Annotated in this window: 61 protein-coding genes, 2 tRNA genes and 2 pseudogenes; 59 read left to right on the top strand and 6 right to left on the bottom strand. The window is 62.7% G+C overall.

Features of this window, described 5'->3' with window-relative positions:
- Positions 1-283 precede the first annotated feature (283 nt).
- From AB1792_10475 to ligA, 4 genes are all read right to left on the bottom strand, one after another.
- Positions 284-1297 (bottom strand): PorV/PorQ family protein, encoded by a 1014-nt coding sequence (locus AB1792_10475; protein ID MEW5702641.1) that lies wholly within the window; start codon positions 1295-1297, stop codon positions 284-286.
- 54 nt (positions 1298-1351) lie between these two features.
- Positions 1352-4552, bottom strand: coding sequence for a hypothetical protein (locus AB1792_10480; GenBank protein MEW5702642.1), 3201 nt, complete (start codon positions 4550-4552; stop codon positions 1352-1354).
- Between the two features lie 70 nt (positions 4553-4622).
- Positions 4623-7679 carry a TonB-dependent receptor gene (locus AB1792_10485; GenBank protein MEW5702643.1) on the bottom strand — a complete coding sequence of 1019 codons (3057 nt, stop codon included), beginning with the start codon at positions 7677-7679 and terminating at the stop codon, positions 4623-4625.
- Between the two features lie 549 nt (positions 7680-8228).
- The gene (ligA, locus tag AB1792_10490; GenBank protein ID MEW5702644.1) at positions 8229-10262 is read right to left on the bottom strand and encodes an NAD-dependent DNA ligase LigA; all 2034 of its coding nucleotides are present in this window, start codon (positions 10260-10262) and stop codon (positions 8229-8231) included.
- 302 nt (positions 10263-10564) lie between these two features.
- On the opposite strand from ligA, the gene AB1792_10495 reads away from it, so the two are divergent.
- From AB1792_10495 to ybgF, 6 genes are all read left to right on the top strand, one after another.
- Positions 10565-11329 carry a MotA/TolQ/ExbB proton channel family protein gene (locus AB1792_10495; protein MEW5702645.1) on the top strand — a complete coding sequence of 255 codons (765 nt, stop codon included), beginning with the start codon at positions 10565-10567 and terminating at the stop codon, positions 11327-11329.
- The gene (locus AB1792_10500) at positions 11298-11729 is read left to right on the top strand and encodes a biopolymer transporter ExbD (GenBank protein ID MEW5702646.1); all 432 of its coding nucleotides are present in this window, start codon (positions 11298-11300) and stop codon (positions 11727-11729) included. Before AB1792_10495 ends, AB1792_10500 begins: the two co-directional genes overlap by 32 nt.
- Before the next feature lie 9 nt (positions 11730-11738).
- Entirely contained in the window at positions 11739-12425 is a 687-nt protein-coding gene (locus AB1792_10505; GenBank protein MEW5702647.1) for a TonB family protein, read from the top strand.
- Between the two features lie 396 nt (positions 12426-12821).
- The gene (locus AB1792_10510) at positions 12822-14084 is read left to right on the top strand and encodes a Tol-Pal system beta propeller repeat protein TolB (GenBank protein ID MEW5702648.1); all 1263 of its coding nucleotides are present in this window, start codon (positions 12822-12824) and stop codon (positions 14082-14084) included.
- 235 nt (positions 14085-14319) lie between these two features.
- Positions 14320-14841 carry a peptidoglycan-associated lipoprotein Pal gene (pal, locus tag AB1792_10515; GenBank protein MEW5702649.1) on the top strand — a complete coding sequence of 174 codons (522 nt, stop codon included), beginning with the start codon at positions 14320-14322 and terminating at the stop codon, positions 14839-14841.
- A gap of 138 nt (positions 14842-14979) precedes the next feature.
- Positions 14980-15774: a tol-pal system protein YbgF gene (gene ybgF, locus AB1792_10520; protein ID MEW5702650.1), complete on the top strand. Its 795-nt coding sequence runs from the start codon at positions 14980-14982 to the stop codon at positions 15772-15774.
- Between the two features lie 242 nt (positions 15775-16016).
- Here ybgF and AB1792_10525 read toward each other — a convergent pair whose 3' ends face one another.
- Positions 16017-16229: a hypothetical protein gene (locus AB1792_10525; protein MEW5702651.1), complete on the bottom strand. Its 213-nt coding sequence runs from the start codon at positions 16227-16229 to the stop codon at positions 16017-16019.
- A gap of 373 nt (positions 16230-16602) precedes the next feature.
- Here AB1792_10525 and AB1792_10530 point away from each other — a divergent pair.
- The 50 genes and pseudogenes from AB1792_10530 (at position 16603) to deoC (ending at position 51849) form a co-directional block, all read left to right on the top strand.
- A tRNA-Thr gene (locus tag AB1792_10530) sits at positions 16603-16675 on the top strand.
- 146 nt (positions 16676-16821) lie between these two features.
- On the top strand, positions 16822-18024 hold the full coding sequence (gene tuf / locus AB1792_10535) for an elongation factor Tu (GenBank protein ID MEW5702652.1): 1203 nt from the start codon (positions 16822-16824) through the stop codon (positions 18022-18024).
- Positions 18025-18096: 72 nt separating this feature from the next.
- On the top strand, positions 18097-18249 hold the full coding sequence (gene rpmG, locus AB1792_10540; GenBank protein ID MEW5702653.1) for a 50S ribosomal protein L33: 153 nt from the start codon (positions 18097-18099) through the stop codon (positions 18247-18249).
- A 60-nt stretch (positions 18250-18309) separates the two neighbouring features.
- A tRNA-Trp gene (locus AB1792_10545) sits at positions 18310-18386 on the top strand.
- A gap of 19 nt (positions 18387-18405) precedes the next feature.
- On the top strand, positions 18406-18603 hold the full coding sequence (secE, locus tag AB1792_10550; protein MEW5702654.1) for a preprotein translocase subunit SecE: 198 nt from the start codon (positions 18406-18408) through the stop codon (positions 18601-18603).
- Positions 18600-19136 (top strand): transcription termination/antitermination protein NusG, encoded by a 537-nt coding sequence (gene nusG, locus AB1792_10555; protein ID MEW5702655.1) that lies wholly within the window; start codon positions 18600-18602, stop codon positions 19134-19136. Before secE ends, nusG begins: the two co-directional genes overlap by 4 nt.
- A gap of 43 nt (positions 19137-19179) precedes the next feature.
- Positions 19180-19605 carry a 50S ribosomal protein L11 gene (gene rplK / locus AB1792_10560; protein MEW5702656.1) on the top strand — a complete coding sequence of 142 codons (426 nt, stop codon included), beginning with the start codon at positions 19180-19182 and terminating at the stop codon, positions 19603-19605.
- A 28-nt stretch (positions 19606-19633) separates the two neighbouring features.
- A complete protein-coding gene (rplA, locus tag AB1792_10565; GenBank protein MEW5702657.1) occupies positions 19634-20338 on the top strand; it encodes a 50S ribosomal protein L1 in 705 nt (234 codons plus the stop codon).
- 102 nt (positions 20339-20440) lie between these two features.
- On the top strand, positions 20441-20971 hold the full coding sequence (rplJ, locus tag AB1792_10570; protein ID MEW5702658.1) for a 50S ribosomal protein L10: 531 nt from the start codon (positions 20441-20443) through the stop codon (positions 20969-20971).
- A 65-nt stretch (positions 20972-21036) separates the two neighbouring features.
- Positions 21037-21444, top strand: a complete 408-nt coding sequence (gene rplL, locus AB1792_10575; GenBank protein ID MEW5702659.1) for a 50S ribosomal protein L7/L12 — start codon at positions 21037-21039, stop codon at positions 21442-21444.
- A gap of 111 nt (positions 21445-21555) precedes the next feature.
- Entirely contained in the window at positions 21556-25341 is a 3786-nt protein-coding gene (gene rpoB, locus AB1792_10580) for a DNA-directed RNA polymerase subunit beta (GenBank protein MEW5702660.1), read from the top strand.
- 111 nt (positions 25342-25452) lie between these two features.
- Positions 25453-29544 carry a DNA-directed RNA polymerase subunit beta' gene (gene rpoC, locus AB1792_10585; protein MEW5702661.1) on the top strand — a complete coding sequence of 1364 codons (4092 nt, stop codon included), beginning with the start codon at positions 25453-25455 and terminating at the stop codon, positions 29542-29544.
- A 105-nt stretch (positions 29545-29649) separates the two neighbouring features.
- On the top strand, positions 29650-30024 hold the full coding sequence (rpsL, locus tag AB1792_10590; GenBank protein MEW5702662.1) for a 30S ribosomal protein S12: 375 nt from the start codon (positions 29650-29652) through the stop codon (positions 30022-30024).
- Between the two features lie 42 nt (positions 30025-30066).
- Complete coding sequence (rpsG, locus tag AB1792_10595; GenBank protein ID MEW5702663.1) at positions 30067-30537, top strand: 30S ribosomal protein S7; 471 nt, start codon at positions 30067-30069, stop codon at positions 30535-30537.
- A gap of 279 nt (positions 30538-30816) precedes the next feature.
- Entirely contained in the window at positions 30817-32904 is a 2088-nt protein-coding gene (gene fusA, locus AB1792_10600; GenBank protein MEW5702664.1) for an elongation factor G, read from the top strand.
- Positions 32905-33031: 127 nt separating this feature from the next.
- Positions 33032-33343, top strand: a complete 312-nt coding sequence (gene rpsJ, locus AB1792_10605) for a 30S ribosomal protein S10 (GenBank protein ID MEW5702665.1) — start codon at positions 33032-33034, stop codon at positions 33341-33343.
- Positions 33344-33376: 33 nt separating this feature from the next.
- The gene (gene rplC / locus AB1792_10610) at positions 33377-34003 is read left to right on the top strand and encodes a 50S ribosomal protein L3 (GenBank protein ID MEW5702666.1); all 627 of its coding nucleotides are present in this window, start codon (positions 33377-33379) and stop codon (positions 34001-34003) included.
- Positions 34004-34028: 25 nt separating this feature from the next.
- A complete protein-coding gene (gene rplD / locus AB1792_10615) occupies positions 34029-34661 on the top strand; it encodes a 50S ribosomal protein L4 (GenBank protein ID MEW5702667.1) in 633 nt (210 codons plus the stop codon).
- Positions 34658-34951, top strand: a complete 294-nt coding sequence (gene rplW / locus AB1792_10620) for a 50S ribosomal protein L23 (protein ID MEW5702668.1) — start codon at positions 34658-34660, stop codon at positions 34949-34951. The genes rplD and rplW overlap by 4 nt, the downstream gene beginning before the upstream one ends.
- A 47-nt stretch (positions 34952-34998) precedes the next feature.
- Positions 34999-35829 (top strand): 50S ribosomal protein L2, encoded by an 831-nt coding sequence (gene rplB, locus AB1792_10625; protein MEW5702669.1) that lies wholly within the window; start codon positions 34999-35001, stop codon positions 35827-35829.
- Positions 35830-35885: 56 nt separating this feature from the next.
- Positions 35886-36182, top strand: coding sequence for a 30S ribosomal protein S19 (gene rpsS, locus AB1792_10630; GenBank protein MEW5702670.1), 297 nt, complete (start codon positions 35886-35888; stop codon positions 36180-36182).
- 40 nt (positions 36183-36222) lie between these two features.
- Positions 36223-36654: a 50S ribosomal protein L22 gene (rplV, locus tag AB1792_10635; GenBank protein MEW5702671.1), complete on the top strand. Its 432-nt coding sequence runs from the start codon at positions 36223-36225 to the stop codon at positions 36652-36654.
- 57 nt (positions 36655-36711) lie between these two features.
- The gene (rpsC, locus tag AB1792_10640) at positions 36712-37500 is read left to right on the top strand and encodes a 30S ribosomal protein S3 (protein MEW5702672.1); all 789 of its coding nucleotides are present in this window, start codon (positions 36712-36714) and stop codon (positions 37498-37500) included.
- A gap of 23 nt (positions 37501-37523) precedes the next feature.
- Positions 37524-37943 (top strand): 50S ribosomal protein L16, encoded by a 420-nt coding sequence (gene rplP, locus AB1792_10645; protein ID MEW5702673.1) that lies wholly within the window; start codon positions 37524-37526, stop codon positions 37941-37943.
- Positions 37944-37960: 17 nt separating this feature from the next.
- Positions 37961-38203, top strand: coding sequence for a 50S ribosomal protein L29 (gene rpmC, locus AB1792_10650; GenBank protein ID MEW5702674.1), 243 nt, complete (start codon positions 37961-37963; stop codon positions 38201-38203).
- Between the two features lie 12 nt (positions 38204-38215).
- A complete protein-coding gene (gene rpsQ, locus AB1792_10655) occupies positions 38216-38479 on the top strand; it encodes a 30S ribosomal protein S17 (GenBank protein MEW5702675.1) in 264 nt (87 codons plus the stop codon).
- Between the two features lie 18 nt (positions 38480-38497).
- Positions 38498-38866, top strand: coding sequence for a 50S ribosomal protein L14 (gene rplN, locus AB1792_10660; GenBank protein MEW5702676.1), 369 nt, complete (start codon positions 38498-38500; stop codon positions 38864-38866).
- Positions 38867-38908: 42 nt separating this feature from the next.
- Positions 38909-39118: pseudogene (gene rplX / locus AB1792_10665) on the top strand (50S ribosomal protein L24).
- A 154-nt stretch (positions 39119-39272) separates the two neighbouring features.
- Positions 39273-39818 carry a 50S ribosomal protein L5 gene (gene rplE, locus AB1792_10670; GenBank protein MEW5702677.1) on the top strand — a complete coding sequence of 182 codons (546 nt, stop codon included), beginning with the start codon at positions 39273-39275 and terminating at the stop codon, positions 39816-39818.
- Between the two features lie 40 nt (positions 39819-39858).
- Positions 39859-40044: a type Z 30S ribosomal protein S14 gene (locus AB1792_10675; protein MEW5702678.1), complete on the top strand. Its 186-nt coding sequence runs from the start codon at positions 39859-39861 to the stop codon at positions 40042-40044.
- Positions 40045-40079: 35 nt separating this feature from the next.
- Positions 40080-40472: a 30S ribosomal protein S8 gene (gene rpsH, locus AB1792_10680; GenBank protein ID MEW5702679.1), complete on the top strand. Its 393-nt coding sequence runs from the start codon at positions 40080-40082 to the stop codon at positions 40470-40472.
- 25 nt (positions 40473-40497) lie between these two features.
- Positions 40498-41034: a 50S ribosomal protein L6 gene (gene rplF / locus AB1792_10685; protein MEW5702680.1), complete on the top strand. Its 537-nt coding sequence runs from the start codon at positions 40498-40500 to the stop codon at positions 41032-41034.
- A gap of 60 nt (positions 41035-41094) precedes the next feature.
- Positions 41095-41466 (top strand): 50S ribosomal protein L18, encoded by a 372-nt coding sequence (gene rplR, locus AB1792_10690; GenBank protein ID MEW5702681.1) that lies wholly within the window; start codon positions 41095-41097, stop codon positions 41464-41466.
- A gap of 80 nt (positions 41467-41546) precedes the next feature.
- Positions 41547-42095, top strand: a complete 549-nt coding sequence (rpsE, locus tag AB1792_10695) for a 30S ribosomal protein S5 (protein ID MEW5702682.1) — start codon at positions 41547-41549, stop codon at positions 42093-42095.
- A gap of 12 nt (positions 42096-42107) precedes the next feature.
- Positions 42108-42296, top strand: coding sequence for a 50S ribosomal protein L30 (gene rpmD / locus AB1792_10700; GenBank protein ID MEW5702683.1), 189 nt, complete (start codon positions 42108-42110; stop codon positions 42294-42296).
- A gap of 4 nt (positions 42297-42300) precedes the next feature.
- On the top strand, positions 42301-42795 hold the full coding sequence (rplO, locus tag AB1792_10705) for a 50S ribosomal protein L15 (protein MEW5702684.1): 495 nt from the start codon (positions 42301-42303) through the stop codon (positions 42793-42795).
- A gap of 43 nt (positions 42796-42838) precedes the next feature.
- Positions 42839-44152 (top strand): preprotein translocase subunit SecY, encoded by a 1314-nt coding sequence (gene secY, locus AB1792_10710; protein ID MEW5702685.1) that lies wholly within the window; start codon positions 42839-42841, stop codon positions 44150-44152.
- Positions 44153-44186: 34 nt separating this feature from the next.
- Positions 44187-44750: an adenylate kinase gene (locus AB1792_10715; protein MEW5702686.1), complete on the top strand. Its 564-nt coding sequence runs from the start codon at positions 44187-44189 to the stop codon at positions 44748-44750.
- A 37-nt stretch (positions 44751-44787) separates the two neighbouring features.
- Positions 44788-45546 (top strand): type I methionyl aminopeptidase, encoded by a 759-nt coding sequence (gene map, locus AB1792_10720; GenBank protein MEW5702687.1) that lies wholly within the window; start codon positions 44788-44790, stop codon positions 45544-45546.
- A 1-nt stretch (position 45547) separates the two neighbouring features.
- Positions 45548-45766: a translation initiation factor IF-1 gene (infA, locus tag AB1792_10725; GenBank protein ID MEW5702688.1), complete on the top strand. Its 219-nt coding sequence runs from the start codon at positions 45548-45550 to the stop codon at positions 45764-45766.
- A 13-nt stretch (positions 45767-45779) separates the two neighbouring features.
- On the top strand, positions 45780-45893 hold the full coding sequence (gene rpmJ, locus AB1792_10730; GenBank protein ID MEW5702689.1) for a 50S ribosomal protein L36: 114 nt from the start codon (positions 45780-45782) through the stop codon (positions 45891-45893).
- 42 nt (positions 45894-45935) lie between these two features.
- Complete coding sequence (gene rpsM / locus AB1792_10735; protein ID MEW5702690.1) at positions 45936-46301, top strand: 30S ribosomal protein S13; 366 nt, start codon at positions 45936-45938, stop codon at positions 46299-46301.
- 55 nt (positions 46302-46356) lie between these two features.
- Positions 46357-46749: a 30S ribosomal protein S11 gene (rpsK, locus tag AB1792_10740; GenBank protein MEW5702691.1), complete on the top strand. Its 393-nt coding sequence runs from the start codon at positions 46357-46359 to the stop codon at positions 46747-46749.
- Between the two features lie 50 nt (positions 46750-46799).
- Positions 46800-47429 carry a 30S ribosomal protein S4 gene (rpsD, locus tag AB1792_10745; GenBank protein ID MEW5702692.1) on the top strand — a complete coding sequence of 210 codons (630 nt, stop codon included), beginning with the start codon at positions 46800-46802 and terminating at the stop codon, positions 47427-47429.
- Positions 47430-47454: 25 nt separating this feature from the next.
- The gene (locus AB1792_10750; protein MEW5702693.1) at positions 47455-48462 is read left to right on the top strand and encodes a DNA-directed RNA polymerase subunit alpha; all 1008 of its coding nucleotides are present in this window, start codon (positions 47455-47457) and stop codon (positions 48460-48462) included.
- A 37-nt stretch (positions 48463-48499) separates the two neighbouring features.
- Positions 48500-48994: a 50S ribosomal protein L17 gene (gene rplQ, locus AB1792_10755; protein MEW5702694.1), complete on the top strand. Its 495-nt coding sequence runs from the start codon at positions 48500-48502 to the stop codon at positions 48992-48994.
- Positions 48995-49073: 79 nt separating this feature from the next.
- Entirely contained in the window at positions 49074-49460 is a 387-nt protein-coding gene (locus AB1792_10760) for a hypothetical protein (GenBank protein ID MEW5702695.1), read from the top strand.
- Between the two features lie 4 nt (positions 49461-49464).
- Positions 49465-50664, top strand: coding sequence for a phosphopentomutase (locus AB1792_10765; protein MEW5702696.1), 1200 nt, complete (start codon positions 49465-49467; stop codon positions 50662-50664).
- A gap of 81 nt (positions 50665-50745) precedes the next feature.
- Positions 50746-51114: pseudogene (locus AB1792_10770) on the top strand (cytidine deaminase).
- A gap of 63 nt (positions 51115-51177) precedes the next feature.
- Positions 51178-51849 (top strand): deoxyribose-phosphate aldolase, encoded by a 672-nt coding sequence (deoC, locus tag AB1792_10775; protein ID MEW5702697.1) that lies wholly within the window; start codon positions 51178-51180, stop codon positions 51847-51849.
- Between the two features lie 91 nt (positions 51850-51940).
- Here deoC and AB1792_10780 read toward each other — a convergent pair whose 3' ends face one another.
- On the bottom strand, positions 51941-54031 hold the full coding sequence (locus AB1792_10780) for a PBP1A family penicillin-binding protein (GenBank protein MEW5702698.1): 2091 nt from the start codon (positions 54029-54031) through the stop codon (positions 51941-51943).
- Positions 54032-54293: 262 nt separating this feature from the next.
- Between AB1792_10780 and tyrS the strand changes: the two genes are divergently transcribed.
- The 3 genes from tyrS to AB1792_10795 all read left to right on the top strand — a co-directional run bounded on the left by tyrS (position 54294) and on the right by AB1792_10795 (position 57549).
- Positions 54294-55529 carry a tyrosine--tRNA ligase gene (gene tyrS / locus AB1792_10785; GenBank protein ID MEW5702699.1) on the top strand — a complete coding sequence of 412 codons (1236 nt, stop codon included), beginning with the start codon at positions 54294-54296 and terminating at the stop codon, positions 55527-55529.
- Between the two features lie 110 nt (positions 55530-55639).
- Positions 55640-56756 (top strand): peptide chain release factor 2 gene (gene prfB / locus AB1792_10790; protein ID MEW5702700.1). Its coding sequence is split into 2 segments (ribosomal slippage): positions 55640-55684 and positions 55686-56756, totalling 1116 coding nucleotides; the frame shifts between segments, so codons are not numbered across the junction.
- Positions 56757-56835: 79 nt separating this feature from the next.
- Positions 56836-57549 carry a type 1 glutamine amidotransferase gene (locus AB1792_10795; protein MEW5702701.1) on the top strand — a complete coding sequence of 238 codons (714 nt, stop codon included), beginning with the start codon at positions 56836-56838 and terminating at the stop codon, positions 57547-57549.
- Positions 57550-57671 lie beyond the last annotated feature (122 nt).

Raw genomic sequence — 57671 nt, forward strand, 5'->3', positions numbered from 1 at the left:
CCACGCAGAGACCGGCGCCACGATCAGGGCAGAGACAGCAATGATGGTATGCGTGTGTAGCCTCATCGGTCGTGCGGACACTCCGAACAACGACGTCTTGGCTTTCCGCCTGAGGACAAGGGGCTTAAGCCCCTTGTTTGCCGGTGGGCTCGGTCGTGTCCGTCCCCCTCGCGACGGCACACGCCCGCCCGTAGACCATCCTTGCGATTGCCCGGCTTTCTGTCCACAAGAAAAACGGCCCCGGGAGCGATTCCCGGGGCCGCCTGATCCAAGTTGTCGGTTTTCAGAACCCGATTTGGAACGTGAAGTAGTGGTTGTCGTCGAAGAACTCGCTCTGCGACCAGGCATAATCGAAGTACAGTGTCGTCTCACCCAGCGTCAGCGCGGCGCCGCCGCCCAGCGTCAGGCCGTAGATGTAGTCCTTCTGATCGGCGGCGGTGTACCCGCCGCGCAGGAAGAACTTGTGGTCGTAGCCGTACTCGGCGCCGACCTTGTATTCGTCCTGGGCGAAGTTGTTGGACTGGAATGCGCCGGTCACATTGCACTCCGAGCGGTTGCCGGCGACGAACTTGTACGCCGCTCCGAGCTGCACATATGACGGAATTTCGAAGCTGGCGGGTTGCGTGCGCGTCGTATGCGGCAGCGAGTTCGGGTCGTCGCCGACCTGCGTATTCTCGTCAAACCCCGGACCATCGAAGCGCATGTCCGGCCCCAGATTCTTGATCACGGCGCCGAAGGTCAGGTTGTTCCACCCCGGATCATAGCGGAACCCGATGTCGAACGCCGCCCCGGTGGCCGTCTGTTCGGCGATCTTCTCGTAAACGAGATTGCCGCTGATCCCGAGGGAAACGCGGTCGGTCAGCGTGCGTGCATAGGACAGCCCGATGACCGAGAACGACGACGAGAACATCTCTCCCGTGCCGTCGGGGGCGTCCACCGTGGTGACGAGCTCGTCATTCATTGAGAGGATCTTGGCGGTCAGGGCCAGCACGCCGGCGTCGCCCAGACGACGGGCCGCGGCGACGTAGTCCACGTCGATGTCGGCGATGTACTTCCGCCGCGACAACATCAGGTCGGTCCCCTGCACGGTCGCGGCGCCGGCGGGATTCCAGAACAAGGCGTCAATTCCGGTGGCGTACGCCACCGAGGATCCCCCCATGGCGGTGCCACGTGATCCGACCGGGATGCGCAACTCCTGCCCTCCGGCCGAACCGATCTTCAGGTCGCTGCCGGCCACGGCACTTCCCACGATGAGGAGCACCACCGCCCCGGCCATCGCCCATTCACGATATCGCATCTTCTGCCTCCATCTCACTTGGTCCCGCGGTGCGGGACCCGGCAACGAATCCGGTTAGTAGGTGTTGAGCTGCTCCACCTCGGTGAAGACCGCCACCTTGCCGATCTTGGTGCCAAGTCCCTCCGCCTCGACGTGATAGATGTAGAGCCCCGAGGCGACCGGCAGGCCGGTCTCGGTCAGCACATCCCAGACGATCTCCGCACTCCCCGGATCGTCCTTCACCAGCGTCCGTACCAGGTCGCCGGCAAGGTTGAAGATGCGGATCGTTGTCTTTGCCGCCGGCACGTTCACAAACTTGAGCACGCGGTTGAACTGGTCTACCTCCAGCGCGGTGACGTTGTAGTAGGGGTTCGGGACCGCGTGGACCGCGTCCACCGCGTTGGCAATGACCGTGCCCTCGACCGTGCCGGGCTTTGATGTCGTGAACTCATAGACGTCGTTCGGCGAGATGACGTGATTGGCGAGAATCTCGAATTGGTCCTCGCCCGTTCCCCCCGGCGAATAGGGGACACTGCCCCGGCGGGCCACCGTGAGGAAATACATCACCGGCAGCGGATTCAACAGGGCGTTAATCTGGTAGTCCGCCACGGGCGTCTCGCTGTAGTCCGCCAGGAAGATCCACAGCCACTCGCGCGGGCCGCTGCCGCTCGTGTTGCTGGCAGCGCTGTAGTCGGGTGGCCAGTACTTGCCGTCGACCATTCCGCCATCGGCATTGTTCTCCATGAAGCCGACCGCCAGCCGTCGTGGGGGATCGACATCGATGTCCCAGGCCGACAACGGCACGCTCGTCGTGAAGTCCTGGTAGTCGTAGGTCTCGCCCGTGTTCTTGATGTAGGGCTCGAACTCGGGGCGCGCCGGCGGCGACGAGGCCCCACGCAGGTACCGGTAGCCATACGAGACGTTGGGATCGCTGGGATCGTAGTTGCCGTTCTCGTCCACTTGGGCGAACTTCAGGAGCACATTGTGGATCCCATACGCGGGCACGCCCGGCTCCTCACAGTATCCGAACAGGTAGCAGGGTGACATCCACCCGATCGCTCCATGGAATCCCTCGAACTCGAAATCACCCGCTCCCCCGGCCCATGTCCAGCGACGCGTGCCAGCGGGGATGCTCCAACCGGCGTCCGGATCACCGTCATCGCCGGTCTTGACGCCCTCGGGGGGATTGACCACCCGCAGGACCATGCCGTCGGCACCCTGGCTGGCAATCCCGGGGGCTTGGTTTGCCAGCAGCACTGTGTCATGGGGTGTCTGCCGACGGATCAGGTTCCAGGTGATGTCGGGATTGAAGTTGACGCGATACGTTGCGCCCGTGATCGCGCCCTGATCGTAGTAGTCAATGAGCACGATCCCATCCGATCCGCCGGCGATGTGCCGCACGGTGTCGCTGCCGGGAATCGTGTCCGCCAGTACCCCGGTCATCGACCGCGGCGTCACGCCATCGGGCGGACTGGAGGGGAGATTCTCGAACGACTCGGCGATGATCCCGAACGTATTCGGACCGATCGCAAAGTCGGTCTTGTTCTGATCATCGTAGTTGTAGGTCGTGACCGCGAAATAGTAAGGTCGGTTGTTCACCAGTGTCCCGCCACGGATGCGGTCCTGCGTGACCCAGAGCTCGTGTTTCAGGTCGGTGTTCTTGCCCCATTGCACGACGACCCGCTCCTTGCCGCTGGGATTGTCGAGGTCCATGTAGATGCGCTCGACGTCGTTCTTGACGTCAAAGGTCGCGATCTTGGTCCACGGGCCGGAGCTGGACGCCCCTTGGTAGATATTGAACCCCTCCATCACAAATGTCTGGAGGATCGTCGGTTGACCCGTAGAATCGGGGGGACCGTATCCGTATTGCACATTGCCATCGGCCTCCGGACCCCACAGGAGTTGCACAGCGCCGTCGTTGGGAATCTGCCACACCGTCGGCGCCGGCGGCGGTCCGGGGATGTTGAAGTTGACATCGAACACCGACTGCGCCGTCGCGTCCAGCCGCTTCAACTCCGTTATGGAGCTGAGGCGATCGGCCCCCTGTCCGACGATGACGGCGGCGACGACTTCCTGAGTGTCGCCCGGCTCCATGGTGAACGGCCCGGAGGTCATCATCCAGCGACGGTCGGCGGGGTCGGAATCCAGCCATCCGGTTCCGGCCACCGGGTCACCGGACATCATGTAGGTGGTCGGTTCGCCCGTCTCGGGGCTGATCTGCACATTGCCATCTTTGTCCAGCCCCAGCATGTAGTTGTATGTCTCGATGTTATTCGACGGGTCGGTGGCATTGATGTACTTATTGAATGAGGTCATCGGCAGATTGCGATACCCCTGGATGTACCGCCCCTTGCTGGAGATCCAGGCGGAATCGCCCGCCGAGGCAACGATCGGGCCTTGGAAGAAGTCGAACCCGACCGCCGGCGCGGCCGCACCATATGTCGCGTCGTCTCCCGAGTTGTAGCAGTACCCCAGGCCGAGCAGCGAGTCGCAGCCGACCAGGTCATCACTGGCGTCGCCCAGATCGGGATCGGCCCACAGAGAGACAAAGGCGCTGTCGAGCCGGTTGCTCCCTTTGTTGATGAGCGTGTAGCGCATGAAGATCGTTTGTCCGAGCGCTCCCTGACGGGCATATCCCCAGACATAGTTCTGGACTTCGATGCCCATGGGACCCTCGGAGCCGCTTCCGGGATCGCTCAAGCGCCCGGCAGGGTCTGCGTCGTTGTAGACCGCCCAGAGTGACTGGTCACCGACGAGGCTCGGGATGCGGTTCCCCTCGGCGTCAAGCGAATCGCCGCCCGACGCGTTCTTCAGCGCCGGGGCGCCGTCGTCGAAGGGCCAGTCACTATAGTCGATGCTTGTTTCCCGGGTGTCCCCCTGCTTGATCTTATAGACGTGAAACCCGCCCTGATCGGGCTGGGCGGCACCGTCCACCATCGGTCCGGGTACAAAGTCGTTGGCGTACTCGGCCGTGGACGTGCGCACCTTGCCGTTGACCTTCGCTCCCAGCCATATACCGGCGGCGAAGATCACCGACTTGTTGGTCCCTTTGGGGAAATACAGGCCGTCGTTCTTTCCCAGAAAGCTCGACTTGTCGTAGGCAAACGACCCGGTATTGGTGACGAACATGAGCAGCGAGTTCGCGTCGAAGTACGTGGTGTTGTCGATAACGGCAATGCCGGCGGATCGCGGCGACGGACGCGGCCCGGCCGCGATCAGCAGCAATGCCGCGGCCGGCATCAGCAACGCTGCGACCAGCCATCTGTGGCGTTTCATCCATGACCTCCTTGCACCGATCCGCCCTGCGCGGATCCTGACCGTGCGCTCTCTTCCCTGTGACGCCGCCTCAGAATGTCCACCGCACGCCGAAGCGAATCTGGCGCGGTGTGTCGAAATTCAGCGGATCGTTTTGTCGTAGTTCATACTTCTCCGTGGCCGTCAGGCCCGATTGATCATGCGGCACGGACAGGTCCGGATTCGTCGCGAACGACTGCCCCTCCGGAGTCTCCAGCCACCCGGTCTGATCCGCAAGACCGGTTCCTTCGTACACGTCGACGACGTTTTCCCGATCAAAGACGTTGATAACCCAGAGGTACACGTCCAGAGTCAGACGCCCGAGCGGAATCTCGCGGTTGGCCTTCAGGTCGAGACGATATGTCCACGGGGTGCGACGCGAGTTGATCGGCCCGGCGGGATTCGTCGAGAGATTCGCCAGCGAGACTTCGTTGTACACCTCGGCCGGCGAGTAGGGGAAACCGCTCCCTGCGGTGAACACAAAGTTGACACCGGTGCGCTCCAGGGGGTAGGTTTCTCCGAGCCGCGGTCCCTCTTTGGCGCCGGCCCGGATGTCCAAAATCCCGGTCAACTTGTGGCGTTGGTCGAATTCCAGCGCGCTGGTGTGCTTGGGGGGCTCGGAGTTGACCCAGGCGATGTTCGACTGGGTGTTGGCGAATGAGCCCGTGCCGTTGGCATATTGCAGCGTATAGTTCAGTTGCGTCGAGATGCCGTGGTTGCGCCGCATATCGAGCTGAATCTCGATTCCCTTGACGGTGCCGTAGTCGCGGTTCCGGAACGTCGAGAAGCTGTTGGGCGCGGCCGGCTGCGTGACAACTTCCGTCAGGTTCTTGATGTCTTTGAAGAACGCGGTGACGTCGACGGCGGCGAAGTCCGACACCCGTTTGCGCCAGCCGGCCTCATAGGCGGTTGTCTCCTCCGGCTCGAGGTTGGGATTGCCGAAGGCGAAGTAGTACCCGCCGCTCTTGATCTTGAACTCCAGATAGTCGTAGTTCACATACAGGTTCTGCAGATCGGGCCTTTGGAAGAATTTCCCATAGGAGAAGTGGAACACCGACCCGTCGGCCACCGGGAAGGCAACCCCCAGCCGGGGCGACACCCGTGACACGGACTCGGATTCCGTCAGGTCACTCTCGGTCAGGCGTCCCGCCTCCAGCGCCAGACTGTCGCGCTCGCTCTTGGGGCGCGTCGGATCCTTGGAGGCTTCGGCATCGCGCCCGAACGGGTCCAGCGGGTTTTCGGGGTCCAGCAGACGCTCCGTCCGATAATCGAAGTAATCGAACCGAAGGCCGGCGTTGACGACCAGTCCCTCCCATTCGAATTTGTCCTGCAGATACCCGGCCAGGTTGACCGGGTGCTTGACGCCATTGGGGCCGCCGTCGTCGACCTCATTGGCGGCCACATCATAGCCGAAGAAGTCGATGTCTTGGAACCCCTTGGGCTCTCCCTGATAGATGTTCGTCGGCCACAGATGCTGGTAGCGGCGCAACGTGTGGCGCTGGAACTCGGCCCCGAACTTCACCTCGTGGTTCGGGTGCACCTGGCTGACGAAATCGAAATCCCCGCCTATATATGAGGAATAGCGCTGCAGGTAATTGCGCCAGACGCGTCCTTCATCACCCCGCCACATGAAGGTGTGCTCCTCAAAGACGGAGTCTGGTACGCCGTCACCCGTGATGTCGCGCATTCCCATGAACACATCCAGGGTCGTGTCGAATACGACACTCCCGACCAGACTGTCGGGATACAGACTCTTGGTGGCATCCTCAGGGTCTGGGAACAGCGGCCGCGGTTGGTTGATGCTGTCGGGGACCAGTTCATAGTCGTCCCAGGAGTAGAACAGCCGCGTGTCGTCGAACTGCGGGTTCACATTCGGGCGCCCGTATCCCCAGATGTTGTCAAAATAGACGCCGTCCCCCCGCTTGCGGGCGGTGGAGAACCAACTGAGGGACGCCGTATAGAAGGTCTTCGGATTCAGCGTGTGGGTCATTTCCCCCCACAGCGAGTAGTTCTTGTCCTCGTAGCGCGGCGTGTGGTCGATGTCGAAGTTGTAGTCGCGCCGGTACTCGCGCCAGTTTTCCTGGGAGCCAATGGAACCCAGGCGGGCCACGATGTTCCCCGACGGGCGCCAGTTCAGTTTCCCCTGCCAGTTCCACAGACCGGAGAAGTCGTTGGGGAGAATACCGCCGGCGCGGGAATGGGGATTGCGGTCCCCGGCCCAGCGCCGTTCACCGGCGGCGTAGAAGGTCAGCTTGTCCGAGCCCTTGAGGACAGGTCCGTTCAGGACGGCGGAGTAGACGTTGTAGTCGTACTTCTCGCCGTGGAAGTTGTCGGTGATCGCCTCCACCGTCCCATGGTAGGCGGCCTCACCCTCTTTGGTCGTGACGTTGACCGCTCCCGACATGATCAGCCCATACTCGGCATTGAAGCCGCCGGAGACGACCGAGACCTCTTCGATCGAGTTGTTGTTGATCTGGGTCGTCGACAATCCCGTCAGCGGGTCCTGCTGGGAGAAGCCGTCGACGTAATAGGCGACCTCGGAGGCGCGTCCGCCGCGCAGGTTCAGCACGCCGGTCGTCGAGTTCTCACGGGCGCCGCGCTGACGGGCCGCCGTGTTGTCGTTGTACCGCACCGCCCCGGTCTGCAGACCGACAATGTCCTGATAGCCGCGTGTCGGCAGGTTCTGCACGTCGTCGGTGGTCACGATGCGCAGCGTCGATGTCTGGTCCTGCTTGACCAGCGGCCGCTCGGCGGTCACCGTAACCGCTCCCATCTCCACGGCCTGCGTCGACAATTGGAAGTCTTGGGTCGTGGTCAGGTCGACGGAGACCGCGATGTTCTTCACTTCCATGGGCGTGTAGCCCACGATGGAGGCCTTGAGAGTGTAGTACCCCACCGGGATGTTCAGCAGGACGAATCGCCCGTCCTGGTCGGTCAGTGCCCCCCACTGTGTCCCCTCGACCGAGACGGCAGCCCCCGGGATTGGTTGCCCGGTGCTTTGGTCTGTTACCACGCCGGAGAGCTTTCCGGTCGTGCCGGCCCACGCGGCGGTGACCGCGATCAGGACCGCGAGAGGAACAACCCATTGGGTTTTGATTGAGTAGCGCAAGGGTCCCTCCTTGGTTTCGCGTCAATGCCTATTGACAACTTCCTATATCGACCGAATCAGCCAAACGATAACCCCCCGAACGCAAACAGGATGCAGGACGCACTATCGGCATCCACCCACCACCCCGGGGACGGGAAGCGGACACAGCTCCGCCGCATACCGTTTCATGCTGCGCAGAGCGCCGTCCAACGACTCTTGATGCGATTGCTTGGGATCGTCTGTAGCTCACGACAGCCCGTCACCTCCGATCGGGCAATGGTAAGCCGGCAATTATCCGACGCGAGATTGCTCGGGGCGTCGACGCTTGTGGGGTTCCGCCGTTGCGAGGTCTGGCGAGAAGCGTCTGTTGCGGTCCTGTGCGACCGACACCCCCCGATGGTCGGTCTCGACTAAGATACCGCCATCACAAACAACGAATTTCGTGTAGATTAGTTCCCTGTCAAGTGCAAATCGGCTGCTCAGTGGAATCGTTTGGAGGGTATCGGAGCAGCCCTGTTGCCGACGGGCCGCCCATCTCAAACCAAGTAGACGGTTCCCTGTGCGGCAGCACTACGTCACTTGCCGGAGGAATTCGTCTTCATTCCAGATCGGCACACCGAGGTTCTGAGCCCTGTCCAGCTTCGAGCCGGGGTCAGCGCCGGCGATCACCGCCGTCGTCTTCTTTGACACCGACCCGGCGACATGACCGCCGAGCGACTCGATCTTCGCCTTGGCTTCGTCGCGTGTCAGGGAAGACAGTGTGCCGGTGAGAACGAAGGTTTGCCCGGCGAATGGCTGTGGTCCCTTTGGTGCTGCGGACATTGTGGGGAAGACGACCCCGCCGTCGCGGAGTTTTCTCAGGAGCTTCTTGGTCTGGGGCAAGGCGAAAAACTGGTGGATCGACCCGGCGACGATGGGCCCGATCTCGTGCACCTCTTGGAGCTCGTCGACACCGGCAACGGCCAGACGGTCGATCGACCCGAAGGCTCGGGCGACCACGGTCGAAACATGCTCCCCGACGCCATCGATTCCGAGGGCGGCGATCAAATGGGGAAGGTCGGGGCGTCGTGCGCGGTCGATCGCATTCAGCAGATTCTCGGCCAGCTTCGGTCCCATCCGGTCCATCCGCGCCAGCTTCTCTCGGTCGAGGAAGTAGATGTCGGCCATGTCTTGGACGATCCCCTTGTCGACCAACTGCTCGATGTAACGGTATCCCATCCCCTCAATGTCGACGCCCCCTTTGGAGATGAAGTGCGCCAGCCGCTCCTTGATCTGCGCGGGGCATGAGGGATTGGTGCAGCGGTGGAAGGCGGAATCGGGATCGCGGATCGTCGGGGCCTGGCAGGCCGGGCAGTGTTTGGGGAATGCGAAGGGCGTGGAGCGCGGTTCTTTGCCGCCGGGGACGACCTTGACAACTTCCGGGATGACATCACCGGCACGGCGGACGATGACGCGGTCCCCGACCCGGATGTCTTTGCGGGCAATCTCATCCTCATTATGGAGGGTGGCCCGGCGGACCTCGACCCCGCCGACCCGAACCGGCTTGAGCGCCGCCACCGGGCTGATGATCCCGGTGCGCCCCACCTGCACGATGATATCCTCCACAATCGTCGTCTCTTCCTGAGGGGGGAATTTCCAGGCCACTGCCCAACGCGGATGATGGGAGACAGCCCCGAGTTTCTCCTGCAGCGCCAGTTCATCCACCTTGATCACCGTGCCATCGGTGTCTTCGTCCAAGGCATCACGTTGACGGCCAATCTCCTGATGCGCTCGGACAACCTCCGCCGAGCCGCCGCAGGGCTTGGCCAAAGGATGCACGCGAAAGCCGAGCTGCCTCAGGAGTTCCAGCCCCTCCGAATGGCGCGCCACTTTTCTGCCGGCAATCCGCCCAATCCCGTAGGCATAGAAGACCAGCGGGCGGGACGCGGTCACTTTCGGGTCCAGTTGACGCAGCGATCCCGCCGCGCCGTTGCGCGGATTGGCCATCGCCTCTTCGCCTTGGGCGAGCCGCTCCCGGTTCAGCCGCTCGAAGTCGGAGCGCCGCAAAATGATCTCGCCGCGCACATCGATGAGTTCCGGTGGCTCCGACAGCAGCGTCAGAGGGATCGACCGCACCGTGCGCAGGTTGGCGGTGACATCTTCGCCGTTTATCCCGTCACCGCGCGTCGAACCGACCGTCAGGATGCCTTTCTCGTATGTCAATTCGACCGCCAACCCATCGAGCTTGGGTTCGATGACGTACGTCGGCTCGACCCCCGCCAGCAGGCGGACCAGGCGTCCATGGAACTCGCGTAACTCGGTTTCGTCCGTCACTTTTTGTAGCGACATCATCGGGACCGCATGGCGAACGGTCCGGAAGGCGGCAGACGGCTCGGCCCCGACCTTCTGCGTCGGCGAATCGGGTGTGATCGCCTGCGGATAGAGCCGTTCCAGGGAGACCAGACGGTCAAACAGACGATCATACTCGATGTCGGATATCACCGGAGAATCGAGGACATAGTAGCGGTGCGCGTGATAGCGCAACTCCCGGCGCAACGCCTCGATTTCCTCGCGAATGGCCGGTGGGATGCTGACGACAGGATCAGCTTTGCGGGGCGGTGGCATCGATCGTCCGGTTTGGGCCGATTTCGGTTTCCTGACGACGCGTCGGGGACCTCGCGGTCGCGAACCCGATGCGTGCACGAATGTAAGAAACCATGGGTGGCCGCGTGGTCAAGTGGGGTCTGTGTACCGGATGGCCGAACGATGTGCTCTCATGGCATTCCCAAGTGCGCCCGCCATCCCTGCCGGCCCGTGGCCGAAAATGCCTTGACTGATCTGGTCCGGGCTGGAATATACCCCAGCGGCCCGTTTTGAGGGGCGGGCAGGCGCTGCCGAAATCGCGGCGCGGAGGAGTGTGTTTGAACATGTATGTCTGGCCAAGTCCGTCGTTGGCAATCCCTCCCGCAGTGATCGGCGGGAACTTCTGGGAGTTGGTGACCCAGTCGACGTTCTTCGCACTCCTGATCATCACCATCCTGTTCGGCCTGTCGATCGTCAGTTGGGCCGTGATCATCTGGAAATGGCGCCTCTATCGGCGCATTCTCGCCGACAGCCGGCGATTCCGCGCCCTCTTCCGCCGGGGTCGGCGGCTGGCCGATCGACTGACCGCCTTGGAAATGCTGCGTCACCTGCCCCACTGGCGTCTGCTGGAGTCGGGTCTCCGCGAGGCCGCGGCGTTCACCGATCAGAATCGGGGTGGCGGTTCAGGATCCGCATTCGGTTTCGATCTCACCTCGGAGCAGAAGCATGCGATTGCGGACACCCTGGAGCGGGTGGAGCAGGAGGAAATGGGCAAGCTGGAGGAGTGGACGATTCTCCTGGCCACGACGGCGAACGCTTCGCCGTTTCTCGGCCTGTTGGGAACCTGCTGGGGGATCATGGACGCCTTTGTCGGGATCGGCGCCACCGGCTCGGCCTCGTTGGCGGTCGTGGCGCCGGGGATCGCCGAGGCCCTGATGGCGACTGTGGTCGGGCTGGCAGCGGCGATTCCGGCGGTGATCGCCTATAACTGGTGCGTGCGCAAACTCCGCCAGATCCACGATGAGCTGTCCGGCCTGGCGCTGGAGATTCTGACCGAGTTGACCCGCGAGAATGCCCGTGAAGCCGCGGACCTATCACGCGCTCTCTGAGATCAACGTCACCAATCTGGTCGACGTGGTGCTCGTGCTGCTGATCATTTTCATGGTCACGGCGCCGCTGTTGCAAAGCGGAATCGACGTCCGGCTCCCGGAGACGATCGCCTCGGCCGAGCAGCCCTCCGAGGGGATCATTGTCACCATCACCAAAGAGGGCGGTGTGTTCATCAACGACGTCTACCGTACGGCGGACCAGTGGGAGGACGAACTGCGGCGCGTGATCTCAAGCAAACCGGGACAAAAGGCGTTTCTCCGGGCCGATGAAGCAGTGGGATATGGGCAGGTGATCGCCGTGCTCAGCACCATGAAACGTCTGGGTTTGGACCAGGTGGGACTGGTGACCCAGCCGGTGAAGGAAGAGAAGAAGACCGGACCGAAGATCAAATGGGGGTAGGAGGCCGGCGTGAAGCGATACCTGGTCTGGTCGCTGGCGCTCCACTGCGGGGTGTTCGTCGGTGGCGCCATGCTGGCGCCGCTCCATGGATTCATGGGCTCCGTCCGCCCCGATCTGGTAATTACAGTGGGTCTTGTGGACTACGCTGGCGCCGGGAAGCCGAAGGCCCCTCCCGCAAAGGTGCCCCCTCCGCCAGCCGCTTCCGATCAGATAATAGCCACCAGACCGTCTCAGGATCAGACTCCCGAGAAGCTCAAGGACCAGAAGCCCGAAGCCAAAGAGACCCGTAAGGCCAAGCAGGACTCGACACGCACGAAGCCGCCGTCAGCGCTGGCCCAAGCCGATACGCTGGCTGGTTTGAAGGGAACCCTGACCGAGGGGACGGGAGAGGGGGATGTTTGGGGAGTGGAGACCGGGGCGGGCGTGAACCCATACCACCGGGCCGGCTTCGCGACCATCCGGTCGAACTGGCGCAACCCGGTGGTCGGCCCGATCCCCCGCAAGTGCGTTGTCAAGTTCCGGATCAAGCGATCGGGAGAGATCGTAGACGTCGAGTTGGAACGACACTCGGGATCCGACCTGTTCGACCGGGCCGCGCTGCGGGCGGTGAATCTGACCCACGCCTGGCCGCCGTTCCCGGCCACCTGGGAGGAGAAGGAACAGATCATCCACCTCGAATTCGAGTACCGCCCCTAGACCTTCGCTGAAAAAGGCCGTGAACACATGATGCACATAGACAGAGACATACCAGTGAACAAACTCCCTCACCCGAGTATAGACTTGCGCCGACCCGCTCTGCGGGGCGTCCTGAAGAAGTCTTGGTGGGGCAGACATTCCTGTCTGCCCATGATCATGCGCAGGCAGGAATGCCTGCGCGACCATCAGTTGTGCCGATCACTCGCGGATAGCTTTCCATGTTCACCAGGCAGGGAAACAACCTCTTCCCCCGGCAGGGTCCCGAACGGAGTAAGGGAGACAGATCGATCCGACCAGAGGTCGGATCGGGTGAGGGAGGCGCGGCCGCTCCGGGCACGACCGCCGCGTTACCGAGGTCGTCTGGGGTGTGCCCTGCTCGTTGTCACTTCAATCCTGATGAGCGTCGATGCCGGGGCACGCGGTATTCCGGAAATCTACGGCCGGGTCGTGAAATCCGCCGGCGAGTTCGAACCGTTCCGGGTCGGCGTGGATCAGTTTCGACTGCGCGATCCCGAGGGGGCGACGGTCGCGGATCGCGAGCTGGCCCAAATGATCACCGACATCGTCTTCGCCGACCTCGATTACTCGTACCTGTTTGAGTCGGTCCGTCCCGATTCGGTCTATCTGCGGATCATGGGGTTGACGCGGATCGACCGCCGCGGGTGGCACCATCTGGGGGCCGACTATCTGATTGAAGGTGAGGCGGCGTTCGAGGGCGACAACGTGACGGTGCGTTACACGCTGTCGGATGTCGCGACCGACCGCGAGTACTTCAGTCGTCAACTCAGAGCGCGGAACACCTCGGTCCGGCTCTTAGCCCATGCGCTGGCCGACGAAGTCTATCGCGAGTTGGCCCGCGCGGAGGGGATCTTCCAATCGCGCCTGGTCTACCTGCACGAGAGCGGCGGGTTCAAGGAAGTGCATGTCTGCGATTACGACGGGGCCGATGACATGCGCATGACCGCCGACCGGACCATTGTCCTGTCGCCCCGCTGGTGTGGTCCCGAAGCGATCTCGTACACCTCATTTCGCGACGGGAATCCGGATGTCTGGTTGTACGATTTGTTGAAAGACCGCGCCTCCAAGTTCTCCTCGTTCCCCGGTCTGAACACCGGGTGTTCCTGGACCCGCGATGGTCACTCCTATGTGCTCTCGCTGTCCGCCGAGGGGGACCCGGAGATCTATGTGGGCGAACGGGCGTCCAAGGGGGCGCCGCGACGGGTTACCTTTGCGCCGGGGATCGATACATCGCCGTCGTTTTCTCCGGATGGCAAGAAGATCGTCTTCACCTCCGACCGGGCGGGGACGCCGCAGGTCTATATCATGGATGTGGACGGGACCAATGTCGAACGGCTGACCAGCGAAGGGTACTACAATGACTCGCCCGATTGGTCGCCGACGCTCGACATGATCGCCTTTGTGTCCCGCGGCGAGGGGGTCTTCCAGATCTGCACCATGCGGCCGGATGGCGCCAACGTGAGGCAATTGACCGAGGTCGGATCCAATGAAAACCCGCACTGGTCGCCCGACGGTCTGCACATTGTTTTCGCGTCCAACCGAACCGGGGTGTACGAGATCTATACGATGAATTTCGACGGCTCCGGTGTGCGCCGCATCACGACGGACGGAGGCAACACGAATCCGTCCTGGTCGCCCTGATCCCGGCGACTTGGGGGGTTGAAGATCCGTCTGATTCCCGTGTGTGCCCCCGGCGTAGGGTTTCCCAGCCATGCAGAGGGTGGCGCTTTGGCCTCGTGTCAAAAGGCAGGGGTCCCAGCCATTTTATGCCGGGGAATTCCGGCCGATTAGTATTGACGGGGCCTGCGTTTGATCGTATATGGCGGTGGGAAGTCGTTGGGACGGTTCACATAGGGTTGACAAAAGGGAGGGGAATGTGAAGAAGCCTGCGATTCTGGCGATGCTCGCCGTGAGTCTGCTTGTGATCGGCGGATGTGGAGGTGGCGGACCCAAAGGGGAACTCGGGGAAGGCCGGCAGGCCGGTGGTCCTGGCACAGGGACGCAGGAAGGGACCGGTGAGGGCGGTGCCGGTGACCGCGGCGACGTCACGTCACTCGGCGCGAACTATGGCCTGAAACCGGTGTATTTTGATTTCGACAAGTACAATCTGCGTGAAGACGCCAGGGTAACTCTGGACGCCGACGCCGACATCCTGCGCACAAACGGTGACCTGCGCATCGTGATCGAGGGGCACTGCGATGAGCGCGGGACGGACGAATACAATATCGCTCTGGGCGATCGCCGCGCCAAAGCTGTGCAGGATTATCTGGTCCGTCTCGGCATCGATGCGGCGCGGATCTCGACGATTTCTTACGGTGAAGAGCGGCCGGTGTCGCTGGGGCACGACGAAGATTCCTGGCGTCTTAACCGGCGTGGCGAATTCGTCGTCAAGAAATAGCGACGTGCGCCGCAACTCAGAGAGTGCCGGGGAAACAGGACGGGAGCCCTGCTCTTGAAGTTCTCACGCGCACGGGCCGCAGGGATGGCGCCAGCTAGGGTCAAAGTAAGGGGCTCTTCCTTACGGAAAGGGGACCCGATGAGCAGGAGCGCGGCCGCATGGTTGGTGCGGCTGGCGGGAGTCGTCGTATGCGCGATCACGCTCGCCGGTTGTGTGTCACGCGCCGCGATGCGTCGGATGCAGGATCAACTGGACTACCTCGAGGCATCCCACAAGCGCATGGAAGCCGACTTGATCCATATCGACTCATTAGTGGTACTCTCGACGTCCGAGTCGCGACGGACGCGCGCGGAGGTGGCAACCACGCTGGAGGAATTCCGGGGCGACGTCGGCACGGTGCGCGAGACGATCGATGAGCTCCGGCAGACGGTGGAGCGGCGTCCCACAACGTACGTGTACGCGCCGCCTTCAACGATGCCGGACACCGGCACGGCCGGAGGTGCCGTCACATCGGCGCCGCCGGATGCCGATCCGGGTAAGATGTATGAGGATGCGTTCCTCGACGTTCGCAAGGGCAACTACGAACTCGCCATCGACCAGTTCCGCGACATCCTCCAGTACTTCGGCAACTCGGCGTATGCGCCCAATTCACGCTACTGGATCGGCGAGTGCTGGTACTCGTTGGGAGGTGGGACGGAGAATCAAAACGACACCGTCAGCTACTACGATTCTGCGGTGGTCGAATTCCAGAGGTTGATCGAGGATTACCCGCAATCAGAGCGCGTTCCCACCGCGCTCTACAAGTTGGGGCGCTGTTCAGAGGAACTGAATCACCCCCGTCAGGCGCGCCAGTACTACGAGCGCGTCATCGGCGAGTTCCCCAAATCGCTGGAAGCCAAGCCGGCCAAGAGTCGCTTGGACGAGCTAAGGTAGGCTCTCTCATGGCGCTTCGGACTTCCACGCCCGCACTTTCTGCTGGAGCGCCCCGCCGACCCGAGGCCCCGTCCTCCGAGCCGTCCCCTCTCAGGCGAGATTCCTTCGTCCCGCAGGTAACCACGCGTTCGAGACTGCGCGTCAAGACATTAGATAGCAGGCGGTTAGCGTCTGGTAGAGCGTTCTGGGATCCGCGCGAAGGGCATGTCGAGTACCATATCATTCCACACAGCCCCTTTCATTCATACATAGAGTCTCCTGAGCTTCGGATCGACTTGGATGCGTGTGGCCATCCCGTATTCATCGAGGCCGCTTGGGGTTACGGGCCATCCTGCCGTGACGAAACCATGACTTGCCCCACCGATTTCGCGCTGCTCGGTCAGCGGTTCCTCGACTTCCCGATCCTCACCGGACCGTTCCACATGAGAGCCAACCACGACAACTCGCTGTTTCATGTTGTGTTATCCGATTGTCCCGCAACGTGTAGATGGATTTCGTCCCCAGGTGCGATCTGGGAAGCGGATGCCCGTTTCTGTCTCACCGGCCTCTGGTTCTATGACGTCGAGCCAGATCCCTCGGGGTGTCGCCGGGTACTGTGGCGGACCCAAGCCTGGGAGATGGCGCGAAGACGTCCGGCCCGTCAGCGTTCCATCCTGGGGATCGCCTCGCCGATCTCGTCGGGCCACCGGACCGTGACCGGCTCCTTTTTTTCTTGACTGCGGCAGAATAGTAGGTAAAATACGGGTCTATAACTTGGGCAGGCATGCCCAAAGCCAGGGTGGTTTTGGGTGTGAGTGCCTGAGTTTGGCTTTTGTGCTTGTGCATTCTGCCCATGTAGCTCAGGAGGTAGAGCACATCCTTGGTAAGGATGAGGTCACCGGTTCGAATCCGGTCGTGGGCTGAGGGCGAGAATCCCGGAGAATTCCGGGTGCTTGTTGAGTGAGGAGATTCAGTCGGTGGTGATCGACCAGCGAACCCGGAGCGCATCCGGCCCGGGGCCAGCGCAGTCGGTCGCGTGACAACATTCGAGGAGGGAGACCTTCGGCCATGGCGAAGGCGAAATTTGAACGCAAGAAGCCCCACGTGAACGTGGGCACGATCGGGCACGTTGATCACGGCAAGACGACGCTGACGGCGGCGGTCACGATGGTGCTGTCTCGCAAGGGGCTGGCGTCGGTGCGCACGTTCGATTCGATCGACAATGCACCCGAGGAACGCGAGCGCGGCATCACCATTGCGACGGCGCACATCGAGTATGAGACCGACAAGCGGCACTATGCGCACGTGGACTGTCCGGGTCACGCCGACTATGTCAAGAACATGATCACCGGGGCGGCGCAGATGGACGGCGCCATTCTGGTGGTGTCGGCGGCGGACGGTCCGATGCCGCAGACCCGCGAGCACATTCTCCTGGCGCGCCAAGTCGGGGTCCCCTGCATCGTGGTCTTCCTCAACAAGGTCGACATGGTCGACGATCCCGAGCTTCTCGACTTGGTCGAGCTGGAGGTCCGCGATCTGTTGACGACCTACGAGTTTCCCGGCGACCAAATCCCGGTCATCCGCGGCTCGGCGCTGAAAGCGATGGAAGTGGCGATCACGCCGGTGAAGGACGATCCGGCCTTCAAGTGCATCTATGAACTGATGGATGCCGTGGACAGCTATGTCCCTCTGCCCCAGCGTGAGGTCGACAAGCCCTTCCTGATGCCGATTGAGGACGTCTTCTCGATCACCGGGCGCGGCACCGTGGGCACCGGGCGTGTCGAGCGCGGTCGCATCAAGATGGGCGACGAGTTGGAGCGGGTCGGGATCAAAGAGACACGCAAGGTCGTTGTCACCGGGGTGGAGATGTTCCGCAAGACGCTCGATGAGGCGCAGGCGGGCGACAACGTGGGTCTGCTGTTGCGCGGCGTGGACAAGGAGGAACTGGAGCGCGGCATGGTGTTGGCCGCCCCCGGATCGATCACGCCCCACACCAAGTTCGTGGGTGAGGTCTACATTCTGACGAAGGAAGAGGGCGGGCGGCACACGCCGTTCTTCGACGGCTACCGACCGCAGTTCTACTTCCGGACCACGGATGTGACCGGCGTGGCGCATCTGCCGCAAGGCACCGAGATGGTGATGCCCGGCGACAAGGTCACGATTCGCGGTGAGTTGATCAGTCCGATCGCGATGGAAAAGGGGTTGCGGTTCGCGATCCGCGAGGGCGGCCGCACGGTCGGTTCGGGCGTGGTCGCGGACGTGGTGGAATAGGGAACGCGCGGAGCTTCACGGGTTTCGGTGTCGCGGCGGTCTTTCGCGGCGTTGGCATCAGAGTGGGGGCGTATGCCGCGGGAGTCGATTGTGCTGGCGTGTGAGTCATGTCGCCGCCGCAACTACACGGTGAGCAAGAACCGGCGACTGCAGCCCGACCGGCTGACCTATCGGAAGTACTGCGCGTTCTGCCGGCGGCATACCGCGCACCGGGAAACGCGTTGATGGCGCAGCAGGCGATCAGGATGGACGGCGGTTGCAGCGGGCGCTGGGCGTGGGGATCACAGGCCTGTAGCTCAACCGGCTAGAGCACCGGTCTCCAAAACCGGGGGCTGGGGGTTCGAGTCCCTCCAGGCCTGCCAAAACAAAGGAAGAGCGATCGTGTCGGTTATCGAGAAGACCAAAACCTACTGGAACGAGACGGTTGCCGAGCTCGGCAAGGTGACCTGGCCGAGCAAGGATGAGGTCATCGGCTCGACGATCGTGACCATCTTTGTGTCGCTGATTCTGGGTCTCTTTGTGTTTGGCGTCGACCTGCTGTTGGCGCGCGGCGTGTCGACACTTCTGGGCATCGGATGAGCGTCGAGATGCAGTGGTATGTGGCCCACACCTATTCGGGCCACGAGAAGAAGGCGGCGAAGTACTTGAGCAGCGCCTTTGCCAATGCCGGTCTGGAGGACCATCTGGGGCGGGTGGTGATGCCAACCCAGGAAGTCGTCGAGATGCGCCAGGGCAAGCGCTCGTCCTCGATGAAGAAGTTCCTTCCCGGATACATCTTGATCGAGATGCACCTGACCAAGGAGACGCAGCATCTGGTGACCAACACGCCGGGCATCACGAACTTCGTTGGTGCCGCCGGGCGTCCGGTGCCGCTCCGGCAGGAGGAAGTCGCGCACGTTCTCGGGCAGATGGACACCAGCCGTGAGAAAGAGGTCACCGAGATTCCCTACAAAGTCGGCGATCCGGTCAAGGTCGTGGACGGGCCGTTCTCAGACTTTTCCGGGTTTGTTTCGGAAGTGAACATGGAGCGCAGGAAGCTCAAAGTGATGGTCTCGATCTTCGGTCGGCCGACGCCGGTCGAGCTGGATTTCCTGCAGGTGCTGCCGGCATGACAATCCGGGCCGGACAACACGACCCGGTCCTGACGAGGTACGGATGGCGACAAAGCCAATCACAGGTTACGTGAAGCTGCAGATTCCCGCCGGAAATGCGACCCCGGCGCCGCCGGTCGGTCCGGCATTGGGGCAGCAGGGCGTCAACATCATGGAGTTCTGCAAGGCGTTCAACGCCCGCACGCAGAAGGACGCGGGGTTGATCATCCCCGTGGTGATCACAGTCTATAAGGACAAGTCGTTCACGTTCGTCACCAAGACGCCGCCGGCGGCGATTCTGCTCAAGCGCGCGGCGAAGATCGAGAAAGCATCGGGAGAGCCGAATCGCGTCAAGGTGGCGCGTGTGACCGCCGATCAGGTTCGGGAGATCGCGCGTCTCAAGCGCCCCGATCTGAATGCTGCCAGCGAGGCGGCGGCGATGAGCATGGTGGCGGGGACGGCGCGCAGCATGGGGATCGACGTCGTCTGATGTCCTCCGCCGGAGAGCAAGGGGAGTCATGAAGGAGAGCAAGAAGCAGCGGGTGGCCAACGCCAAAGTCGAGCGGCAGACGCTCTATGCCTTGGAGCAGGCGATCACTCTGGCGTGCGAGGTGAAGCACGCCCAATTTGATGAATCGCTGGATGTGGTCATGCGGCTGGGGGTCGATCCCAAGCATGCCGACCAGATGGTGCGCGGCTCGGTCGTTCTCCCGCACGGTACCGGCAAGACGACGCGCGTGTTGGCACTGACCAAGGGTGACAAAGAGGCCGAGGCCAAGGCCGCCGGCGCCGATTATGTCGGCGGCGAAGAGTATGTTCAGAAGATTCAGGAAGGATGGTTGGAGTTTGACGCGCTGGTGGCGACCCCCGACGTGATGGGTATGGTGGGGCGGCTGGGGAAGATCCTCGGCCCCCGGGGTTTGATGCCCTCACCGAAGACCGGCAGCGTCACCATGGACATTGGGAAAGCGGTCACCGATCTGAAGGCCGGCAAGGTGGAATACCGCGTCGATCGTGCCGGGAACGTGCATTGCGCCGTCGGCAAGTCATCCTTCGGCGTTGACAAACTGGTCGACAACGCGCGGACCTTTATCGATGCCGTGATTCGGGCCAAGCCGGCTGCCGCCAAAGGGCAATATGTGAAGCGTGTGGCCATCTCGACGACGATGGGACCGGGGATCAGGATCGATCATAATCCGCTGGTGAGCGAGTCTAAAGCATAGGATAACCGGCCCGGCGGGGTTTCGCATCGCGCGGAACATTCCCGTCGGGTCCTTGTTGAAATCCTGCACCCTGTGGTTCAGGCGAGATTCGAGATAGAGCATATGCCGCGTCCGGAGAAAGTGCAATTGGTGGCGGAAGTCACGGAGCAATTCCGTTCCGCCGGATCCGTTTATGTGACCGACTACGCCGGACTGACGGTCGGCGACATCACCGAGCTGCGCAAGCAGTTGCGGGCCGCCGGCGTGAAGTACCGCGTCGTGAAGAACACCCTGCTCCGCCGGGCCGCCGGTGACGCCGGCTTGGCCGATCTGGTCGAGCAGTTCAAGGGGCCGACGGCGGTTGCCTTCGGACCGGCGGATCCCGTGGCGGCGGCCAAGATCTTCGGCGAGTTCGCCGCACGACTCGAAAAGCCGAAAGTGCGGCGTTTCCTTGTCGACAAGAAGCCGTACGCCGCCACGGACCTGAGGGCGCTGGCCTCGCTCCCCTCGCGGGGGGTCCTGCTGGCGCAGGTGGTCGGGGCGGTGGAGGGGCCGATTGCCGGTTTCATCGGGACGTTGGATGCCATCATCCGCGAGCTTGTCGGCACTGTTGACGCGATGGCCAAGATGAAGGGCGAGGCCGCCGAGGTGTAGCCGCGCGACAGGCGCCAAGGGGATATTGGGAGAAGAAGATACTTCATCATCCACCCGGCCTGCGAATGCGGCCGGCAGAAAGGACGAACGTCGTGTCCAGTACCATTGATCAGGTCGTCGGCATTATCGAGAATATGTCGGTGATCGAACTGTCGCAACTGTCCAAGACCCTGCAGGAGAAATTCGGTGTCTCCGCGGCCGCCCCGGTGGCCGTGGCCGTCGCCGCGGCCCCCGGTGGCGCCGCTGCGGTGGAGGAGGAAAAGACCGAGTTCACTCCTCATCTCGTCACCGTGGGCGAAAAGAAGATCCAGGTGATCAAGGTCATCCGCGAGATCACGGGTCTCGGTTTGAAGGAAGCGAAGGATTTGGTCGACAACGCACCCAATCCGGTCAAGGAGAACGTCTCCAAGGAAGAGGCGCAGTCGATCCAGACGAAGTTGCGCGAGGTCGGCGCGACCGTGGAAATCAAGTAGCGACGTTTGCCACGTCTCCATCCTGATAGTCTATGGGGGTCTGGCAGGCCCGGGCGACGGTATGCACCCTCGTGGCCGGGCCGGTGTGTCGTGACCTAGCGGAGGTTCGCCGTGAGTGAGAGTGGAAACGGGTCGAACGGCCGGCGTTCGTACGCGCGCGTGCAACGCGGCGGCGAAATGCCCAATCTGCTCGATGTCCAGTTGGAGTCGTACGCGGCCTTCCTCCAGCCCGATGTCCCCCCGGAGAAACGCAAGAAGGAGGGTCTGCAGGAGATCTTCCTGTCGGTGTTTCCCATCACCGACGTGCACGAGAACTTCCAGCTGGAGTTCGTTCAATACAGCGTGGGGCGGCCGCGCTACTCGCTCTCCGAGTGCAAAGAGCGCAACATGACGTATGCCGCGCCGCTGAAGGCGACCTTGCGGCTCATCAGCAAGGAGGCCGACGCGGTCACCGGGGCGAAGAAGGTCAAGGACGTCCTCGAACAGGACGTGTTTCTCGGCGAGCTGCCGCTGATCGCGCCGCGCGGGACCTTCATCATCCACGGTGCCGAGCGCGTGATCGTCAGCCAGTTGCACCGTTCCCCCGGCGTCTTCTTCGACGAAGCGATCCACGCCAATGGCAAGCGGTTGTACCAGGCACGCATCATTCCCTTCCGCGGCTCCTGGGTCGAGTTCAATCTCGACATCAACGACGTGCTGTACGTGCACATCGACTCCCGGCGCAAGATCCCGGTGACGACGCTGCTGCGGGCCCTGGGGATCTCCACCGACGAAGAGCTGTTGGCCAAGTTCTACCCGTTGGAAACGATCGAGGGGATCAATCGCAAGTGGGCCAAGGCCACCGGGAAGGTCTCCGCGGAGAGTATCGTCGATGAATCGACCGGTGAAGTGCTTCTGGCGGCGGGGGATCTGATCACGGAGGAACACGTGACCCGCCTGAAACAGTATGAGCTCGGCAACCTCCGAGTTCTGGCGGTCGACGCCACCAGCGACGCCCTGGTCATCCCGAACACGTTGAAGAAGGACCCGACCCGGTCGCGGGAAGAGGCGCTGTTCAAGATCTACAGTCTGCTGCGTCCGGGCGAGCCGCCCTCGATGGAGACCGCCGAGGGCCTGTTGGAGCGTTTGTTCTTCAACACGAAGCGCTACGACCTCGGTGAGGTCGGTCGCTACATGATCAACCAGCGGCTCGGGCGCGATGTGCCTCTGTCCCGGACGGTGCTGGCTCCGGAGGACTTCGAAGCCATTGTGGCCTATCTGATCCGGCTGCGCAACGGCGATGGGTTTGTCGATGACATCGACCATCTGGGGAACCGACGGGCGCGGTCGGTCGGCGAGCTTCTGTCGAATCTCTTTTCCGTGGGGCTCTCGCGCATTGCGCGGACGATCCGTGAGCGCCTGTCTCTCAAGGATACCGAGGCGATCACGCCGCACGATCTGGTCAATGCCCGCACCGTCTCGGCGGTGATCGATACATTCTTCGGTTCCTCGCAACTGTCGCAGTTCATGGACCAGACCAACCCATTGGCTGAACTGACGCACAAGCGTCGCCTGTCGGCGCTGGGTCCGGGCGGTCTGACCCGCGAGCGGGCGGCCTTTGAAGTGCGCGACGTGCACCATACCCACTATGGCCGCATGTGTCCCATCGAGACGCCGGAGGGGCCGAACATCGGTCTGATTGCCTCCCTGGCGACTTTTGCCCGGATCAACCGCTATGGGTTCTTGGAAACGCCATACCGCCGCGTGAAGAATGGGATCGTCACCGACGAAATCGTCTTCCTGACCGCCGATGAGGAGGACAAGTATCACATTGCCCAGGCCAATGAAGTGATCGACGAGAAGGGGCGGTTCCAGAGCGACCTGGTGCGGGCACGGCAACGCAGTGATTTTCCGATGGTGTCTCCCGCCGACGTCGACTTCATGGACGTGGCGCCGGAGCAACTGGTGTCCGTCGCCGCCTCGCTCATTCCGTTCCTCGAGCACGACGACGCGAACCGGGCCTTGATGGGATCGAACATGCAACGGCAGGCGGTCCCGCTGCTGAGGGCCGAGGCGCCGATCGTGGGCACCGGGATTGAAGGACGCGTCGCCCGTGATGCCGGCGTGGCGGTCATCGCCAAACACAGCGGGGTGGTGGAGGAGGTCGATGCCGAACAGATCGTGATCCGTCCCAAGGGGCGGGTGGGCGCCGGTGAACTCGGGTTTGAGGGGCCGGAAACCTATCTGCTGGCGAAGTACGAACGCTCCAATCAGGACACCTGCATCCATTTCAAGCCGCGCGTCCATCTGGGCCAGAAGATCGAGGCCGGCGACGTGATCGCCGACGGTCCGGCCGTCGAGAATGGCGAGTTGGCGCTGGGGTCCAACGTGCTGGTGGCGTTCATGCCCTGGCGCGGTTTCAACTTCGAGGATGCCATCATCGTCTCCGAGCGCCTGATCCATACCGACGTCTTCACCTCGATCCACATCGAGCAGTTCGAGCTGCAGGTGCGGGACACCAAGCGCGGCAGTGAGGAGATCACGCGCGAGATCCCCAATGTCTCCGAGGAAGTCCTGATGAACCTCGATGAGCAGGGGGTCGTGCGGATCGGCGCCGAGGTGGAGGCCGGCGATATCCTCGTCGGTAAGGTGACGCCCAAAGGGGAGACCGAGCTGTCACCCGAGGAGCGACTTCTGCGCGCGATCTTCGGCGAGAAGGCGGGGGATGTCAAGGATGCCTCGCTGAAAGCGCCGCCGGGGATGAAGGGTGTGGTGATCAATACACGCGTCTTCTCGCGCAAGGAACGCACCGAGCAGGCCAAGAAGCGCGAAAAACAGGAGATCACCGGTTTGAAACGCCGCTTCGGGAAGGAGATTGATGCCATCCGGCGGCTGCGCAATCAGCGGTTGGCCGAGCTGTTGGAAGGGCAGACCGCGCTGACGATCCGCTCGTTGGAAGACGACTCGGTTCTGATCAAGGCAGGCACGCGTTACCGGGACGAGACCTTCAATCAGGTCGACGTCGCCAACGCCGTCGCCCCCGAGGGATGGACCGACGATGCCCGGTTGAACCGGCGCGTGGACAAGATCATCTCCGAGGCCGCGGAGCTGTTGAACCGACTACAAGAGCTGCTGAATATCGAGATCGAGAAAGTCATCCGCGGCGCCGAGCTGCCCCCCGGAGTCAAGCAATTGGTCAAGGTCGCCGTGGCGGTCAAGCGCAAGCTGGCGGTCGGCGACAAGATGGCCGGACGCCACGGCAACAAGGGCGTGGTCGCGCGCATCGTTCCGATCGAGGAGATGCCCTACATGGAGGATGGGACCTCGATCGATCTGATCCTCAACCCGCTCGGTGTGCCGTCGCGCATGAACGTCGGCCAGATTCTGGAGACGCATATCGGCTGGGGGGCGTGGAAGCTGGGATTCAAAGTCGCCTGCCCGGTGTTTGACGGCGCCAAGCACGAGGAGATCCGCGAGCTCCTGAAAGAGGCCAAGCTGCCGACGTCGGGTAAGACCAAGCTCTATGACGGTGCGACCGGGGAACTGTTCTCCGAAGAGATCACGGTCGGGATCATCTACATGATGAAGCTCTCCCATCTCGTCGACGACAAGATCCACGCCCGGTCGATCGGTCCGTACTCACTGGTGACGCAACAGCCGTTGGGCGGCAAGGCGCAGTTCGGTGGTCAGCGCTTTGGGGAAATGGAAGTGTGGGCGCTGGAGGCCTATGGCGCCGCCTACACGTTGCAGGAGATGCTGACCGTCAAGTCGGACGATGTCGCCGGCCGCTCGCGGATTTACGAGGCCATCGTCAAAGGCGAAAATCCACCGGAGCCGGGGATCCCCGAATCGTTCAATGTTCTGGTCAAGGAACTCCAGGCGTTGGGGTTGGACATCGACCTGGTGGAGAAAGTCTAAGGTACGGCGCGTGTCGCTGCCTGTGGTGTGCGCTTTGGAAGTGCAGGGGTTGCGGGTGACAACCGCTGCCGCTGATTGACCGCCGCGGAGGCGGGGCCCAGGGAGGAAAACGTGGCTTTCCCGGCTCGATCGCAGAAACGCCCATCGGATTTTGCGGCCATCCGCATACAATTGGCTTCGCCCGAGACGATCCGTTCATGGTCGTACGGCGAGGTCACCAAGCCGGAGACGATCAATTACCGGTCGTTCAAACCGGAGCGTGATGGTCTGTTCTGCGAGCGCATCTTCGGCCCGGTCAAGGACTGGGAGTGCAACTGCGGCAAGTACAAACGCATCCGCTTCCGCGGGATCGTCTGTGACCGTTGCGGCGTGGAGGTGACGCAGTCGAAGGTGCGACGCGAGCGGATGGGGCACATCGACCTGGCGGTCCCGGTCACACACATCTGGTATGTCAAGTCGACGCCCTCGCGCATCGGTTACCTGCTCGATCTGTCGATCCGCGATCTAGAGCGCGTCATCTACTACGAGAACTACGTCATCGTGGACCCCGGCGACACGGCGCGCCGCGAGGGTGATCTTCTCACCGAGGAGGAACACCAGGAGCTGACGGCCTCCGGAAAGGAATTCCAGGCGGCGATGGGTGCTCCGGCGGTCGAGGCGCTGCTCCGACGCATCGACACCGAGGAACTGTCGCTGTCTTTGCGCGCGCAGGTCAAAGTGGAGACGTCGGCGCAACGCAAGAAAGACACCTTGAAACGACTGCGCGTGATCGAGGCCTTTCGCCAATCGCAGAATCACCCGGAGTGGATGATCCTGAAGACCCTTCCGGTTATTCCTCCCGATCTGCGTCCGTTGGTTCCGCTCGAGGGCGGACGCTTTGCGACCTCGGATTTGAATGACCTCTACCGACGCGTCATCAATCGGAACAACCGTCTGAAGAAGCTGATCGAGATCAAGGCGCCGGACGTCATCTTGCGCAATGAGAAGCGGATGCTGCAGGAAGCGGTCGATGCGTTGTTGGACAATGGCCGTCGGACGCAGTCGGTGCGGGGTGATTCCCGCCGTCCGCTGAAATCGCTCTCCGATCTGCTCAAAGGCAAACAGGGGCGCTTCCGCCAGAACCTGCTGGGCAAGCGCGTCGATTACTCCGGCCGCTCGGTGATCGTGGTCGGCCCGGAACTCAAGCTGCACCAGTGCGGCCTGCCCAAGAACATGGCGCTGGAGCTCTTCAAGCCCTTCATCATCATGAAACTGGAAGAGAAGGGGTACGTCCAGACCGTCAAATCGGCCAAGCGGCTGGTGGAGCGCGAGCGGCCCGAGGTCTGGGACATTCTCGAAGAGATCATCGACGAGCATCCGGTGCTGCTGAACCGGGCCCCGACACTGCACCGCCTGGGCGTGCAGGCGTTCTACCCGGTTCTGGTCGAGGGCAAGGCGATCCGTCTGCATCCGCTCGTGTGCGCCGCGTTCAATGCCGACTTCGACGGCGACCAGATGGCCGTGCACATTCCGTTGTCCTTCGAGGCGCAACTGGAAGCGCGCATGCTGATGTTCTCGACGAACAACATCCTGTCGCCCTCCTCCGGGCGGCCGATCGCCACGCCGTCGCAGGACATCGTGCTCGGGTGCTACTACTTGACCAAGGATCGGCCCGGCGAAAAGGGCGAGGGGATGCGCTTTGCCTCGACCGAAGAGGCGCTGATGGCCTACGAGTTCGGCGAGATCGGCCTCCATGCCGCCATCGAGGTGCGCTTCAACGGCGAGCGCATCAAGACGACGTGCGGGCGGCTCATCTTCAACGACGTACTGCCCAAAGAACTGGGCGTCTTTAATGAGGTGGCCACCAAGTCGAAGCTCGAGTCCCTGGTGCTGCAGGCGTACCGATCGGTCGGTCCGCACCGCACGGCCGAGTTCCTCGATTCGTTGAAGAATCTCGGGTTCTCGTATGCCACCCGTGCCGGCGTGACCATCGCCATCGACGACATGATCATTCCCCCCGAGAAGCGGGAATTGATCGAGGCCACGGAGAAGGAAGTCGCCAAGGTCGTGCGGCAATACGAGCGCGGCGTGATCACGAACGGGGAGCGCTACAACAAGATCATCGATTTGTGGACACACACGACCAACGAGCTGTCCGAGATCCTGTTCGAGTGCCTGAAGGAGGACCGTCACGGCTTCAATCCGGTCTACATGATGGCGGATTCCGGAGCGCGCGGTTCCAAGGAGCAGATCCGGCAGTTGGCGGGATTACGCGGATTGATGGCCAAACCCCAGAAGAAGATCACCGGGCAGATCGGTGAGATCATCGAGTCGCCGATTCTGTCCAATTTCCGCGAAGGGCTCACCGTGATGGAGTACTTCATTTCCACGCACGGAGCCCGCAAGGGGCTGGCGGACACGGCGCTGAAAACGGCGGACGCCGGGTATCTGACGCGGCGGCTGGTGGACGTGGCCCAGGACGTCATCATCAACGAGGTCGACTGCGGTACGATCCTGGGGATCAACATCTCCGCGTTGAAAGAGGGCGAGGAAGTCATCGAATCGCTGGAAGACCGCATCCTCGGCCGCGTGGCGCTGGACAGCGTGCATGATCCGATCACCGGCGCGGTCCTGGTCCAGGCGGGCTCTGAGATTGCCGAGAGCGAAGCCGAAGCGATCGATGAAACCGGTTTGGACTCGGTCCGCATCCGTTCGGTGCTCACCTGTGAGTCGCGTCAGGGTGTCTGCGCCAACTGTTATGGTCGCAACCTGGCGACGGGGGAGATGGTGGATCTGGGTGAGGCGGTGGGGGTCATCGCCGCGCAGTCGATCGGTGAACCGGGGACCCAGTTGACGCTGCGCACGTTCCACATCGGCGGGACCGCGGCTCGCATCGCCGAGCAGTCGCGGGTCGTGGCGAAGTCGCCGGGAGCGGTCGTGCTGAAGGATGTGAAGACGGTCGACGGCCCGGAGGGGCGGCCGATCGTGGTCAACCGGGACGGCGAATTGCAGGTGGTCGACGCCCAAAGGCGGGTGCGTTCCCGCTACAGCGTTCCCTATGCGGCGTCGCTCCTGGTCGGCGATGGCAGCATGGTCGAGCGGGAAAGCGTGCTGTTTGAGTGGGACCCTTACACGTCGACGATTCTGACCGACGTGCCCGGCATCGCGCGTTTCGAGGACATCATCGATGGGTTGACGTTGCGCGAGGAGCTGGACGACACGACCGGATTGCGTCAGCGTGTCGTCGTTGAACCCCGGGAGCGCGGTGATCGCATTCCGCTGCCGAAGATCATCATTCTCAATCCGAAGAACCGGGTGGAGCCGATCGCCTCCTATTCGATTCCCACCGGCGCGCACCTGGCGGTGCACGACGGCGATGTGCTCTCGGCCGGTGCGGCTCTGGTCAAGATCCCGCGCGAAATCTCCAAGACGCGCGACATCACCGGCGGGCTGCCGCGCGTGGCGGAGCTGTTTGAAGCGCGCAAGCCGCGCGATCCGGCGGTCGTCACGGAGATCGACGGCATCGTGGAGTTCGGCAAGATCGTGCGCGGCCAGCAGCAGATTCTGGTGCATGGGGAAAACGAGGAAATCAAAGAGTATCTGATCCCCCACGGCAAGCACATGCATGTGCACCCCGGCGACCGGGTGCATGCTGGCGATCGCCTGTGCGAGGGTTCCATTGATCCCCACGACATCCTGCGGATCAAAGGCGTCAATGAGGTGCAGGAATACTTGGTCAATGAAATCCAGGAGGTCTACCGTCTGCAGGGCGTGAAGATCAACGACAAACACATCGAAGTGATCGTCCGCCAGATGCTGCAGAAGGTGCGGATCGACTCGGCCGGGGACACCGACTTCCTCGAAGGTGAAGTGGTCGACAAGCACGTGTTCCGCGACGAGAACGAGTCGGTGCAGGCCGAAGGGGGCGAGCCCGCCACATTCCAGCCGTTGCTTCTGGGGATCACGAAGGCCTCGCTGTCGACCGAGTCGTTCATTTCGGCGGCCTCGTTCCAAGAGACGACCAAAGTCCTGACGGAGGCGGCGGTGTCGGGGAAGACGGATACGCTGAAGGGGTTGAAGGAGAACGTCATCATCGGACACCTGATTCCCGCGGGGACCGGATTGGAGACCTACCGCGGGGTCGAGATCCCGCCGGAAGAGATGCCGTTTGAAGACAGCGCGGCGACGGAGCCGGAGTTGAGCATCTTTCAGGAGGACATGTAGCGCGGCGTGTGCAGTGGAATTGGGAGATTGACTTTCGGGCTCAAGAGATGCATATTACAAGTTTGTGGCCGCTGAACGGCGGCCTACCGGAAACGTGAGGAGTCGTTGCCGACCATCAACCAGTTGATCCGTAAGGGGCGCCGCCGAATCGTGGTGAAGTCGGGGACGCCGGCGTTGAAGCGGAGTCCGCAGAAGCGCGGGGTCTGCACGCGCGTGTACACGTCGACGCCCAAGAAGCCGAATTCCGCCTTGCGCAAGGTCGCCCGCGTGCGGCTGACCAACCGTATCGACGTGACCGCGTACATTCCCGGCGAGGGACACAACTTGCAGGAGCACTCGATTGTCCTGATCCGTGGGGGGCGTGTCAAGGACCTGCCCGGCGTGCGCTACCACATCGTCCGCGGCACGCTCGACTCCGCCGGGGTGAATGATCGCAAGCGCAGTCGGTCCAAGTACGGCACCAAGCGGCCGAAGAAGTAACGGTGGTGACTTCGGCCGGAAGTCTTTGAGTGAGGAGAGTGTATGCCGCGACGCAAGTCGGTCGCCAAACGCGAAGTGCTCCCGGACCCGAAGTTTCACGAGGTCACGGTGACCCAGTTCGTCAATGGGTTGATGCAACGGGGCAAGAAGTCCCTGGCGGAGCGTGTGCTTTATGACGCTTTTGCGCTCATCGAAAAGGACACGCAGCAGCCGGGATTGGACGTGTTCAAGAAGGCGATGGAGAATGTCCGGCCGATTCTGGAAGTGAAGTCCCGACGGGTCGGAGGCGCCACCTATCAGGTTCCGGTGGAAGTGCGTCCGGCACGACGCACGGCTTTGGCGATACGCTGGTTGATCGGCTACTCCCGGGAACGGAAGGAGCACTCGATGGCCGAGAAGCTCGCGGCGGAGTTGGTGGCGGCATCCAAGAAGGAAGGCGCCTCGATCAAGAAGCGCGAGGACACGCATCGCATGGCAGAGGCCAACAAGGCCTTTGCCCACTTCCGTTGGTAGGGAACTGGGCGCCGCTGGAGGTTGGGAGGCGGCTGGCGATAGACAGAATACCACAGTATTCGGAGGAGCAGGTTTCGGAGTGGTCGGTTGGGGCTGCGGCGCCCGTGAATCCGGGGCCGATGAAGATTCGACAGAAACGAGTTTGGACCGTCACGCGCTGAATCGCATGCCATACCGTCACAATCGCGCACCTTAGGACCGGGGACGATCGGGCCGGTGGTCCCTCCACCGACCGAGCCGCTCCCCGCACGGTGATCAGACAATCCGGCGGGATTTTTTGTGGCCAACGGTTTTGACATCAAGAGGATCCGCAATATCGGGATCGCCGCCCACATCGACGCGGGCAAGACGACGACCACCGAGCGCATTCTCTATTACACGGGGAAGACGCACCGGATGGGCGAGGTCCATGACGGCGCCGCGACGATGGACTGGATGGAGCAGGAGAAGGAGCGTGGCATCACGATTACCTCCGCCGCCACGACCTGCGACTGGCGCGACCACGTCATCAATATCATCGACACGCCGGGTCACGTCGACTTCACCGTGGAAGTCGAGCGCTCGCTGCGCGTGCTGGATGGTATGGTGGCGCTATTCTGTTCCGTCGGGGGTGTCGAACCGCAGTCCGAGACCGTCTGGCGTCAAGCGGACCGTTATCATGTCCCCCGCATCGCCTTCGTGAACAAGATGGACCGCGTTGGCGCCGACTTTCTCGGCGCGGTGGAGATGATGCGGGAGCGGCTGGGGGCCAATGCGATCCCAATCCAACTCCCAGCGGGTGAAGGTGAGTTGTTCACCGGAATCATCGATCTGATCCGGATGACATTCCGTGTCTACCATGACGAGACCAGTGGGGCGACGTTCGATGATGTCCCCGTCCCGAAGGCGTTGATCGCCAAGGCACGGGAGCATCGCGAGCACATGCTGGAGGCGGTGTCGGACTACGACGATCACCTCTTGGACAAGTTTGTTCATGAGCAGCCGATCGCTCCCGAGGAGATTATTCAGGCTCTGCGCCAGGCGACCATCGACACCAAGGTGATGCCGGTCCTCTGCGGCGCCGCGTTCAAGAACAAAGGTGTCCAAAGACTCTTGGATGCCATCATCGATTTTCTCCCCTCGCCGGCGGACCTGCCCCCGGTGAAAGGGTTCGATCCCGAGGATGGTAAGGTCCTCCATCGCCGTGCGTCCCCCACGGATCCGTTCTCGGCGCTCGCATTCAAGATCATGACCGACGCCTACGTCGGACGGCTCACCTACTTCCGCGTCTACTCCGGCAAGGTGGCGGTCGGTCAGAGTGTGCTCAACATCGCCAAGGGCAAGCGGGAGCGGGTCGGTCGGCTGATGGAGATGCACGCCAACAAGCGCGAAGAGATTCAAGAAGCCGCTGCGGGACAGATCGTTGCGGCTGTCGGATTGAAAGAGACATCGACGGGCCATACGTTGTCCGATCCAAAGCACCCCATCCAATTGGAGCTGATGGTCTTCCCCGAGCCGGTGATTTCGGTGGCGATTGAGCCGAAATCGAAGGCCGATCAAGACCGGCTCACCGGCGCCCTCTCCAAGCTGGCTGAGGAGGATCCGACCTTCCGCATTCATGTCGATGAGGAGACGGCGCAGACAATCATCTCTGGGATGGGGGAACTGCACCTGGAAGTCCTGACTGACCGCATGCGGCGGGAGTTCGGGGTCTCTGCCAATGTCGGTCGGCCGCAGGTCGCTTACAAAGAGACGATCACGACGTCCAGCAACGTCGATACGCGGTTCGTGCGCCAGACCGGCGGGCACGGGCAGTATGCCCATGTCGTCATGCGGATCGAGCCCTCGGGAGCCGGGAAAGGACTCATCTTCGAAAATGCGATCGTCGGCGGCAACATCCCGCGCGAGTACATTCCGGCGGTCGAAAAGGGGGTCAAGGATGGCATGGCCAAGGGCGTCTTGTCGGGGTATCCCATGGTCGACATCAAGGCGGTGCTCCTCGACGGGTCATACCACGAGGTCGACTCCTCGGAGATGGCCTTCCGGATCGTCGGGTCGATGGCACTACAAGAGGGGGTCCGCAAGGCCAATCCGGTACTGCTGGAGCCGCAGATGAACGTCGAAGTCGTACTGCCGGAGGAGTACTTGGGGGACGTGATCGGCGATCTGAGCTCACGGCGGGCCAAGATCCATGGGATTGGCATCCGTGGGGGGGCGAAGCTGGTGAGCGCGACGGCTCCGCTGACCGAGATGTTCGGCTATGCCACGCGCCTGCGGTCTCTTTCGCAGGGCCGGGCCGCCTACACCATGGAATTCGCGCACTATGAGCCGTTGCCGGAGAAACTGGCGGAGGCCATCGGGAGCGGGGGTGCCGGGGGACGCCGCTGAGAGGGGCCCTGCGGACGAAAAATTGTGTTGCGGCGATGGGAATTGGTGATATCTTTATACTTCTTTTTCGCTTTCGCGAGGAAAAGAGCAACAGGGACGGATTTGAGAATGTGACAGGGGAGTGGGCTTGGAGATTGGTCAGAAAATCCGCATCCGCCTGAAGGCGTACGATCACTGGGCGCTGGACAAGTCGACGCAGGAGATTGCGCGCACGGCGATGCGCACTGGTGCCCGGATCGTGGGACCGATCCCCCTGCCGACCAAGCGCACCATTTACACCGTGCTGCGGTCACCCCATGTCGACAAGAAGTCGCGGGAACAATTCGAGACCCGGATCCACAAGCGGCTGATCGATATTCTGGATTCGAGTCCGCAGACGGTCGATGCCCTGATGAAGCTGGATTTGCCCGCGGGCGTCGACGTGGAGATCAAGGTTTGATCGGCGCCTGAGCGGCGATTCGCGGGACCGACGATGCGTCAAGTACTGGGAGTCAAGCGCGGCATGACCCGCCTGTTTTTGGAGAACGGTGACGCTGTCGGCGTCACGGTCATCGAGGCGGGGCCGTGCCCGGTTGTTCAAGTCAAGACCCAGGTCAAGGACGGATACGACGCGTTGCAGGTCGGGATGGGTTCGGTGCGCAAGTCGCGCGTCTCCAAGCCGATGCTGGGCCATCTGAAATCGGTGGATCCGCCCCGATGGCTGCGCGAAATCCGTCTGTCGGCCCCGGCCCAGCAGGCGGTGGGTGACTTGGTTCGGGTCGACCAGTTCAAGGCCGGTGAGCGTGTCGACATCATCGGCACATCGAAAGGGTTGGGTTTCCAGGGGGCGGTGCGGCGCCACAAGTTCGCGGGCGGACCCAAGACGCACGGGCAATCGGATCGCTGGCGCGCTCCGGGCTCGGTCGGCGCCAGTTCCTATCCCTCCCGGACCTTCCGCGGTCAGCGGATGGCCGGGCGGATGGGGAATGTCCGGGTCACGGTCTCCAACCTCGTCGTGGCCGCCACCCGTCCCGAAGAGAATTTGATCCTGGTGCGCGGCGCGGTGCCGGGTAAGCGCAATGCGCTGGTGATCGTGCGCGAGGCCAAGAAGCGAAAGTAGTGGTTCCTTTTCGAGATTGCGTGTGATGGAGATTACGGTTCCCCAGTATGACGCGCAGGGCGCGCTGGCCGGTTCGGTGAGTCTGCCGGATGCGCTGTTCGGTCAAGCGCCGCATGCCGGGGCGATGCACGCCTATGTGAAACGGTACCTGACCAACCAACGGCAGGGGACGGCCAAGACCAAGCAGCGGCATGAGGTCTCCGGCGGCGGCATCAAGCCGTGGCGTCAGAAGGGGACCGGGCGCGCCCGCTCCGGATCCAACACCTCACCGGTCTGGGTCGGCGGCGGCCGCGTGTTCGGACCGCGCGTTCGTCACCATCACGAGGAAATCCCTCGCAAGGTTCGCAAGCTGGCGTTGGTCTCCGCACTGTCCCTCAAGGCCCAGGGGGGCGCAGTTCGTGTCTGGGCGCGCCAGGAGATGGAGCAACCCAAGACCAAAGCCGTGGCCACGACACTCAGCAAGATGGGTGTCTCGGGACGGAAGACGCTGTTCCTCGATCAGGGGCTGCTTCCCAATCTGGACAAGTCGTGCCGCAACATCGATGGTCTGGTGCGGGTGCGGGCGGATCTGGCCAATGCCTATGAGATCATGCGGGCGCAGGAGCTGGTGATTTCGCCCGAGGCCCTGGCGCGCATGCGGGAGGTGTGGGTGTCATGAGGTACGATCCACGCCGCATCATCCGCCGGGCGCTGACGACCGAGAAGAGCGTCATCCTGCGTGAAGGGCGCCATTGCTTCGCTTTCGAGGTCGATCCCGATGCCAACAAGCTGGAGATCGGCCAGGCGGTCGAGGACCTGTTCAAAGTGAAAGTCGTCGACGTGCGCACCATCAATGTCCGGGGCAAGCTGAAACGTCTCGGGCGGTTTGCGGGTCGTCGTCCGGCGCGCAAGAAGGCGTACGTCACGATTCATTCCGAGGGGCACATCGAGCTGTTTGAGAAGACTTGACGGGTGTGGCGACCGCACCGCGTGCGGAGCCGTCACCGGCAACGGATATGGGCATCAAATCGTACAAGCCGACCTCGGCGGGGATTCGTCACCGGACGGTGCCGACCTTTGAGGAGATCACCAAAGATCGGCCGGAGAAGTCCCTGATCGTCGCGTTGCGGAAGTCGGGCGGCCGGAACAACAAGGGACGCGTGACGGCGTTCTGCCGCGGCGGCGGGCACAAGCGGTTCTATCGTCTGATCGACTTCCGGCGCGACAAGCGGAACATCCCGGCCAAGGTCACGGCCATCGAATATGATCCCAACCGCTCCGCGCGCATTGCGCTGTTGAACTATGCCGACGGGGAGAAGCGTTACATCCTGGCTCCGGACGGTCTGGCGGTCGGCGAAACGCTGATGGCGGGAGACGGCGTTGAGGTGAAGGTCGGCAATGCGATGCCGTTGTCGGTGATCCCTCTGGGTCTGTCGGTGCACAACGTCGAGATGCGCGAGGGCAAGGGGGGTCAGATGGCCCGCGCCGCCGGCGCGCAGGTGATCCTCGCCGCCAAAGAGAGTGGCATGGCGCACCTCAAGCTCCCCTCCGGCGAAGTTCGCCTGGTCCGTGAGCGGTGCTATGCCACGATCGGACAAGTCGGAAACCTCGACCATGAGAACCTGAGTTTGGGAAAGGCGGGTGCCAGTCGCTGGCGCGGACGTCGGCCCAGTGTGCGCGGCGTGGCGATGAACCCGGTCGATCATCCGATGGGCGGCGGCGAAGGACGTTCCTCCGGTGGCCGTCATCCCTGCTCCCCATGGGGGAAGAAGTCCAAAGGGTTGAAAACGCGAAAGAAGAAGAACCTGTCGAACAAGTACATCGTCAAGCGTCGCGGCAAGGCGTAGCCGGCGCCGAAGCGAAGGGTATGGAGATTGTGTTCGGCTGTTGAGGAGAGGGGTTCGTGGCGCGATCGTTGAAAAAGGGACCGTTTGTTGAGGAGAGCGTCCTCAGGGTCGTCAAGCGTCTCAATGAAGACGGGGAGAAGCGCGTCATCAAGACCTGGGCGCGGCGCTCGACCATCCCCCCGGAGTTCGTCGGGCACACGATCGCGATCCACAACGGGAACAAGTTCATCCCGGTCTATGTGACGGAGAACATGGTGGGTCACAAGCTCGGTGAGTTTGCGCCGACCCGCACATTCCGCGGTCATGGTGAGAAGAAGACGGAGAAGACAACGGGCCCGATCCACCGAAAGTAGGATTTCGGCGCAGCGGCTTGGTGGGTGAGCGATGGAAGGGATGGCCCAGTCACGGTTTTGTCGCGGTTCGGCGCGGAAGATGCGTCAGGTCGCGGCGTTGGTGCGCGGTCTGTCGGTCGACCGGGCGACGGCGATGCTGAAGCTGATGCCGAAGCAGGCGGCGGTGCCGCTGGCGAAAGTGATCGCCTCGGCCCGTGCCAATGCGCAGGCCGTGGAGGGTACAGCCCATCACAAGGCCGGGGATTTCGTGGTGACCGATGTCCGCGTCGACGGTGGTCCGCTGGCGCGGCGATTCCGAGCCGTCGGCATGGGCCGGGCCTATCGCATACGCAAACGGTTCTGCCACGTCCGGGTCGAGGTGTCGGATGAGGTGTCGGGGCACAAGCCCGCCGCCGTGGTGAAGGCGAAGGCAGAGGCAGCGTCGGCGAAGGATGGCAGGGGCGGCGCCAGGAAGAGCGCCGAAAAGTCATGATGATCGTGGGCATTGCCGCGCCGGAATAGGTCGGCGGGTGGTGCGACGGAGGCAGGTTTGGGACAGAAGACGAACCCCGTAGGTTTTCGTGTCGGCGTGATTCGCGGCTGGTCGTCGCGGTGGTTTGCGCAGCGCAATTTCGCAGATCTCCTGATCGAGGACCTGACGATCAAGAAGTACATCAGTCGCCGCCTGGAGAACGCGGGGATCGCGCGCATTGAGATCGTGCGCGCGCCCAAGCGCATCACGGTCGACATCCACACGTCCCGCCCGGGGATCGTCATCGGCCGCAAGGGCGCCGAAGTGGACAAGCTGCGTGAGGAGCTGCAACTGTTGACCAAGAAAGAGATCACGCTCAACATCATCGAGGTCAAGCGTCCCGAGTTGCGCGCCCAACTGGTGGCGGAGTCGATCGCGCGGCAACTGGAGGGGCGCATCTCCTTCCGTCGGGCGATGAAGAAGGCCCTGGCCGCCAGCATGAAGATGGGCGCGCTCGGCATGCGCGTTCAGTGCGGCGGTCGATTGGGCGGCGCCGAGATCGCGCGTTCGGAGAAATACATGGAAGGCCGGGTGCCGTTGCACACGCTGCGTGCCGACATCGATTTTGCGCGGGCGACGGCGAACACGACCTTCGGCACGATCGGCGTGAAGGTGTGGCTGTTTAAGGGTGAGGTCCTCGGCCCGGCCGATCGGACGGAGCGGGAAGAGGAGCCACCGGCCTTTGGGCGTGAGCGGGACCGCAAGGGTGCGCGGACCAGAAAACCGGGGGCGCGTTCGCGCCGTAAGCGTCCTGAAGAACGCGACAGCGAAGTGATGGAGGGGTCCGACACCTCGGCGGGTGCCTGAGGCGGTCCGGGTCATAAGGACACGTGCTTTCACCGAAACGCGTCAAACATCGCAAGCAGCAACGGGGCTCACGCCGGGGCAAGGCCTACCGCGGGGGCACAGTGGCCTTTGGCCAGTATGGGCTGAAGGCGATGGAGCCGGCTTGGATCACGAACAAGCAGATCGAGGCGGCGCGCGTGGCGCTGACCCGGCACATCAAGCGCGGCGGGAAGGTCTGGATCCGCATCTTCCCGGACAAGCCGGTGACGATCAAGCCGGCCGAGACACGCATGGGGAAGGGCAAAGGAAATCCGGAATACTGGGTCGCGGTCGTCAAGCCGGGGCGCGTTCTCTTTGAGCTCGAGGGGATTACCGAGGAGCTGGCGGCGACGGCCTTGGGTCTGGCGGCGGACAAGCTCCCCCTGAAGACCAAGTTTGTGAAGACGAAGGCGCTGGAGGCGTAGGTCCTCCTGAAATCCATATGGAGAAACTGGGTACCGATCGACTGCGAGAGATGTCGCACGCGGAGTTGTCGCGCGAATTGCGTGACTTGGAGGAGGAGTTGTTCAATCTGCGCGTGCGGAGATCCCTGCAACCGCCGGACAACCCGCTGTTGTTGCGGCAGCTGCGTCGCCAAGTGGCGCGGGTAAAGACGGTCATGACTCAACAGGCGTCGGGCGCCCGCGGCACCGTGTCTGGGTCCGGTGCCGGCGACCGGTCGTAGAGGAAGTCACCGATGGACGAAGCCAAACGCGCTGCGCGCAAGACCCGGGTCGGGATCGTTGTCTCCGACAAGATGGACAAGACGATCACCGTGAAGATCGACCGCACGCTGGCGCATCCGGGATACGGACGGGTCGTCCGCAGCAGCGCGAAACTCATGGCCCACGACCCCGATGGGCAGGCCGGCGTCGGCGACCGTGTCCTGGTTATGGAGACGCGCCCGTTGTCGAAGAACAAACGCTGGCGCCTGGTTGAGATCCTGGAGAAGGCGAAGTAGGCACGGCGGGACGCGACGATGATTCAGGAATACAGCCGACTGGTCGTGGCCGACAACTCCGGGGCCAAGGTGATCATGTGCTTCCGCGTTCTCGGGGGAACACGGCGGCGGTATGCGCGCGTCGGCGACCTCGTCATCTGTTCGGTGAAGGAGGCGGTGCCGGGTGGGACGGTCAAGCGCAAGGAGAAATGCCGGGCGGTGATCGTGCGCACGACGCGGCCGGTGCGGCGCAAGGACGGGACGTACATTCGGTTTTCCGACAACGCCGCCGTAATCGTGAATGAAGCCGGTGAGCCACGGGGCACGCGCATTTTCGGCCCGGTGGCGCGTGAGTTGCGCGAGCGGAACTTCATGAAGATCGTCTCGCTGGCGCCGGAAGTGCTCTGATGGTCGCGGATTGAACGAGACGGGATTGCGGGAAGTTGACCGATGGCGAAACGGATCAAAAAGGGCGACGTCGTCTCAGTCCTGGCGGGCAGCGACAAGGGCAAGACGGGGCGCGTGCTGCGGGTCTTCCCCGACAAGGGTCGGTTGGTGGTGGAGGGCGTGAATATGATCAAGCGCCATACACGACCGACTCAGCGGAATCCCAAGGGCGGGATCGTCGAAAAAGAGGCACCGATTCACATTTCCAATGTGAGGTTGCATCAGTAGATGCAGCGGTTGATGGTCGCGTGAGCGCGCGGTAACGAGTATTCTGATGGCGAAAGAGAAGAAGGCGGCGACGGAGAAGCCGGGCAAAGCGGACAAGCCGGCGAAGACGGAGAAGGTGGCCAAGGCGGCGCCGACTCCGGTGATTCCCCGTCTGCGCGAGAAGTACCGCCAAGAGGTCGCTCCCAAGTTGATGGAGCAGTTCGGCTTCACCAGCATCATGCGGGCGCCGCGGCTGGAGAAGATCGTCGTTAATCAGGGGCTGGGGGAGGCATTGGCCAATCCCAAGGTGATTGAGACGGCGGCCGGTGAGCTGGGACAGATCACGGGTCAGAAGCCGGTGGTGCGCAAGGCGCGCAAATCGATCTCGAATTTCAAACTGCGTGAGGGCGTGGCGATCGGGTGCTCGGTGACACTACGCGGTGCCCGGATGTATGAGTTCTTCGATCGGTTGACCAACGTGGCGCTGCCCCGCGTGCGCGACTTCCGTGGCGTACCGACGAAGTCGTTCGACGGCCGGGGTAACTACACCCTGGGGATCAAAGAGCAGATCATCTTTCCTGAGATCGACTACGACAAGATCGACAAGATCCGGGGGATGAATATTACGATTTGTACCACCGCCCGCACGGACGAAGAAGGTATGGAACTGTTACGGCTGATGGGGATGCCGTTCCGCCGGCGTTAGGGTACGTCTTCCCGAAGACGCCAGTCCGGACTGTGATGTTATGGCCAAGAAGTGTCTGATCGTCAAACAGAGGCGCAAACCGAAATTCGCGGTGCGCGCCTACACCCGCTGCCGCATTTGCGGTCGCCCGCGCGGCTATCTGCGTCGCTTTGGCGTCTGCCGCATCTGCTTCCGCAATCTGGCGCTGTCGGGCGAGATCCCGGGCGTCACCAAGGCGAGCTGGTAGGGCAGCGGTCTGGGAAAGAGTTGCAGATCATGTCGATGACCGATCCGATTGCGGACTTGCTGACACGCATTCGCAATGCGTCGCGGGCCGGGCACAAACGCGTCACCGTCCCCTCGTCGCGGATGCGGCGCGAGATCGTGCGCATTCTGCAGGAGAATCATTATGTCCGCGGATTCACCGAGCAGGCCGCCGGTCCGCAGGGCGAGTTGGTGATCCGTCTGCGCTACACGCCGGAGCAGGAACCGGTGATCAGCGGCCTGCGGCGGCTGTCGCGGCCGGGGTTGCGTCGCTATGCGTCCCGGGAGCAACTGCAGAAGAAGGCCCGGCAATTGGGTGTCACCGTCGTGACCACGTCGCGAGGCGTCATGACCAGCCAGCAGGCGCTGGCGCAAGGGGTCGGCGGGGAATTGCTACTGCACGTTTGGTGAGAATGGGGAATCCTGGGAGTCTGTCATGTCCCGAGTCGGCAAAAATCCCATCGCGATTCCAACCGGTGTAACCGTGACTGTTGATGGCGCGGCAGTGACCGTCAAGGGTCCCAAAGGAACATTGAGCCAGTCCTTTGATCCGGAGATGACGATCGCGGTCGAGTCCGGATGCGTGGTCGTACAGCGCCCGTCGGATCATCGACGGCATCGCGCGCTTCACGGTCTGACCCGGGCCCTGATCGCCAACATGGTGTCCGGTGTGTCGCAGGGGTTCCGCAAGGCGCTGGAAATCGTGGGCGTCGGTTTCAAAGCGGAGATGATGGGCAAGAAGCTGAACCTCACGGTGGGGTTTTCGCATCCGATTCTCGTGACGCCGCCGGATGGGATTCGTTTTGTGGTGGAGAATCCGACCCGGTTCGCCGTCGAGGGCGTCTCCAAGGAACTGGTGGGCGAAGTCGCGGCGCGCGTGCGTCGTTTCCGTCCGCCGGAACCCTACAAGGGGAAGGGAATCCGCTACGTAGGTGAGTATGTCCGTCGGAAGGCGGGCAAGACCGCCGCGTAGCCGGACGATGGGTGATGACCCGGCGCCGATTCCGGGGCCGGGCAGGACAGTGACAAGCACATGCCAGATCGCGTCGAGCTCAAGAAGATCCGCGGACGGCGTCGTCGGCTGCACGTGCGGCAACGCATAACAGGAACAACGGATCGTCCGCGCCTGACCGTGACGAAGTCGTTGCGTCACGTCACCGCGCAATTGGTGGACGACTCGACGCGACGGACTTTGGTCTTCTGGTCCACGATGTCACCGGGGGCCGTTCCGGCGGGTACGAAGCTGACGAAGACGGAAGCGGCCCGCCAGGTTGGGAAGAAGGTCGCCGAGTTGGCGATCGCCGCCGGGATCAAGTCCGCCGTGTTTGATCGCAACAAGAACCGGTACCATGGACGCATCCGGGCGGTCGCCGAGGCGGCGCGTGAGGCGGGGCTCGTGATTTGATGGGGCCGTGCGGTGTGTCACACAAAGTCACGATCTTGGAGCTGATGGCAATTGTCGCCTGACGACTGAGGAGAGATCGATTGTATCGCGGCACTCCTGATACCGGCGAGTTCTTGGAGAAGGTGGTCTACGTCAACCGTGTGGCCAAGGTGGTCAAAGGGGGACGGCGTTTCTCCTTCACGGCCCTGGTCGCGACCGGGGATCGCAAGGGAAAAGTGGGGATCGGACTCGGCAAGGCCGGTGAAGTCGCCGAGGCGATCCGCAAGGGACTGGAGTCGGCCAAGAAATCGATGGAATCGGTGGTGTTGCGCGAGGGGACGATTCCCCATCCCGTCGTGGGACGCGCCGGTGCCGCGCGGGTGGTGCTGCGTCCGGCTTCTCCCGGGACCGGTGTGATCGCCGGTGGTGCCGTACGCGCGGTGCTGGAATCGGCCGGGGTCCAGGACATTCTGTCCAAGTCGCTCGGCTCTTCCAATCCTCAAAACGTCGTTAAGGCGACCATGGATGGCCTGCGGCAATTGCGCCATGCGGACATCATCGGCAGATTCCGTGGCAAGTTGGCGGCAGAGGCGGGAGACGGCCAACGGGCCGCCGCAGCGCCGGCGCCGGTGCAGCCGACGGTCAACTGATCGGTGAGAACGATGGCAGCGAAACTGAGAATCACCTATGTACGCTCGGTCGCGCGCGGCATCCAGAAGCACCGTCGCACGATCCGTGCGCTGGGGTTCCGCCGTCTCTATCAGACGGTCGAGCATGGCGACACGCCGGTCATCCGTGGGATGATCGCCGCTGTGGCGCATCTGGTGAAGGTGGAAAGAGCAGACGGCTGACGGGATGAGCGAGAAGGCAGCGATGGATTTGTCGAATCTGCGGCCGCCGGCCGGTTCCACGCGTCGACGCAAACGCGTCGGTCGGGGGCCGGGATCGGGACATGGCAAGACTTCCACGCGGGGTCACAAAGGCCAGTTCTCCCGCTCGGGTGCCAAGCGTCGTTATGCCCGTGAAGGCGGGCAGATGCCGTTGCACCGGCGCCTGCCGAAGCGGGGTTTTTGGAATCCCTTCCGGGTGGAGTATCAGGTCGTGAATCTGTCCGACTTGGCGGAATCGGGCCTGACCGAACGGATTGATATCGACGGCATGCGGCGGCTGCGGCTCGTCCGGTCCAAGACCAAGCCGGTCAAGGTGCTGGGCAACGGAGAGATTGGCCGGGCCGTCGTCGTACAAGCGCACGCCTTTTCCCAGGCCGCCGAGGAGAAAATCGCCGCCGCCGGTGGGCGCTGTGAGAAGCTGATGCTCGAAGCCCCTGCGACGGGTCCAGCCAAGTCGTGATGGCCCACTCCCCCGCATCAACCATGAAGGATGACAGTCGGCCGTGCTGAACGCATTTCAAAACATATTCAAGGTTGAGGAACTGCGACGGCGGGTGCTCTTCACGTTGGGCATCCTCGTCGTCTACCGCGTCGGCGGGCACATACCGACCCCCGGGGTCGATGCGCAGGCGCTGGGAGCCTTCTTCGCCGGCGCCGGGAGCACGTGGTTCGGTCTCTACGACATGTTCGTGGGCGGCGCCTTTTATAAGGCGACGATCTTTGCGCTCGGCATCATGCCCTACATCTCCGCCTCGATCATCATTCAACTTCTCGGTACGGTGATTCCCCACTTTCAGCGCCTTCAGAAAGAAGGGGAAGAAGGACGCCGTAAGATCACGCAGTACACGCGCTACGGTACCGTGCTTCTGGCCGCGCTGCAGGCGTTGGGCACGGCCGTCTTCCTGGAATCGATCAATGCCGGTCAGGGTGTTCCCGTTGTTCCCAATCCCGGGTGGGGATTCAAGTTCCTCACCGTGGTGACCTTCACCTCCGGGACGATTTTCATCATGTGGCTGGGGGAACAGATCACGGAGCGCGGGATCGGCAATGGGATTTCCCTGATCATCTTCATCGGGATCATTGCCCGGTTCCCGCAGGCCATCTTCGACGAAGCCCGCGAGATGTGGTTCGGGCGGCGCGGCCTGTTCACCGAGTTGTTCCTGGTGGCATTGATGGTCGCGGTGGTGGCCGCCGTGGTGCTGGTCACCCGGGCGCAACGTCGCATCCCGGTGCAGTATCCCAAGCGGGTCGTCGGGCGCAAGGTCTACGGCGGCCAGGCGACGCACATACCTCTGTCGGTCAACACGGCGGGCGTGATTCCGATCATCTTCGCGCAATCGATCATGTTCGCGCCGCAGACCTTGATCTCGTTCTTCCCCAACGTCCAATGGGTGCAGGACCTCGGGTCGTACTTCAATCCCGGCGCGGTCGTCTACTCGGTCGTGTATGGGATCATCATCGTGTTCTTTGCATTCTTCTATACGGCGATCGTGTTCAATCCGGTCGACCTGGCGGACAACATGAAGAAGTACGGGGGATACATCCCGGGGATCCGTCCGGGCAAGCGGACCTCCGACTACATCGACAGGGTGTTGACGCGGATCACGCTCCCCGGTGCGATCTTCTTCGCCCTCGTGGCGATTCTGCCCTATATCATGATCCGCCAGGTCAATGTGCAGTATTACTTCGGCGGCACCGGGCTTCTGATCGTCGTCGGTGTGGCGCTGGACACGTTGCAGCAGGTGGAGTCGCATCTGATCATGCGGCACTATGAAGGTTTCATGAAACGCGGGAGGATACGAGGCCGCTCCATGTAGTGGATGTGGGGGTGCCTCAAGCGGGACTGGCGACATGCGATGGATTCTATTGGGACCGCCTGGATCGGGCAAGGGGACGCAGGCGAAGAAGCTGGCGGAGGCGTTCGGGGCCATGCATCTGTCGACCGGCGATTTGCTGCGCCAGGAGGTGTCGGCCGGATCGGACGTCGGTCGGCAGGCCCAAGCGTATATGGAGCGCGGCGATCTTGTCCCCGACCAACTGATCCTGATGATGATTCGCGGTCGGCTGGCCGCGCTGTCGAGTGGCCAGGGCTTCATCCTGGATGGTTTTCCGCGGACGGAGTCACAGGCGGTCGAGTTGGACCGGATGCTGGAAGGTCTCAACCTGGCGGTCGATCATGCCGTCCTGGTGGACGTCGGCGACCCGGAGGTCAAGAAGAGATTGGCGGGGCGGGCGCGGCTTGAGGGTCGCAGTGATGACAACGAGGCGGTGATTGAACGACGGTTGGACGTGTACCGGCGTCAAACCGCCCCCCTGATCGCCTACTATGACCAACGTGGGCTCCTGCTGCGGATTGACGGGGAACAACCGATCGAGTCGGTGTTTGCCGCTCTGGAGCGCGCCGGCCGGAGTTGAGAAGCGAACGACCCGGTGGCGGCGAGTTGAGGGATGAGTGATTTCGGTCAAGACGCGCGATCAGATCGAGCAGATGCGTCTGGCGGGTCGGCTGGTGGCCGAGACCCTCGACTTGGTCGAACGGATGATCCGACCGGGGATGAAGACGGCGGAACTGGACAAAATGGCTGAGGAATTCATACGCGCGCACGGTGCCGAGCCGGCCTTCAAGGGATACCTGGATTACCCGGCGACGCTGTGCATTTCCGTCGACGATGTGGTCGTCCATGGAATTCCGGGCGAGCGGGAATTGCGCGAAGGGCAGATTGTCTCCGTCGACGTCGGCGTGTGCCGGGACGGGTGGTACGGTGACGCGGCGCGTACGCTCAAGATCGGCGAGGTTCCGAGCGCGGCGGAACGATTGATGTCGGTGACGCAGGAGGCATTGCGGCGCGGCATCGCACAGGCACGCAGCGGACATCGCCTCGGCGACATTTCCGCCGCCGTGCAAACATATGCCGAGGAAAACGGGTATTCCGTTGTGCGTGATCTGGTGGGGCACGGAATCGGCCGGAAGATGCACGAGGAGCCGCAGGTGCCGAACTTCGGACGTCCCCACACCGGTCCGACGCTGAAGCCGGGGATAGTGCTGGCGATCGAGCCGATGATCAACGCGGGCGGCCCGAGGATTCAATTCGATGCCGACAAGTGGACGGTACGGACGGCGGATGGATCCCTGTCGGCACACTTTGAACATACGGTTGCCATCACGGAGAACGGCCCGGATGTGCTGACGGTGGTTGCCGGAGGCGTGTAGCGTGGCGAAAGAGCAGGCCATCACCGTCGAAGGAAAGGTCATCGAGCCGTTGCCGAATGCGATGTTTCAGGTTGAATTGGAGAATGGGCACAAGGTGCTGGCGCACGTGTCGGGCAAGATGCGCATGCACTTCATCAAGATCCTGCCGGGGGACCGGGTGACGCTCGAGTTGTCGCCCTACGACCTGACCCGGGGGCGGATCGTGTACCGCTACAAGTGATGGGACAACCGATATGAAAGTCCGTTCATCGATCAAGCCGCGCTGCGAGAAATGCAAGATCATCCGTCGCAAGGGCGTGATGCGGATCATCTGTACGAACCCGCGTCACAAGCAGCGTCAGGGGTAGGGTCCGTACGACCATTCAGTGTCGGGATAATCGGGAGGAACATTGGCACGTATCGCGGGCATCGACCTGCCCAAGGAAAAACGGATCGAGGTGGGTCTCCAGTACATCTTCGGCATCGGGCCGACGTCGGCCCGGAAGATCCTGGCCGCCACCGGCGTGAACCCGGACACGCGGGTTCACAAGCTGACCGACGAAGAAGTCGTGAAGCTGCGCGATGAGATTGAGGCGAACCACCGGGTGGAAGGCGCCCTGCGCGGCGAGGTGCAGATGAACATCAAGCGGCTGATCGACATCGGCTGCTACCGGGGCCTGCGGCACCGGCGGAACCTGCCGGTGCGGGGTCAACGCACGCGCACCAATGCGCGCACCCGGAAAGGTCCCCGGCGGGCGATCGGGCGTGGCAAGTAGATTCGGTATCGTTTCCATAGCGTAGTCGTTAGTGCTCTTGGAGCAGAGGTAGAGAGTGGCGGAGCCAAAAAAGAAGAAAGGCCGTCGCAAACGCGGACGGGTGGAACCCTTGGGGCGAGCGTTCATCCAGGCGACGTTCAACAACACCATCGTCACGCTGACGGACGCCAACGGGGAGGTGCTCGCCTGGTCCTCGGCGGGTCGTCAGGGGTTCAAGGGCTCGAAGAAGAGCACGCCATTTGCCGCTCAACAGGCGGCGAGCACGGCGGCGCGCGAAGCGATGGACATGGGGTTGCGCAAGGTGGAGATCTGCGTGAAGGGTCCCGGTTCGGGGCGCGAGGCGGCGATCCGCTCGCTGTCGGCCGCCGGGCTGGAAGTCTTGGCGATCCGGGACGTGACGCCTTTGCCCCACAACGGGTGTCGGGCGCCCAAGCGTCGGCGTGTGTAGCCGTCAAGCCGGCGGGAACATAGTCAAACGGGTTGGAGTAGGAAGGGTACATGGCGCGTTATCGGGATGCCAACTGCCGCTTGTGTCGGCGGGAAGGCGAGAAGTTGTTCCTGAAGGGGTCGCGGTGCATGTCGGACAAGTGCCCGATTGAGCGCGGTGCGGGCGCCCCCGGGCAGCACGGGACTTCGACCCGACGGAAAGGGTCGGACTACGGGCTGCAGTTGCGGGAGAAGCAAAAAGTGCGTCGGATCTATGGCGTTCTGGAGCGGCAGTTCCGCCAGTACTATGAGCGGGCGGCGCGGACGCGGGGCGTGACAGGCGAGAATTTGCTGGTGCTGTTGGAGCGTCGGCTGGACAACGTCGTGTATCGCCTCGGCTTTGCTCCCTCGCGCAAGGCGGCGCGGCAACTGGTCCGTCACCGTCATTTCACGGTCAACGATCGCATCGTCGACGTGCCGTCGTTTCTGGTGTCTCCGGGGGACGTGATGCGGGTGCGCGACAAGTCCAAGCGTCTGGAGCTCATCCACATGGCGCTGCGGGACACGGGGCGCACGACCGACCTGCCGTGGTTCCGCCTCGATAAGGCGCACCTCGAAGGTGAGATGCTCGCGTTGCCGTCGCGCGTGGAGATTCCCACGCCCACCCAGGAGCAGTTGATCGTCGAGTTGTATTCACGCTGATCGCGCCGGTGGAGGTCTGAAGATCATGAAGTGGAGAGCACTGACCATGCCGAGGGAGATCGTGGTCGACGAGACCACGCGGACGCCGACCTACGGCCGCTTCTACATCGAACCTCTCGAGCGTGGCTTTGGAAACACCATCGGCCATGCCCTCCGGCGGACATTGATCTCGTCGATTCAGGGCGCCGCCGTCACGGCGGTCCGCGTCGAGGGGGTCGTCCACGAGTTCTCCACGATCCCGGGCGTGTTCGAGGACGTGACCGACATCATTCTGAATATCAAGCAGATTCGCGCGCAGCTCTTCTCCGACGGGCCGGAGATGCTCGTCCTCGAGGTCGACCAGGTCGGGCGGTACAACGCGGGTCAGATCGAGGAGAACCCCAACGTCAAGATCGCCAATCCCGATCTGCATCTGTTGGAGTTGACCAAGGATGCGCGCGTGCGCATCGAGATGGATGTCATGCCCGGCCGCGGCTATACCATAGCGGAGCAGAACAAGCGGCCCGAGCAACCGGTCGGAACGATCCCGGTCGATTCGCTGTTCTCGCCGGTGATCAAGGTCAACTACACCGTCGAGAATACCCGCGTCGGCCAGCGGACCGATTACGATCGGCTGATCATCGACGTCTGGACCGACGGCACGCTTGTTCCTTTGGACGCCGTCTCCTACGCCGCCAAGATTCTCAAGGATCACTTCCAGTTGTTCGTGACTGTCGAAGAGGAGTTCGTCGAGGAGTCCTCCAGTGAGGTCGACGAGGAGACGTTGCGCATCCGCCAGCTTCTCAACATGCGGGTCGATGAGATGGAGTTGTCGGTACGGTCGTCGAACTGCCTGCGGGCCGCCAATATCATGACCTTGGAGGATCTGGTCAAGCGCACCGAGTCGGAGATGCTGAAGTACCGCAATTTCGGGCGCAAGTCCCTGACGGAGTTGAACGGCATCCTGGCGGAATTGGGGTTGCACTTCGGGATGGACGTCGAGAAGTACAAAGAACCCGCCTCGGAGGCGGTGATGGCCGAGCCCCTGGCATAGCCGGCCGCCCGGAGTCCACAATCAGAATCGAGTCACGATGAGACACCAACGCACAGTCCGCAAGCTGGGTCGGACCGCCGCACACCGGCGCGCTTTACTGGGGAACATGGCGACAGCGCTGTTTCGCGCCCACGCGGTCACCACGACCGTGCCCAAGGCCCGCGTAGTGCGCTCGGTCGCGGAACGGTTGATCACACTCGGCAAGCGCGGCGATCTGCACGCGCGTCGCCTGGCCGCTCGCCGCGTCAAGGATCGCTCGGTGCTGAAGAAGCTCTTCGAGGAGATCGCGCCGCAGTTCTCCGCACGTGCGGGCGGATACACCCGCATCATCAAGCTCGGCAGCCGCCGCGGTGACGGCGCCTCTCTGGCCCGGTTGGAGCTGCTTGTTCCCAAGGCGACCGTCCAGACCGACGAGAAGGACAAGAAGGAAAAGAAAGGCAAGAAGGCATCGGCCCCGCAGGGGAAGGACGGCGGAGAAACACCGGCGGCAAAAGGCAAGGGCCGTCGACAGAAGGCCGCCGCCGAGGAGTAGTGGCGACCGGCCATCGACTTCTGCGGGCAATCCGGAATGGATTGCCCGTTTCGTTTCTGGTTCTGCGTGGAATCGCGTGATGAAGACGCCTGGTCGCGATGCCCGATCGACCATCGCCGTGGTTGTAATCGCTGTGGCGATCGTGATTGGCGGCTCGATCGGCCTGGTTCGCTGGCGCAACGGTGGCCGCCAGCTGACTCCTGCGATTACGTGGGCCGCCGAATCGCTCCTGCAGATCCCCGATTCCGTCGCGGCGGCAGTCTTCCCCCTCGATGCATTTGCCGTGGCGCGGCAGCGATTCTGTACGCAGCTACGGGGGGGGACGCTGCCCGTCGATTCCGTGCGATCGTTCTATCAGGCGTATGCCTTGTGGGTTCGGGACGGCGTCATGAGCGCAGAGGACGTGGTGCAGTTGGGGCGGTTCTTGGGGCTGTCGCCGGACTTAGAGCAGACATTGCCCCGCTGATTTCATGAATATCCGTCGAGCCATCGTCATCGTCCTCGATGGGTGCGGCATCGGTGATGCGCCGGATGCGACAGCATTCGGCGATGAGGGCTCGAATACGCTGGCGAACACCGCGCGTGCGGTCGGCGGACTCGATTGTCCGAATCTGGCGCGATTGGGACTGGGACACCTGCACGACATCGCCGGTGTGCCGCCAGTGCCGTCACCGATCGGCTCATACGGGAGAATGAAACAACGCGCCGCCGGCAAGGACTCGACCTCCGGACATTGGGAGTTGATGGGGGTCACGCTGACGGAACCGTTCCCACTGTATCCGCACGGATTTGGGCGCCAGATCCTCGACCCATTTGTCGCGCGTACCGGGCGCGGGGTGATCGGCAACTGCCCCGCCTCCGGCACGCAGATCATCGCCGATCTCGGTGAGCGTCACTGCCGGACCGGCGAGTGGATCGTTTACACATCCGCGGATTCGGTGTTCCAGATCGCGGCGCATGAGGATGTCGTGCCGATCGAACAACTGTACTCGGCCTGCCGCATCGCGCGCGAGATTCTCCGGGGGCCGGATGCCGTTGGACGCGTGATCGCCCGACCGTTCGTCGGCACGCCCGGCGCGTTTGTACGTACACACAGACGCCGCGATTTCTCACTGGAGCCGCCGGAGCCCACGGTTCTCGACCGGTTGATGTCCGCGGGAATCCCCACCGTGGGAATCGGCAAAATCGACGATCTCTTCGCCGGACGCGGATTATCCGTGAAGATCCATACCCATGATAATATCGATGGTATGGAACAGACGATCACGGCCATGGCGGAGGTCCCGGACGGTCTGATCTTCGTCAACCTGGTCGAGTTCGACATGGTCTGGGGGCACCGCAACGACCCGCGGGGATTCGCCGACGGGTTGGCGCAGTTCGACCGCCAGTTGGGTGTGCTCTTGCCGCGATTGACCCCGGCCGACGTGTTGTTTCTCGTCGCCGACCATGGCGTCGACCCGACGACCCCGTCCACCGACCACTCCCGCGAGATGATTCCACTTCTGGCCTATGGTCCATCGCTGCGGGCCGGTGTGAATCTCGGCGTGCGGGAGACCTTTGCCGACCTGGCGGTGACCTTGCTCGATATATTCCCGCGGGCGGCGACCGCACCGGTGACGGGGGCGTCGAGTTTCTGGGGGGAGTTGGTCAACGTGAATCCTCCCATGTGAGGTGCGGATTCAGGATTGGCGAACAAGGGGCTTAAGCCCCTTGTTTACCCTCACATCCATGTGATTGATCGATACGTGGGAATGAGCGAGACAGTGACACCGACCGATTCCGAGCGACGCGCGCTCGACTTGGCCCGCGCCGCGCAGCAACATGCGCATGCGCCCTTCTCGGGGAAGCATGTCGGCGCGGCCGTGATCACACAAGACGGGGCGATATTCGCCGGGTGCAACGTTGAGAATGGTACCCACGAACTCGACATTTGCGCCGAGCACAATGCCATCACGACCGCCGTGGCGGCCGGTCACACCGAGTTCGTCACGGTCGTTGTGATCGCGCCCGATGAGCGGTTCTGGCCGCCGTGTGCCTCGTGCCGAGAGGTGATCATGGCGTTTGGCCCCGATCCCCTCGTGCTGATGTCGACCCGCGACGGACGTTCATGCCGCGCCCGGCTGTCGCAGTTGCCGACTCGGCCATTTGCAGACGAGAAGGACGGAATCACGCGCGAAGCCCCGATCCCGGTCCCACGTCTGACAGCGAAGGAGTTGGCGCGACATATCGATCACACCAATCTGGCGCCTGACGTCACAACGGTCCAGATCGTAACCTTGTGCGCCGAAGCACGTCAGCACGGATTCGCTGCCGTCTGTGTCAACCCCGCACATGTCGCGACCGCCGCCGCCGAGCTAAGGGCTACGAGTGTGGCCGTCTGCGGCGTTGTCGGTTTTCCCACCGGCGCCCACGAGACCCAGATCAAGGTCGCGGAGGCGGTGTCATCTGTCCGCAACGGCGCCCGCGAGATCGACATGGTCGCCCATGCGGGTTGGTTGAAAGACGGGGATGTCCGTCGCTACGTCGAGGACATCCGTGCGGTGCGTTACGCCATCGGGGACGTTCTGATCCTCAAGGTGATCATCGAAGCCAGTCTCCTTGAACCGGCACAAATCGAACGAGCCGCGCTGCTCGCCGTTGAAGGCGGCGCGAACTTCGTGAAGACCTCCACCGGCGTCTACGGCCGGGCGCGATTGGAAGATGTCCGTCTGCTGCGTCGCATCCTCCCGCCCCACATCAAAATCAAAGCCGCCGGCGGCATCCGCACGTACGAGACCGCCTGCGCCTTCATCGCCGCCGGAGCGGAGCGGATCGGGACGTCGTGCTCGATGTCAATCGTCCGCTCAGTGTCGTGATCGAGTTTTGCAAGTCCCGGATGCCCTGCCCATACGGTGTGCTGAAGAGGCGGGCGGCCCATGTGGCCGCCCCTACGAACACGTTGCGATCCTACAGCCGCAACCGTCGCGGTCTGTGCCGTCGCCAGCGATCGTGGATGGGGCAGGTGTCGAGCGTGTCGGCGGGATTGGTGAAGACTTCCTCGCGGTTGGCGGGGCAGTCCTCGACCGCGCGTTTGTTGGAGTCCTGGCAGACCATGATCGTGTAAACGCCCTCGGGCGCGACGAAGTCACCCGCGGGCAGATCGCGGGTGGCGTACTTCATCACTTCGGTCCAGATCGGCAGTGCCGTGGCGGCGCCGGTGCCTGTGTGATACCCACCGATCGGCGTTTTCAGATCATACCCCACCCAGACGCCGCAGGTGATCTGCGGCGTGAAGCCGACGAACCAGTTGTCCATATACTCGTTCGACGTGCCGGTCTTCCCGGCCGCGGAACGCCAGAATCCACGCGAACGGGCGCTGGCGGCGGTGCCGGAGTCGATGACCGACTTCATCGTGTGCAAGACGACATAGGCGGTCTGCGCCGACAGAACCTCTTCGCGCCGGGGCGCGCTGCGTTCCTCGATCACGCGGCCGAATTGATCGGTGATGCGACGAATCTGCGTCGGGTCGGTGCGGATGCCGCCGTTGGGAAAGACCGAATACGCCTCCACCATGTCAGAGAGCGTCACCTCGGAGCTGCCGATCGCCAGCGACGGCACCGGGAGCAACGGCGTGGAGATCCCCATCTTCTCGGCGTAGAAGACCGCGCGCTGGACATCGATCTTTTGCAGGAGACGGACAAAGACGAGGTTGCGCGACTCGCGCAGCCCGTAGTGAATCGTCACCGGCCCCTCGAACTTGTTGTCGAAGTTCCCGGGGTTGTAATCCGGCGCCCCGGGGATCTTGATCAGCACCGGCGCATCGAGGATCGTGTCCGAGGGCCTGAATCCCGCCTCGACGGCGGCGGTCAGGATGAACGGCTTGAACGCCGACCCCGGTTGGCGCAGCGCCTGGGTGACCCGGTTGAACTGGCTTTCGCCGTAATCGTACCCGCCGACCATGGCGAGAATCGCGCCGGTCTCGTTGTCCATGACCATGATCGCCGCCTGCATCTTCTTGCGCACGCGTACACGTCGGCCGGACGTGGAATCGTAGACCAGATAAGTATAAACGGGATCGTTGGGACCATGACGCGCCGCGGCGACACCGCGCAGTGAGTCCAGGCGGTATTGAACCGTCCGCTCCGCCACGCGTTGGATGCCGGGATCGAAGGTGGTGTAGATCGACCACCCCTCGGTGTACAGCGCATCTTCGCCGTAGGTCCTCTCGATGTAGCGACGGATCTCCTCGGCGAAGTAATCGCCGATCTGGGTCGGCGCCTCGGCGGTATGCAGCTCGATCGGCAGCGCGCTCAGGGAGTCGCACGCGGTCTGGTCGAGGTCGCCGACTGTGGCCAACGAGCGGAGGACGACATTGCGACGCGCCCGCGCGCGTTCCCGATTGCGCAATGGTGAGTAGGCCGACGGTGCCGGCAAGAGACCGACCAGGACGGCTCCCTCCAGCAGCGACAGTTCCTCGGTGTGTTTGCCGAAATAGGTCTGCGCCGCCGCCTCGATGCCATAGGCCCCCGAGCCGTAGTAGCTGTGGTTGAGGTACATCTCGAGGATCTCATCCTTGGCATAGACGCGCTCGAGCTTGATCGCCACCATCCACTCTTTGATCTTCCGCTCGATGGTCCGCTCCGGCGTGAGGAAGAGCTGACGCGCCAACTGCTGCGTGATGGTTGAGCCCCCCTGCGGGCGCCGACCGATCAGAGGACGGATGACGACGCCGCGGAGGATCGCAGTCCAGCGCACGCCCCAGTGATCGTAGAACTCGCGGTCCTCCGTGGCGATGAGCGCGCGCACGACGTGCGGCGGCAGTTTGCTCAATGGCGTGAGGACGCGACGCTCGGTGTAGAACTCATAGAAGGGTTGGTCATTGCGATCAAACAGCCGCGTCGACAGGCGGGGTTTGAAGCTGTAGACCTGCTCGATGGACGGGAGTTCTTGGCCGTACCGCCATAGAGTGGCAACCACCCAGGCGCTCAGGGCCGCGCCGATCGGCACGACAACCAGCAGGGTTATGAGAATGAGTCGTCGGGAACTGCTCTTGGCCATCAATGTGTCGGACCTGCGCCACGCACAGTGAATCGTTGGATGACATTGCCCGCCCCAGCAGAGCAGACCGTGATTGGTCGGGCGGGATTTGGGTTGGCTTGCATGCTGGTTTCTACGCGTAATGCAGCCGCACGATCACCGCCGGCCGCAAATGGCTCAACCTTGTCGCCGTGATCATCAGGGTCAAGGAAAAAGCCCTTGTGACTCTCCGCAGCATGACCGTATCATGGCCAAACCCGTTAGAACAGCGGGAGTTGACACCATGGCATTGCCCCCGTTGCCGGTCCAATTGGAGATCATCCGCTCAGGTACTGTTGAAGTCCTGCCCGAGGGTGAACTCGAGAAGAAGGTCGCCCGCAGCATCGCCGAGAATCGACCTCTGCGGGTCAAACAGGGTTTTGATCCCACCGCCCCAGACATCCACCTCGGACACACAGTCGGACTGCGTAAGTTGAAGCAATTTCAGGACTTGGGGCACCAGATCGTGCTGATCGTCGGCGATTACACGGGGATGGTCGGAGACCCCTCCGGACGTTCGGCGACCCGTCCGCGACTGCAAGAGGACGAAGTGCGCGCCAATGCCGAGACCTACCAGCGGCAGTTCTTCAAGGTCCTCGACCGGACCAAGACCGAGGTACGCTATAACGGTGAGTGGTTCGCCAAGATGTCGTTCAGCGAGATCATGCATCTGGCCTCGCGGATCACGGTGGCCCGGATGCTGGAGCGCGATGATTTCGAAACGCGGTTCCGGGCCGGGGCGCCGATCTCCATCCACGAGATGTTCTACCCCTTGATGCAGGCGTACGACTCGGTGGCGATCCATGCCGATATCGAAATCGGCGGCACCGATCAGAAGTTCAACCTGCTGACGGGGCGGCAGATTCAGGAGGACTACGGTGTCGAACCGCAAGCGATCCTCACGTTGCCGATTCTGCCCGGCACCGACGGCGTGCAGCGGATGAGCAAGTCGACCGGTAACTACATCGGGATCGACGAGTCACCCGGCGAGATGTTTGGCAAGACGATGTCGGTCCCCGATGCGCTGATTGCTTCGTATTTTGAGTTGGTGACCGATGTTCCGGTCGCGCGGGTGGCGGAAGTGAAGCGACTCCTGTCGGATGGTCAGGCCAATCCGCGCGACTTGAAGCTGGAACTGGCGGAGACACTGGTGCGTATGTATCACGGGCCCGATGCGGGCAGGAAGGCGCGCGACGAATTCGTGCACCAATTCTCAGAGCGCCGCGCGCCGACGGAGATCGAAACGCATCAGATCACCACGAGCGCGCCGAGCCTGCGTCTGGCCGAGATCGTCGTCGACTCGGCCCTCGCCGGGTCGCTGAGTGAAGCCAAGCGCAAGATCCAGCAGGGCGGCGTGCGCATCGACGATGTCCCCCACGCCGACCCGCAGGAGATGGTGTCCACCGCGCAGCCGTTTGTGCTGAATGTGGGCAAGCGCTTCTACAAGCGGATTGAATTCGTCCGCGAGGCATCGAAGTGATCAGTAGGGCAAGAGCCCTGTGCTCTTGCCGCGTCACTTGTCAGGAGCACAGGGCTCCTGACCTACGCGACTGAATTCACCCGCAAAGAATCGAAGGGAACCCGATAAGCATGGAGACATTGGACGCGATCTCCGAGAAACTGGCGCGGCTGCGGAGGTTTCTTTGACATCGAGGGGCTGCAAGCGCGCATCGCCGACTTGGAGGCGAAGACCGGGGTCGACGGATTCTGGAACGATGCCGATGCGGCGCGTCGCACGTTGAAGGAAATCGCGCTGGCCACATCGTGGGTCGACGAATTTCATTCACTCTCCCAGCAAAAGGACGACCTCGCCACGTTGCACGAGATGGCCGTGGAGGAGTCGGATGAGGCCGCCCAGGCCGAGGCCGTCTCAGAGGCCGCGGCGCTGGCCGAGAAGGTCGCCGCCTTCGAGTTCAAATCGCTGTTGACCGGTGTCGACGATCACAACGATGCCATTGTCACGATTCACTCCGGCGCCGGGGGGACCGAGTCGTGCGACTGGGCCGAGATGCTCCTGCGCATGTACACGCGCTGGATCGAGCGGCATGGATTCCAGTACGATACGCTTGACTACACATCGGGCGAGGCGGCGGGCATCAAGTCGGCCACATTGGAAGTGAAGGGTGAATTCGCCTATGGCTTCCTCAAGGCAGAGGTCGGCGTGCACCGCTTGGTGCGGATTTCCCCCTTCGATGCCAACAAGCGGCGACACACGTCGTTCGCCTCGGTATTCGTCCTCCCCGAAGCGGAAGCAGATGTCCCCATCGAGATCAAGGAAGATGACCTCCGCGTCGACACGTTTCGCGCCTCCGGCGCCGGCGGGCAGCATGTCAACAAGACCTCCTCGGCGGTGCGCATTACCCACATCCCCACGGGAATCGTAGTACAGTGCCAGACCGAACGCTCCCAGCACAAGAACCGCGACTCGGCAATGAAGGTGCTGCGCGCGCGGCTCTATCAATTGGAGCGCGAGAAGGAAGAGGCGCGTCTGGCCGAGTACACGAAGACCAAGAAGAAGATCGAGTGGGGCTCGCAGATTCGCTCGTATGTCTTCCAACCCTATCAGATGGTGAAGGACCACCGCACCAACGTGGAAACCTCCAATGTCCAGGCCGTGATGGACGGCGATCTCGACGCATTCATTGAAGGTTTCCTCAGCCACGGGCAGGCGGATGTGGTGGGTGCGTCAGCGGCACCGCCGGCGTAGGGGCGCGGCGTGCTTGTCCGCCTCTGGCGGGCCGTGCCCATCCCTTCGGCGAACCCTTATCAGATCGCCTGCACGACTCATGTCCATCCTCATCATCCAGAATTGCCCGGTCGAAGATCTCGGTCGCTATGCCGCCTGTCTCGACGAGTGGCGGCTTGAAACGCAGGTCATCCATCCGTACGCCGGTGACCCTCTGCCGGCATCGACGGACTACGATGCCATCCTGATCGGCGGCACGCCGGCATCGGCGTATGAGTTGCACCGGCATGATGAACTCCGCCGGGAATCGGAGTATCTGGCGCGCGCGATCGCTCTACGTGTCCCCTGTCTGGGAATCTGCTTCGGAGCGCAACTGCTCGCCCAGCTCCTTGGCGCGACTGTCAGTCGCTCACCGGTGAAGGAGATCGGTGGATATGTAGTGACACTGACTACCGCGGGACGCAACGATCCTCTTCTGGCCGGCTTCCCGCCGCGCTTCCCGGTCTTCCATTGGCACGGCGATACATTCGCAGCACCCGTAGGTGCGCAGTTGTTAGTCGAAGGAGTCGACTGTCGCAACCAGATGTTTCGCCGCGACTCCGTCGTCGGGGTGCAATTCCATCTGGAAGCGCGTCCGGAGGATGCCGCCGCCTGGGCGGACGCCTACGCGGCGGAGCTGGCCGCTTTCGGAAAGACCAAGTCGCAGGTCGTGGATGAATGTCGCGCCAAGGACGCGGAGATGGCCCAGCTCACGCGGTTGTTACTGGCAAACTTCCTACAAGGCGTCGCGGGTCTGTCGTTGCCCCACGCGTAGCAGGTGTCGAAAACCCCACGCCCAGGAGGACAGACATTCTTGTCTGTCCAGGACAGGCAGGAATGGGCCTGTTGAAAAACCCTTGCCGTCTGGGGGCGGATGTTGTTGTTGGGTTCATGCAG

It is taken from the genome of Candidatus Zixiibacteriota bacterium (genome assembly GCA_040752595.1).
Taxonomy (GTDB): domain Bacteria; phylum Zixibacteria; class MSB-5A5; order WJJR01; family WJJR01; genus JACQFV01.

Excerpts from the sequence above, each read along its gene's own strand:
- AB1792_10475 (MEW5702641.1), bottom strand. The coding sequence starts at position 1,297 with ATGCGATATCGTGAATGGGCGATGGCCGGGGCGGTGGTGCTCCTCATC.
- AB1792_10480 (MEW5702642.1), bottom strand. The coding sequence starts at position 4,552 with ATGAAACGCCACAGATGGCTGGTCGCAGCGTTGCTGATGCCGGCCGCG.
- ligA (MEW5702644.1), bottom strand. The coding sequence starts at position 10,262 with ATGCCACCGCCCCGCAAAGCTGATCCTGTCGTCAGCATCCCACCGGCC.
- AB1792_10495 (MEW5702645.1), top strand. The coding sequence starts at position 10,565 with ATGTATGTCTGGCCAAGTCCGTCGTTGGCAATCCCTCCCGCAGTGATC.
- AB1792_10510 (MEW5702648.1), top strand. The coding sequence starts at position 12,822 with ATGAGCGTCGATGCCGGGGCACGCGGTATTCCGGAAATCTACGGCCGG.
- ybgF (MEW5702650.1), top strand. The coding sequence starts at position 14,980 with ATGAGCAGGAGCGCGGCCGCATGGTTGGTGCGGCTGGCGGGAGTCGTC.
- AB1792_10525 (MEW5702651.1), bottom strand. The coding sequence starts at position 16,229 with ATGAAACAGCGAGTTGTCGTGGTTGGCTCTCATGTGGAACGGTCCGGT.
- tuf (MEW5702652.1), top strand. The coding sequence starts at position 16,822 with ATGGCGAAGGCGAAATTTGAACGCAAGAAGCCCCACGTGAACGTGGGC.
- rpmG (MEW5702653.1), top strand. The coding sequence starts at position 18,097 with ATGCCGCGGGAGTCGATTGTGCTGGCGTGTGAGTCATGTCGCCGCCGC.
- nusG (MEW5702655.1), top strand. The coding sequence starts at position 18,600 with ATGAGCGTCGAGATGCAGTGGTATGTGGCCCACACCTATTCGGGCCAC.
- rplK (MEW5702656.1), top strand. The coding sequence starts at position 19,180 with ATGGCGACAAAGCCAATCACAGGTTACGTGAAGCTGCAGATTCCCGCC.
- rplA (MEW5702657.1), top strand. The coding sequence starts at position 19,634 with ATGAAGGAGAGCAAGAAGCAGCGGGTGGCCAACGCCAAAGTCGAGCGG.
- rplJ (MEW5702658.1), top strand. The coding sequence starts at position 20,441 with ATGCCGCGTCCGGAGAAAGTGCAATTGGTGGCGGAAGTCACGGAGCAA.
- rplL (MEW5702659.1), top strand. The coding sequence starts at position 21,037 with ATGCGGCCGGCAGAAAGGACGAACGTCGTGTCCAGTACCATTGATCAG.
- rpsG (MEW5702663.1), top strand. The coding sequence starts at position 30,067 with ATGCCGCGACGCAAGTCGGTCGCCAAACGCGAAGTGCTCCCGGACCCG.
- rplC (MEW5702666.1), top strand. The coding sequence starts at position 33,377 with ATGCGTCAAGTACTGGGAGTCAAGCGCGGCATGACCCGCCTGTTTTTG.
- rplD (MEW5702667.1), top strand. The coding sequence starts at position 34,029 with ATGGAGATTACGGTTCCCCAGTATGACGCGCAGGGCGCGCTGGCCGGT.
- rplW (MEW5702668.1), top strand. The coding sequence starts at position 34,658 with ATGAGGTACGATCCACGCCGCATCATCCGCCGGGCGCTGACGACCGAG.
- rplB (MEW5702669.1), top strand. The coding sequence starts at position 34,999 with ATGGGCATCAAATCGTACAAGCCGACCTCGGCGGGGATTCGTCACCGG.
- rplV (MEW5702671.1), top strand. The coding sequence starts at position 36,223 with ATGGCCCAGTCACGGTTTTGTCGCGGTTCGGCGCGGAAGATGCGTCAG.
- rpmC (MEW5702674.1), top strand. The coding sequence starts at position 37,961 with ATGGAGAAACTGGGTACCGATCGACTGCGAGAGATGTCGCACGCGGAG.
- rpsQ (MEW5702675.1), top strand. The coding sequence starts at position 38,216 with ATGGACGAAGCCAAACGCGCTGCGCGCAAGACCCGGGTCGGGATCGTT.
- rplN (MEW5702676.1), top strand. The coding sequence starts at position 38,498 with ATGATTCAGGAATACAGCCGACTGGTCGTGGCCGACAACTCCGGGGCC.
- AB1792_10675 (MEW5702678.1), top strand. The coding sequence starts at position 39,859 with ATGGCCAAGAAGTGTCTGATCGTCAAACAGAGGCGCAAACCGAAATTC.
- rpsH (MEW5702679.1), top strand. The coding sequence starts at position 40,080 with ATGACCGATCCGATTGCGGACTTGCTGACACGCATTCGCAATGCGTCG.
- rplF (MEW5702680.1), top strand. The coding sequence starts at position 40,498 with ATGTCCCGAGTCGGCAAAAATCCCATCGCGATTCCAACCGGTGTAACC.
- rplR (MEW5702681.1), top strand. The coding sequence starts at position 41,095 with ATGCCAGATCGCGTCGAGCTCAAGAAGATCCGCGGACGGCGTCGTCGG.
- rpmD (MEW5702683.1), top strand. The coding sequence starts at position 42,108 with ATGGCAGCGAAACTGAGAATCACCTATGTACGCTCGGTCGCGCGCGGC.
- rplO (MEW5702684.1), top strand. The coding sequence starts at position 42,301 with ATGAGCGAGAAGGCAGCGATGGATTTGTCGAATCTGCGGCCGCCGGCC.
- AB1792_10715 (MEW5702686.1), top strand. The coding sequence starts at position 44,187 with ATGCGATGGATTCTATTGGGACCGCCTGGATCGGGCAAGGGGACGCAG.
- rpmJ (MEW5702689.1), top strand. The coding sequence starts at position 45,780 with ATGAAAGTCCGTTCATCGATCAAGCCGCGCTGCGAGAAATGCAAGATC.
- rpsD (MEW5702692.1), top strand. The coding sequence starts at position 46,800 with ATGGCGCGTTATCGGGATGCCAACTGCCGCTTGTGTCGGCGGGAAGGC.
- AB1792_10750 (MEW5702693.1), top strand. The coding sequence starts at position 47,455 with ATGAAGTGGAGAGCACTGACCATGCCGAGGGAGATCGTGGTCGACGAG.
- rplQ (MEW5702694.1), top strand. The coding sequence starts at position 48,500 with ATGAGACACCAACGCACAGTCCGCAAGCTGGGTCGGACCGCCGCACAC.
- AB1792_10760 (MEW5702695.1), top strand. The coding sequence starts at position 49,074 with ATGAAGACGCCTGGTCGCGATGCCCGATCGACCATCGCCGTGGTTGTA.
- AB1792_10765 (MEW5702696.1), top strand. The coding sequence starts at position 49,465 with ATGAATATCCGTCGAGCCATCGTCATCGTCCTCGATGGGTGCGGCATC.
- AB1792_10780 (MEW5702698.1), bottom strand. The coding sequence starts at position 54,031 with ATGGCCAAGAGCAGTTCCCGACGACTCATTCTCATAACCCTGCTGGTT.
- tyrS (MEW5702699.1), top strand. The coding sequence starts at position 54,294 with ATGGCATTGCCCCCGTTGCCGGTCCAATTGGAGATCATCCGCTCAGGT.
- AB1792_10795 (MEW5702701.1), top strand. The coding sequence starts at position 56,836 with ATGTCCATCCTCATCATCCAGAATTGCCCGGTCGAAGATCTCGGTCGC.